Consider the following 54,477-nt stretch of genomic DNA (forward strand, 5'->3'; position numbering starts at 1 on the left):
CCACCGCCGAAGTGCTGGATGCCGAAGGCTGGTTCAAGTCTGGCGACATCGCGGTGATCGACCCGGACGGTTTTGTGCGCATCGTCGATCGCAAGAAAGACATGATCATCGTCTCGGGTTTCAACGTGTACCCGAACGAAATCGAAGACGTGGTCATGGCTCACCCGAAAGTCGCCAACTGCGCGGTGATCGGCGTGCCGGACGAACGTTCGGGGGAGGCGGTGAAGCTGTTTGTAGTGGCCCGCGAATCGGGGGTCAGCCTTGAAGAGCTGAAGGCTTACTGCAAGGAAAACTTCACGGCGTACAAAGTGCCCAAGCACATTGTGTTGCGTGAGTCGTTGCCGATGACGCCGGTGGGCAAGATATTGCGGCGGGAGTTGCGTGATATTGCGTAACCGGTCGTAGACCGAGGTGCTGCCAAAAGATCGCAGCCTTCGGCAGCTCCTGCTGGGGATCGCATTCCTTTGTAGGCGCTGCCGAAGGCTGCGATCTTTTGCTTATAAGCCCCGTATTTATGGGGCTTTCAAGGCTATATAGAATCTTTGCTCTAAAATGACTGCTTGATATTCTTGAGTCATTAAAGTGACCGTGGAGGCCGCTTTTGGCTCTAGTCGGCCCTTGGCAAAGCTGCTACTCTCGGCGCGCTTTGTGACTTCTCGGCCTATATAAAAAGCCAGACTCACCAACAAACACACACCAATAATAATCGCATCGAATGCGGTGATGAATTCGCGTTGCTGAGGAGTGGGCTTCCATGATCGAAGACTTTTGGAAGGATAAGTACCCTGCCGGGATTGCTGCCGACATCAATCCGGACGAGTATCCGAATATTCAGGCGGTGTTGAAGCAGTCCTGCCAACGCTTTGCCGACAAACCGGCATTCAGCAACCTGGGCAAGACAATCACCTACGGTGAACTGTACGAATTGTCCGGTGCCTTTGCCGCTTACCTGCAACAGCATACCGACTTGCAGCCGGGCGATCGAATCGCCGTGCAGCTGCCCAACGTGTTGCAGTACCCGGTCGCCGTCTTCGGTGCCATCCGTGCCGGGCTGATCGTGGTCAACACCAACCCGCTGTACACCGCGCGGGAAATGGAACACCAATTCAACGACTCCGGTGCCAAAGCCCTGGTCTGCCTGGCCAACATGGCGCACCTGGCCCAGACCGTCGTGCCGAAAACCGGCGTCAAGCACGTGATCGTCACCGAAGTGGCTGACCTGCTGCCGCCGCTCAAGCGCCTGTTGGTCAACAGCGTCATCAAGTATGTGAAGAAGATGGTCCCGGCCTATCACTTGCCCAAGGCCATCAAGTTCAACGACGTACTGAGCAAGGGCCATGGCCAGCCAGTGGCTGAAGCCAACCCGGCCAGCAGCGACGTTGCCGTGCTGCAATACACCGGCGGCACCACCGGCGTGGCCAAGGGCGCGATGCTGACCCACCGCAACCTGGTGGCGAACATGCTGCAGTGCAAGGCGCTGATGGGTTCCAACCTCAATGAAGGTTGCGAGGTCCTGATCACGCCGCTGCCGCTGTACCACATCTATGCCTTCACCTTTCATTGCATGTCGATGATGCTGATCGGCAACCACAACATCCTGATCAGTAACCCGCGCGATTTGACTGCGATGGTCAAAGAGCTGTCGAAGTGGAAGTTCAGCGGTTTCGTCGGGCTCAACACGCTGTTCGTCGCCCTGTGCAACAACGAAGGTTTCCGCAAGCTGGACTTCTCGGCGCTGAAAGTCACCCTGTCCGGTGGCATGGCCCTGCAACTGGCCGCGGCCGAGCGCTGGAAAGCGGTCACCGGTTGCGCCATCTGCGAAGGTTACGGCATGACCGAAACCAGCCCGGTGGCCACCGTCAATCCCATCCAGAACATCCAGATCGGCACCATCGGTATTCCGGTTCCGTCGACCCTGTGCAAAGTCATTGACGATGCCGGCGTTGAACAGCCAATGGGCGAAATCGGTGAGCTGTGTGTGAAAGGTCCGCAAGTGATGAAGGGCTACTGGCAGCGTCAGGAAGCCACCGATGAAATCCTCGACAGCGAAGGCTGGTTGAAGACCGGTGACATCGCGCTGATCCAGCCTGACGGTTACATGCGCATTGTCGATCGCAAGAAAGACATGATCCTGGTCTCCGGTTTCAACGTGTACCCGAACGAACTGGAAGACGTGCTCGCGACCCTGCCGGGCGTGCTGCAATGCGCAGCCATTGGTGTGCCGGACGAGAAGTCGGGCGAGGCGATCAAGATCTTCATCGTCGCCAAACCGGGCGTGACGCTGACCAAGGAACAGGTGATGGAGCACATGCGCGCCAACGTCACCGGTTACAAAGTGCCGAAAGCCGTGGAGTTCCGCAACGCGCTGCCGACCACCAACGTCGGCAAGATCCTGCGTCGCGAGTTGCGCGACGAAGAGCTGAAGAAGCTCGGCGTCAAGAAGGTCAGCGCGTAACAAACAAAAGCCCCGCAGATGCGGGGCTTTTTGTGGGCACTGATATGAGTGGGCTTCTGTGGCGAGGGGATTTATCTGTGGCGAGGGGATTTATCCCCGTCCGACTGCGCAGCAGTCGTAAACCCGGCGAACGCGGTGTTCCTGCTGAAATGTGGTTGCAGGTCTTTGGGGCCGCTGCGCGACCCGACGGGGATAAATCCCCTCGCCACAGGTTTCTCTATATTGCTTGAGGGGGTGTTACAGGCGGAACTGCGCGAAATTGACGTTGGTACCCGCCGGGCGCATGTCCTGGAGGTATGAGTCCTTGTCGGCGCTCAGTTCCAGGCTCAAGGCCGCCTTGCGTTTACCTTCGTTGCGCACCACCAGGCCTTCGAGCTTCTCCCGAAGGAATACCGTCGGCACTTTCAGGTGCAGCAGTTCGTCGGTATCCGGGGTGTGCATCAACAGGTGAATCCATTCGTACTGACCAACGGCCAGGCGCGCGACCGGAATATCAAACCACCAGATGTTGCGGTTGCGGTTCAATTCGGTGAAATGGCAGTTGTTGACGCCAAGCACAGCACCGCCAAGTTCCTGGTTTCTGCGGGCAATGGCCTGCTTTTTATCGAGTTTCATAACATTCCTACGGGATTGGATCTTCAGCGCCATGGCCTGAATACGTTACGCATTCTCGGGGGAAAGCCTGCAAACATAAAGCCCAACCTGTGCTTAACGATGAAATCTGGCCGTGAAAATAAATGAAACTCCGCTCAACGGCTGCCGGTCAATCGTTACGTAATGACTTTCCCGTTGAATGTTCACAGGAGAAAACACCATGAGCAGCACTGGCGATAAAGCAAAAGGCTTGGCCAACGAAGCAGTCGGCAACGTCAAACAAGGCGTCGGCAAGGCCACCGGTAACGACAAAATGCGCACCGAAGGCGTCTTGCAGGAAAGGAAAGGCGAAGCCCAGCAAGCGGTCGGCAAAGCCAAGGACGCAATCAAGAAAGGCATCGACAAGGCGTGATCAGGCCTTTGATGAGCAACAAAAACGGCCATCCGCGGATGGCCGTTTTTGTGTCAGCCTGAACTTGCACAAGGAAATTGTTTCAAACTCGCCAAGTAGGCTACTTTGATGTAGAAAACGGCCCCTGAGTCGCCACGACTTCGACCAAATTTGCGGCGAAAGGAGACGCTAATGTTTTTCCCACACATGAAAGGTCTGCCCATACACCGTGTGATGGTGCGCACGGTCACCGAGTTCGTCGACGACGAGATGTCGACCTATGCCTCGGCGCTGGCCTATCAGATGCTGTTCTCGCTGTTCCCCTTCATTCTGTTCCTGATCGCCCTGATCGGTTTCCTGCACTTGCCGGACTTCTTCTCCTGGCTGCGCCTGCAATCGGAACTGGTCCTGCCGCCCCAGGCGCTGGAACAGGTGAACCCGGTCATCGACCAGCTCCAGCAATCCAAGGGTGGCTTGCTGTCGGTGGGTATCGTGATTGCCCTGTGGACCGCGTCCGCCGGTGTGCGACTGATGATGAGCGCGATGAACGCCGCCTACGACGTGGTCGAAGGCCGTCCGGCGTGGAAGCGTTTCCCACTGTCGATTTTCTACACCATCGGCATTGCCGGCATGCTGCTGGCGGCCGCCGCGCTGATGGTGCTCGGGCCGCAGGTGATGGAATGGATCGCCTCGCAAGTCGGCCTTGAAGAATTCATCGTGACCCTTTGGACTATCGTGCGTTGGCCGGTGGTCGTGATTCTGTTGATGATGGCGGTGGCGCTGATTTACTACGTCATGCCCGACGTCAAACAAGAGTTTCGCTTCATCACCCCGGGTTCAGTGCTGGCGGTGGTGGTGTGGATCATCGCGTCGCTGGGCTTCGGTCTGTACGTCAAGACGTTCGCCAACTACAACGCGATGTATGGCAGTATCGGCGCGATCATCGTGCTGTTGCTGTACTTCTACATTTCCGCCGCAGTGCTGTTGCTCGGCGCCGAGATGAATGCGGTGATCGAACACATGTCCACCGAAGGCAAGGACCCTGGCGAAAAGGTCCCTGGCGAGCACAGCCACGAACCCAAACACCACGTGTCGGGACTGGGTCGGGATCACTCGATCAAGCCGACCACTGACGAAGTCATCAAATGATCCGTGAAATTCTGAAAATGGGCGATGAGCGCCTGCTGCGCATTGCCCCGCCGGTACCCGCCGAAATGTTCGACAGCCCCGAGCTGTGGCAATTGATCGACGACATGTTCCAGACCATGGAAAGCGTCGGTGGCGTTGGCCTGGCTGCGCCGCAGATCGGCGTCGACCTGCAACTGGTGATCTTCGGTTTCGAGCACAGCGAACGTTACCCGGACGCCGAAGCCGTGCCGCAGACGATTCTGATCAACCCGCTGATTACGCCGTTGAGCCCGACGCTGGAAGAGGGTTTCGAAGGCTGCCTGTCGGTGCCCGGCCTGCGCGGCGCAGTGGATCGCTATCAACAGATTCGGTACGAAGGTTTCGACCCCAAAGGGCAGCCGATTGTGCGCATCGCCTCGGGATTCCATGCGCGCGTGGTGCAGCATGAATGCGATCACCTGATCGGCCGGTTATACCCGTCGCGCATCAGTGACTTCAGCAAGTTCGGGTTTACCGAAGTGATGTTTCCGGATCTCGACCCTACTGCAGACGACTGATCCGAAAACACCACAAACCCCTGTGGGAGCGAGCAGGCTCGCTCCCACAAGTCGAACTCACCAACGGTTCCAGGCCCATGGCGATCATCGGTTTGCTGCGCGCGTAGCGGCTCAAGCGTTCGGTCATGGCGTAAGGCATTTGCGGATCGAAGGAAAACCCTCGGCGTTCATAAAAGCCCCGCAAGTCGGGGTGGCAGAACAGCCAGACCGGTTGGTCGAGACCGCGCACCGCCTCGGCGATCAGCGCCGCAGCAATGCCCTGTTCGCGGCAGGCCGGATCGACAAACAAACCCGTCAGCCAATGCCCGTCCGCCACCGGTCGCAAACACAGTGCGCCAATGATCTCCTCGCGCCTGGCCACCCAGAGTTGAGCGTCGCGGACCGCTTTCATCGACGATTGGTGAGCGCGATAAAACTTGTTCATCAAAGGCCATAAAGGCTCGGCGAGCAAGGTGTATTGGGTGTTGGGCATGGTCTTCAACTGTCGGTGCGCAAAGCGGGCGATTATAAAAGAACGCGCGCGCGGGGATAGGTGTATACCTGATCTCACATCCCGTATGAGTGGAGTACGTATCATGGCCAAAGGCATGGATTCAAAAAAAGCGGCAAAGAAGAAACCGGCGAAAACCGCCGATGAAAAGCGTGCGGACAAGAAGGCCAAGAAGGTGGATGTGTTCGGTCATTGATCCCGCGACAAGGGAGCCCGGCCTCGGGCTCCCGCTGATCGTTCCCATGCTCCCGCGTGGGAACGATCCTTAAAATAATCTGCAAGATTTCCCTGCGCCATTGCACAGAAGGGGACTGGTCCCCGATCTGAGCAACGCCATGCCCCATTACTTCGATACCGCCCACCGTGAAGAAATCGAAACCCTGCGCCAACGCCTGACCGCTCGTACCGAGTGGCCGACCTGGTTGCTGCTGATCGGCGTGTACGTCGGCTGGTTCAGCATCGTGCTCGCCAGTGGTTGGTTGGGCCTGTGGTGGAGCACTGTGCTGTTGATTCCGTTGGTGGTGCTCTGGTTGTCGGTGCAGCACGAATTGCTTCACGGTCATCCCACCCGCTGGACATTGCTGAACAAGATCCTCGGCTACGCGCCATTCGCCGTGTGGTATCCCTACACCCTGTACCGCGACAGCCATTTGCTGCATCACCGCGACGAAGACCTGACCCTCCCGGGTCGCGATCCGGAAAGCCGTTACCTGAGCGCCGAGCAGTGGCAGGACAGTTCACTGTTCGAACAAGGCCTGCACTGGCTGAACAAAACCGTGCTCGGACGCTTCGCCCTCGGTGCACCGCTGGCCTTGCTGGCGCTGGCCCGGGAAGAGTGGCAGCGTCTAAAAGCAGGTGAGCGGCAGGCCTGGTTGATGTGGTGGAGTCACGGCGCGCTGACCCTGCTGATGTTGCTGTTTATCGACCGCCACAGCGTGCTTCCGGTCTGGCATTACCTGTTGCTGATCAGTGTACCGGCGCTATCGATTGCAATGATTCGCTCTTACTATGAACACCGTCCCCATGCCGAGCCCGAGCAAAGGACGGTCATCAATGAAGCCGCCTGGCCGTGGCGATGGCTGTTCCTCAACCTCAATCTGCATTTGGTGCATCACGACTTGCCAGGGCTGCCCTGGTACGACTTGCCCCGCGCCTACCACGCGCGTCGCGAGCAATGGCTGGCGCGCAGCGGCGGGTTTCTGGTGCAGGGTTATGGGCAGTTGTGGCGCCGGCACGGGGTGAAGGCCATCGACAGCCCGCGCCATCCGTTTCACTGATTTTTATGATCGACACCTGACCCCTGTGGGAGCGAGCCTGCTCGCGATAGCGGTGTTACTGGCAACCTCAATGTTGAATGTAATGACCTCATTCGCGAGCAGGCTCGCTCCCACAGTGAAATTTTGTCGCCTGGAAGGTTTCGATGACTGAACACATCGCCGAACTACTGATGTACGTCGCCCCCGAGCCGATCCGCGCGGCCAACGAGCGCTGGCTGACGCGAATTCTCGAGCGACTGGGTGCCACCCGCCGCAACGCCGAGGGCCTTTCGCTGATGGACCTCTGGCTGTCCCCGCACTTGCTGCTGACCCAAACCTGCGGCTACCCGCTGATGACCGCGTTGCGCGGGCGGGTCCGGGTCATCGGTCGTCCTCGCTATGAACTGCCGGACGCCAACGGCGGCAACCATTGCAGCCTGCTGCTGAGTCGCGCCGATGATCCACGGCGCAGCCTGCCGGCCTTTCGCGACAGTCGCGGGGTGATCAATGGCGAAGACTCCAACAGCGGCATGAACCTGCTGCGTCACCGGCTCGCTCCATTGCATCGAGACGGGCAGTTCTTCGCCAGTGTCGGTATCAGCGGTAGTCACCGCGAAAGCCTGCGCTGGTTGCGTGAAGAGACAGCCGACCTGGCGGCCATCGACAGCGTCACCTTTGCCTATCTGGCGCGGCACGCCGAAGAAGAAGTGGCCGGCCTGCGGGTCATCGCGCGAAGTGCGTTCAGTCCGACCTTGCCGTACATCACCGCCGCGACGGTCACCGATGAACAGGTTGAGGAGCTGCGGCAAGTGATGAACACGACGTTGCAGGAATTGCCCGAAGTCAGCGAAATACTCGGGCTGCAAGAGATTCTGCCGGCCAGCGAAAGCGACTATCAGATTGTGCTCGACTATCAGCAAGAGGCTGAGACGTTGGGGTTTGGGCGATTGCGGTAGGCAGAAGAAAAAGATCGCAGCCTCGCTTCGCTCGACAGCTGCTACAGATGTACACCGATTTCCTGTAGCAGCTGTCGAGTGAAACGAGGCTGCGATCTTTTGATGTTTAATTCTAAAATAGAATATAAAAATGCTTTTTAAATATTATTAATGAATAAGGCTCCTTGCTAGGATCGCGTCACCGGATCACCGGACATTCAGCGACCCCTAACCCTTGGAGCCTCTATGTCCGGCACCGACCTTTCCCATCGCAACGACGTGGGCGGATTGTTCCGCGCGCATTACCCCTGGCTGTGCGCACGGTTGCGCCGGCACCTGGGCGCCAGTTCCAGCGTCGAAGACATCGCTGCCGAAACCTTTTTACAGCTGCTCGAATCGCCGGGGCTGACCCCGATCCGCGAGCCTCGCGCCTTGCTCACTACCATTGCCCAGCGGTTGATCTATCAGCTCTGGCGCCGCCGTGACCTGGAACGCCAACACCTCGATCAACTGCAACACATCGATCAGCAGCAAGCGATCTCGCCCGAAGAACGGGTGCAACTGACCCAGGCCTTGCATGGCCTCGAGCGCACGCTTGAGCGCTTGCCGGGCAAGGTTCGGGCAACGTTCCTGTTGTCGCGAATCGAGGGTCTGACCTACCCGCAAATCGCCGCCGAACTGGGCATTTCCCAACGCTCGGTCAGCGTTTACATGACTCGTACCCACGCCCTGTGCGCCCGGCACAGCGCCAACCAACCCTTGAATGCCCTGACCCAGAGGTCCGCATGAGATCGATCAAAACCCTGCTCGGCAGTTCGCTGCTGGCCCTGAGCCTTGTGGCTACCCACGTCCCCGCAGCGGAAAAAACCGCGCCGATCCACTTCGGCGACATCACTTGGGAAAGCGGCAGCCTCATCACCGAAATCCTGCGATTGATTGTCGAGAAAGGTTACGGCTACCCGACCGATACCTTGCCGGGCAGCACCGTCACCCTCGAAGCGGCGTTGGCCAAGAACGATATTCAAGTGATCGGTGAAGAGTGGGCCGGGCGCAGTCCGGCGTGGGTCAAAGCCGCCTCGGAAGGCAAAGTGTTTGGGCTGGGCGACACGGTCAAAGGCGCCACCGAAGGCTGGTGGGTGCCGGAATACGTGATCAAGGGCGACCCCGAACGCGGCATCAAACCCCTGGCCCCGGAGCTGAAATCCGTCGCCGACCTGGCGCGCTACAAGGACGTGTTCCGCGACCCGGAAGACCCGAGCCGTGGACGCTTCCTCAACAGTCCGACCGGCTGGACTTCGGAGATTGTTAACAGTCAGAAACTCAAGGCCTATGACCTGACCGGCAGCTTCGTCAACTTCCGCACGGGTTCTGGCGCCGCACTGGATGCCGAGGTGGCTTCGTCGATCCGTCGTGGCAAACCGGTGCTGTTCTACTACTGGTCGCCGACGCCGCTGTTGGGGCGTTTCAAACTGGTGAAACTCGACGAGCCGGCCTTCGACGCCGAGGCCTGGAAGACCCTGGCCGACGCCAATAACCCGAATCCAAAAGGCACGCGTTCGATGCCGGCGAGCCTGGCAATCGGCGTGTCCGCGCCGTTCAAGGCGCAGTACCCGGACCTGGTGGCGTTCTTCGAAAAAGTCGACCTGCCAATCGATCTGCTGAACCAGACGCTCGGCCAGATGAGCGAAAAACGCCTGCAACCGCGCCAGGTGGCCGAAGCGTTTTTGCGTGATCAGCCGCAAGTGTGGAAGGGCTGGGTGCCGGGTGACGTGGCTACCAAGGTGAGTGCGAGTTTGTAGTTTTTTCCTGATGTTTTTGCGGTGCATGAGCTACCGCATTCGTCGGAACGCCGCCCGGAGCCGGCTCGCTCCCACAGGTGATTTCGGGAAGAGATCCCCTTGTGGGAGCGAGCCTGCTCGCGAATGGTCTTAAGTCCTACACCCACTCCGCAGCCAACGCCGCCTTAACGGCTGGCCTCTGGTCAATTCTGGACTGAAACCGCACTAACGCCGGCCACTGATCCAGATCAATTGCAAACAGTGGCGCCCAGCGCAACACCGTAAACAAATACGCATCGGCAATGCTGAATCCGTCAACCATCAAATATTCCTGGCGCTCCAGCGTCTGGCTCAACACAACAAACCGCTTGAACAGTTTCGCTTTGATGAGCGCTTTCACCTCATCCGGGAACTGCGCACTGAACAGCCAACCCAGCCCGCCATGAATCTCGGTCGAGACGAAATTCAGCCACTCCTGCAACCGCACTCGCTCGAACGTCCCGTTCGCGGCAGCCAGGTTCGCCTCGGGTCGCAGGTCTGCCAAGTATTGCAGGATCGCCGGGCCTTCGGTCAGCATTTGGCCATTGTCCAGTTGTAAGGCCGCGACGTAACCCTTGGGGTTGATGGCGAGGAAGTTGTCGCCGCTGGCGGTTCGCTTGGTGGTGTTGTCGACGCGGATCAATTCGAATGGCAAATCCAGTTCGCGCAGCACGATATGCGGCGCGAGCGAGCAGGCGTGTGGGGCGTAATACAACTTCATTGGCAGGGCTCTGGCTGGGGATTTGCGCCAGTGTCATAGTGCGCGGCACCCTCGGTAAAATTAATCTTTCAGAAAGCGGCCATAAGGAAAGCTACTGCCATGATGAATCTGATGCATTGGCGAATGGTGGTGGCCGTGGCTGACACGGGCAACATCACCCGGGCTGCCGAGCGGGTCGGCATGACCCAGTCCGGTGCCAGCCAGGCCTTGGCGTTGATTGAAGAAACCCTGGGCGTTCAGCTGTTCAGTCGGGAGAATCGCCAGACCTTGCCGACGGCGATCGGGCTGTCTGTCATCGAACACGCGAGAACCATGCTCGGTGCCCTGGAAAACATCCGCAGCAGCGTCGATGCCACCAAAGACATTCAGCGCGGGACGATTCGCCTGGCCAGTTTCCCCATGGTGCTGGCGACTTTCCTGCCGCCGCTGCTGCGTCAGTTCAATCGGCTTTATCCCGGCATTCAGGTGGTCGCGCTGGAGGTCAGCGACGATGAAGTAGAAACACTGCTCGGCGCCGGACTGGTGGATGTCGGCGTGGTGTTGAACCCGGCGCCTGAGCGCAATGCCGGTCGGTTAGGAACTGATGCCTGGATGGCGGTGGTGCCCGGCGGCCATCCTTTGGCTCGCCGTTCCAATGAAGAAGGCGTCTCCCTGGCGGAGTTGGCGGAGCAACCTTTTGTACTGGCCACGGGCGGTTGTTCGACCAACGCTCGCAGTCTGGCAGCCGATGCCGGGCTGCAACTGCGCGACGTTCGGGTCGAGGTCCGCGAGTGGAGCAGTGCGTTCACCCTGGTGCGGGAAAACATCGGCGTGACGCTGGTGCCGGAGATGACGCTGCCGAGCCAACTTCAGGGGCTGCGCGTGGTGCCGGTCAAACCGCGCATCGATCGCGAATTTGCTTTGGTGGCCGCTGCGAATAAGCAACCTTCGGCTGCGGTGCAGGCGTTGATGGGCATGCTCGTTCAGAAATGACTCATACCGAAGCTTGTCCTCAATACTGGCCAAGCGGTGTCGAGTGCAGTTGAATCAGCCCTCACACAATCGATGTAATTGAATGGACTCGCCCAAGCCGAGGCGTCTGTGCGCCACGGTGGCATTCTTATAGAAGCCAACGACAGCGAGGGCGAGGCCATGAAAAAGCATACGACGATCAACCAGTCTTTGTCAGCCGATGCGGCGGCATGCACCACAGTTGCGGTGGATCTTGCCAAAAGGGTCTTTCAAGTGGCCGGGGAGGATGCCCTCGGTCAGGTGATATTCGAGGATCGAATCAAGTCACGCGAGGCCTTTCAGGTATTTCTTCATAAGCTACCAGTGAGCGTGACGGTGTTGGTGGAAACCGGGCCAGGCGCTCAGGCGTGGGCGCGGTTGCTGCAAACGCAGGGTAATCCAGTGCGCATCCTGCCGGCCCAGTTGGTTGCCAATCATCGCAGCGGCCCGAAAAATGATCGCAACGATGCATTGGCTATCTTGCGCGCAGGCCGCGATTGCAAGATCTCATCTGTACCGCTCAAGAGTGCGGCGGCGCTGGCGATGCAGGCTCTGCACAGGGCCCGGCAGGGATATGTACGGCGACGTACTGCGGTCGGCAATCAGATGCGCGGTTTACTGCTGGAACACGGTGTGGCCATGGCGCAGGGCGAAATAGCTATCAGCCAGCTCGTGCCTCGGGTACTGGAAGATACCACCCAACCGTTGCCCGATTTGCTGCGCGAACTGATCGCCGAACTGCTGGGCGAATGGAGTCAACTGGGCGAACGCGTCAACGTGCTGACTGGTCGGCTGGAAACAGCCGCGAAGGCGGACGAGACGGCGAAGCGGCTGATGACGGTGCGCGGCGTTGGTCCGATCATCGCCACGGCGTTGTTGGCCAAGCAGACCGAGCCTGAACGCTTCGCCAACGCCCGCTTGTTCGCCGCCTACTTCGGGTTGGTGCCCAGCCAGCACAGCAGCGGCGAGAAGGTCCGGTTGGGCAAGATGAGCAAGCATGGCGATGCTTACTTGCGCAGTCTGACGATCCAGGGTGCCCATGCCGTTTTAAGACAGCTACGACCCGATTCACAGCAGCCGGACGACCAACGTCTCCAGCGTTGGATATCCCGCCTGGGTCGCAAGGAGGCGGCGGTGCGCTTGGCCAACCGCAACCTGCGCATCCTCTGGGTGCTATTGCAAAACGACCAGACTTATCGTCGCCAGCCGGGCACTGGCCAGGAGGCTGCGATGAGTCACTGATAACAGAGTTCTGCCACCGGGGCGTTAAGCCGCTCCAACCCATGCTAAGAACATTGACCCCAGGTCAGACCGTCGCGGATTGATGCCTAAGCTGCTACTGGCCCTTGAGGCCTTACTGTAATCGGCATACCGCGAGCTTACCCAATGTTGGCCAGAAGCCGTTGAAGGCTTCCTCGAACAGGCCTCATACATAGATGCAACCGGGTAGCAGTGTTTAAAAGCGGGTTGAACGTGGGGGCGAGTCCATACATAGCAGCTGGCGCAGCCTGCGTTCGGCTCGGGCCGCGATCGGACGCAGCAATCGTAAATCCGGCTCATGCGGTCTACCTGACGAACCGCGGGTTCTGATTTTACGACTGCTTCGCAGCCGAACGCAGGCTGCGCCAGCTGCTACATAGGACGCGTTGCTTCAGCGCCGTTAAAGCGAAGCGAGAAACTTGTCGACCACCTGGCGGCTGCCTTTTTCGCTGCTGCTGTTTTCTTTCTCGGCCTGCGCCAGTTTGATCTTGTCTTGCATGCGCTCGGCAATCTCTTTACCGATCGCCAGTTGTTTTTCCGGCGGCATGGCTTTTACGTCATCTTCCGTCAGCCCCATCTCTTGCAGAATGCTGTCGCGCAACCGCTGCTCCGGCGTTTTGCTCATGTACGCCTTGAAGGCGTCCGTGGCTGTTTCAACATCGGCCGGTAGTTGGGCGGACGAGGCTTGCAGTCCCACACGGGTTTTGGCGAACGCCTCATCGATGTTGTCGCTGATCCTGGTCGCTTCGCTGACCTGCTGCGTGGCGATTTGGGTGGCGGAGTCCTGGACCTGTGCGCTGGCCTGCGCGGTTTGCGCTTGCACATTGTTTTGCAGGGCTTGCGTCATGGCGGCTTGAAGTCCGGCGGCGTCCGTGATCGGTTCGTCGCCGGGCCGCTTGGGGAGGGGCGGCACCAGGTTTTGTTTTGCACTGACCAACATGAGGGGTAGACCTTGTAGGTATTTGCGGTGCAGTGCTTTCAGCAAATAATGTGCCTAGTAAAAAATACTAATAAAATCAATTTGTTATGTTTTTTAAGCTCAGCGGGTAACCGAGGGGTTGCGGTCAAACCTTTGCCGCCAGGCGGCAGAGGTCGACCGCTCGTTGGATCAGCGATGGGCGATGTTTTCCAGTGCCAGGTTGCGGGTTCGCGGGCCGAACCAGCCGATGGTCAGCATCACGATCAACATGCTGCTGACAATGAACGCCAGCACACCCGGCGTGCCGAAGTGTTCGAGGAAAATCCCGATCAGCAAACTGCTGAACACCGTCGACAATCGACTGAACGAATAACAAAACCCCACCGCCCGGGCACGGATGTTGGTCGGGAACAATTCGCTTTGGTATGAGTGATAACTAAAGCTCAGCCAGGCGTTACAGAAGGTGATCATCACCCCGCAGAAAATCAGGCCGAAGGCGCTGGTTTGCCAAGCGAACAACGTGCCGAAGGTCATGGCACCCAAGGCCGAGCCGACAATCTGCCACTTGTTCTCGAAGCGGTTGGCGAACTTCACAAACAGCAACGGCCCGAGCGGGTAGGCGAGGGTGATGATGAAGGCGTACATCAGGCTGTGCGTCACGCTCACGCCCTGGCCGGAGAGCAGCGCCGGCAACCAGTTGCCGAAGCCGAAAAAACCGATGGCCTGGAACACATGGAAGACAATCAGCATCAACGCCCGACGGCGATACGGCGGCTGCCAGATATCAGCGAAACGGCCTGTGCCCTGGACATCCACCGCCGCCAGCTCCGGCTCATCCAGCGGCTTGCCCTGATCTTTCACGCAGCGGGCTTCGATGCTATCAAGAATCTTGCTGGCTTCGTCGAATCGTCCATGCTGGGCCAACCAGCGTGGCGACTCCGGCAACCGCGAACGCAGCCACCAGATGAACAGCGCAAACACCGCGCTCGCCAACACTACCCAACGCCAACCGGACACACCGAACGGCGCTTGCGGTACCAGCCACCACGACATCAGCGCCACTGCCGGCACCGACAGAAACTGCACGAAAAACGCGAAGGCAAATGCCGAACTGCGCATGCGCTTGGGCACCAGTTCCGAGAGGTAGGCGTCGATGGTCACCAATTCGATGCCCAGCCCGATACCCACCAAGAAGCGCATGCAGATGATGCCGATTGCTGAACTCTGAACGCCCATCGCCACTGTTGCGACGGTGTACCAGATCAACGCAAATGTGAAGATCGCGCGTCGGCCGAAGCGGTCGGCCAACGGGCTCAACAGACTCGCGCCAAGGAACAACCCGAGGAAAGTCGCCGAGGCGAAGGCGGCCTGATCGGAGAAGCCGAACACGCCTTGGCTGCCGGTGGCGAAGATGCCGTCGCGAATCAGGCCGGGGCTGATGTAGGCCGTCTGGAACAGGTCATAGAGCTCAAAAAAACCACCGATCGAGAGCAGCGCCACCAACCGCCAAATCGTGGAGACGGCGGGGAGTCGGTCGATGCGGGCGGAAATCTGCGCGGCCCGAACGGGGTCGATTCCGTCAGGTTGAGTAAAGGCGGGGGAGTGGGCAGTCATGGGCTGATCCAATGCTTATCGTTGGAGAAGCTTAGCCTGCTATCGGAAATAAATGATTGTGAATCTCGGCGACTTTGCGTCGAGATTCACTCAGTTATTGCAATGAATGTTTACATTTTAACGATTTGTAGCGAAGGAGCCGCTCAAGGCAGGCCGTTGCAGCCGTGTTTCAGGAATCCCGGGCGTTGTGCCAACCGTTGGAAATACTCGTCGATGGCCGGGTAGTCGGGGCGCTCCATCGGTGTCATCAGCCAGCGGTTGACCGACAACCCGATGACGATGTCCGCCAGTGTGAAGTGTGGCCCGGCGACATATGCTTTGGTGGCCGCGAGTTGATGCTCGAGGATGCCCATTTTCTGATTCCAGCCGCGTACGCCGGCGGCAATGTGATGCGGGTCCTGGAACTCCGGATCTTTGCGTACCAACGCCGTGAACGCATAGCTCCAGGAGGCATTGAGTTCGGTCGCTTGCCAATCCATCCACTGCTCTACCCGAGCGCGCGCCGCCGGATCGTGCGGCAGCAGATCGGTGTTTTGGTGTTTGCCGGCTAGATAGCGGCAGATGGTGTTGGACTCCCACAGCACGCCGGCCTCATCGATGATCACGGGCACCAGGGCGTTGGGGTTGAGCCTGAGAAACTCCGGTGTGTGGGTCGATGCAAAACCGCCGCCCCAGTCTTCACGTTCGTAGGCAACACCCAGTTCCTCACAGGTCCACAGGACCTTTCTGACGTTGATTGACGAGGCTTTACCCAGAATCTTCAGTGCATGTTCCATGGAGCTACTCCGTTAGCAGTTCGAGGCTTCGGGAATTAATAGTGTGCCTGCCAACGGGCGACATCAAGCACCTGTGGCGAGGGGGCAAGCCGTAGCGCGATCTGTAATTGAATGGACTCGCCCAAGCCGAGGCGTCTGTGCGCCACGGTGGCATTCTTATAGAAGCCAACGACAGCGAGGGCGAGGCCATGAAAAAGCATACGACGATCAACCAGTCTTTGTCAGCCGATGCGGCGGCATGCACCACAGTTGCGGTGGATCTTGCCAAAAGGGTCTTTCAAGTGGCCGGGGAGGATGCCCTCGGTCAGGTGATATTCGAGGATCGAATCAAGTCACGCGAGGCCTTTCAGGTATTTCTTCATAAGCTACCAGTGAGCGTGACGGTGTTGGTGGAAACCGGGCCAGGCGCTCAGGCGTGGGCGCGGTTGCTGCAAACGCAGGGTAATCCAGTGCGCATCCTGCCGGCCCAGTTGGTTGCCAATCATCGCAGCGGCCCGAAAAATGATCGCAACGATGCATTGGCTATCTTGCGCGCAGGCCGCGATTGCAAGATCTCATCTGTACCGCTCAAGAGTGCGGCGGCGCTGGCGATGCAGGCTCTGCACAGGGCCCGGCAGGGATATGTACGGCGACGTACTGCGGTCGGCAATCAGATGCGCGGTTTACTGCTGGAACACGGTGTGGCCATGGCGCAGGGCGAAATAGCTATCAGCCAACTCGTGCCTCGGGTACTGGAAGATACCACCCAACCGTTGCCCGATTTGCTGCGCGAACTGATCGCCGAACTGCTGGGCGAATGGAGTCAACTGGGCGAACGCGTCAACGTGCTGACTGGTCGGCTGGAAACAGCCGCGAAGGCGGACGAGACGGCGAAGCGGCTGATGACGGTGCGCGGCGTTGGTCCGATCATCGCCACGGCGTTGTTGGCCAAGCAGACCGAGCCTGAACGCTTCGCCAACGCCCGCTTGTTCGCCGCCTACTTCGGGTTGGTGCCCAGCCAGCACAGCAGCGGCGAGAAGGTCCGGTTGGGCAAGATGAGCAAGCATGGCGATGCTTACTTGCGCAGTCTGACGATCCAGGGTGCCCATGCCGTTTTAAGACAGCTACGACCCGATTCACAGCAGCCGGACGACCAACGTCTCCAGCGTTGGATATCCCGCCTGGGTCGCAAGGAGGCGGCGGTGCGCTTGGCCAACCGCAACCTGCGCATCCTCTGGGTGCTATTGCAAAACGACCAGACTTATCGTCGCCAGCCGGGCACTGGCCAGGAGGCTGCGATGAGTCACTGATAACAGAGTTCTGCCACCGGGGCGTTAAGCCGCTCCAACCCATGCTAAGAACATTGACCCCAGGTCAGACCGTCGCGGATTGATGCCTAAGCTGCTACTGGCCCTTGAGGCCTTACTGTAATCGGCATACCGCGAGCTTACCCAATGTTGGCCAGAAGCCGTTGAAGGCTTCCTCGAACAGGCCTCATACATAGATGCAACCGGGTAGCAGTGTTTAAAAGCGGGTTGAACGTGGGGGCGAGTCCATACATAGCAGCTGGCGAAGCCTGCGTTCGGCTGCGCAGCAGACGTCAATTCAACCGGCACGGTGCTTCAGGAAGACCGCACTCTCAGGTTTTACGACTGCTTCGCAGCCGAACGCAGGCTTCGCCAGCGGCTACATAGAGCGTGTTTCGCGATCCCGCTCGCCACGTCAGGTACTCTCGCGCACCTTCAACTCAAACCCCATGTCCTGCACCGGTTTGGCAACCGTGTTGCCAGCCATCAACGTCAACATCTGCTCCGCTGCGCGCCGGCCGATGGCTTCTCGCGGGGTGCTGATGCTGCTCAGGCGCGGCACCATGTGCGCCGAGGCCGGCAGGTCGTTGAAGCCGAGGATCGCCACTTGTTCGGGGATCTTGATCCCGCAGCGCATGGCTTCGAGCAGTGCGCCCTGGGCCAGGTCGTCGTTACCGAAGAAGATCGCGTCGACATCGGGATAAGTGGCGATCAGTTGCAGGAACAGTTCGCCGCCGAGGCCGACGGAGGAGGCGCGCGGGGTCAGCACTTCCAGGTCAGGGTCATACAAACCGGCCTTTTGCAGGGCTTTACGGAAGCCTTCGCCGCGCAGCAACGTGCGTTGATCCAGTTGCGCGCCGATGTAGGCCAGGCGTTTACGACCGCGTGACAGCAAATGTTCGGCCGCTGTCTCGCCGGCAGCAAGTTGCGAAAAACCCACGCAATTGAGCCCGGCGGCGCTGTCCAGTTCCATCATGTACACACACGGAATGTTGCTCGCCTCGATCATCCGGCGCGAACTTTCGGTGCGGTCGAAACCGGTCAGCAGCAAACCGCGAGGCTGATACGCCATGTAATTGCGCAGCAGGTTTTCTTCTTCATCACGTGAGTAGTGGAAGTTCCCGATCAGCACCTCAAAGCCTTTGGGGCGCAAAACCTGATGAATGGCTTCCAGTGTGTCGATGAACAATAAGTTGGACAGCGATGGCACCAATACCACCACCGAATGGCTCTGGGCCGAGGCTAACGCGCGGGCGGCAGGGTTGACCACGTAGTTGAGGTCGAGGGCGGCTTTCTGGACTTTTTCCACCAGTTCGGTGGCCACCGTGCTGACCCCGCGCAGGGCGCGAGAGGCGGTGATCGGGCTGACACCGGCCAAGCGTGCGACTTCGTTCAAAGTGGGGCGGCCAGTGGTGCGCGTATTTTTATCGTTTTTAGGGGAGATCATCGGACGGCTTGCCAAACAAAATTCGAGGCACTAAGGTAGCGCTGTCTCGACGCAGCTGCAAATGCGTGAGCGGGGTTTGCCTGATCCCCGTTTTTTGGCGTCGAGAACGAACATGCTGCAACCCACAAAAATGACAAAAAGGCGTCGGCAACTTCTGCTTTTGTTCTAGTGTCATAACTGGCAAAGGTAGCGCTGTCTGCGTGCTGAGGTGTTACATGAATCATCCCATCACCGCCCTGGTCATCATGGGCGTTGCCGGTTGCGGCAAGACTTGCGTCAGCGAGGCCTTGTGCCAACTCAGCGGCGCGACCGCCATTGAAGGCGACACTTTCCACCCTGCCGCCAATATCGAAAAGATGAGCGCGGGTATCCCCCTGAACGACGACGACCGTGCCGGCTGGCTCGACAGCCTGTGCGATGAATTGCGCCGCGTTGACGCCAAGGGCGAACGCCCGGTGCTGACCTGCTCAGCCCTCAAACACATTTACCGTGAACGTCTGCGCAGCGCCTTGCCTGGCCTGGGCTTTGTGTTCCTTGAACTGACCCCTGAAGTCGCCGCTGATCGTGTCTCCCATCGGCCGGGCCACTTCATGCCATCGACCTTGATCGACAGCCAGTTCGCCACCCTCGAATCCCCCGTTGGCGAGCCCCTGACCCTGGCTCTGGACGCGTCCAACCACAGCGTCGACCAATTGGCGAAGCAAGCTCATGACTGGTGGCAGGCTCATGGCCTGAAACACGCCGTATGAGTTTTGCCCGAAGAGATAGCGCTGTCCTGATGGCTTGCGAATTACCCGCTTTAATAACAACAACAACCAGGAGACACCCCTAATGTTTGGCATGTCCCACGAGACGTTCCTGCTGCTAGACGCAGTGGTCACGGTGATCGGGCTTATCGTCCTGATTACCAAGTTCAAGCTTCACCCGTTCATTGCCCTGATCATCGCCGCTGCCTTTCTCGGGCTGACCTCCGGCATGCCGATCGGCACCATCATCAAGGCGTTCCAGGACGGCTTCGGTGGGGTACTCGGTTTCGTCGGGATCATCCTTGCGCTGGGCACCATGCTCGGCAAAATGATGGCCGAGTCGGGCGGGGCGGATCAGATCGCCCAAACCCTGATCCGAGCCTTCGGCAAGGACAAGGTGCAGTGGGCGATGATGTTCGCCGCGTTCCTGGTTGGCATTCCGCTGTTCTTCGAAATCGGCTTCGTGCTGCTGATTCCGCTGGTGTTCATCGTCGCCCGGCGTACCGGCGTGTCGATCATCAAGATCGGTATCCCGCTGCTGGCCGGCCTGTCCGCCGTGCACGGTCTGGTGCCACCGCACCCGGGTCCGTTGCTGGCCATCGGCGTGTTCGGTGCCGACATCGGTAAAACCATTCTCTACGGCCTGATCGTTGCGCTGCCGACGGCTATCATCGCCGGCCCGATCTACGGTACGTTCATTGCCAAGTACATTCCGGGTCATCCTAACCAGGAACTGGTCGATCAACTGGCTCGCGAGCCAGAGGCAGCTGAGCTGCCGAGCTTCAGCATCACCCTGATCACCGTGTTGCTGCCGGTGTTCCTGATGTTGCTCAAGACCTTTGCTGACGTGGTCCTGCCGGACGGCAATTTCTTCCGCACCTTCATGGACCTGATCGGTCACCCGATCTCGGCGCTGCTGCTGGCGTTGCTGCTGTCGCTGTACACCTTCGGCCATCGTCAGGGCATGGGCTCCAGCAAAATTCTCAAGTTGCTCGACGCGAGCCTTGCGCCGACCGCCGCGATCATTCTGATCATCGGTGCCGGTGGTGGCTTCAAGCAGATGCTGGTAACCAGCGGCGTGGGTGACGTGATCGGCCACATGGCGGTGAACGCACAAATCTCGCCGATCCTGCTGGCCTGGCTGGTGGCGGCGGTGATCCGTATTGCCACCGGTTCGGCAACCGTGGCGACCATTACCGGCGCCGGCATTGTGGTGCCGGTGGTGGGGATGATTCCGGGTGTGAACCGTGAGCTGCTGGTACTGGCGACCGGTGCCGGTTCGTTGATCCTGTCTCACGTCAACGATGCGGGATTCTGGCTGGTGAAGCAGTACTTCAACATGACCGTGGCGGAAACCTTCAAGACCTGGACCGCGATGGAAACCATCCTGTCCGTGGTGGGCCTGGGCTTCATCCTGCTGTTGTCGCTGTTCGTCTAAGTACACCGCAAAACCAAATGTGGGAGCGAGCCTGCTCGCGAATGCGGTGTGTCAATCAACATCAACGTTGACTGACACGCCCCCTTCGCGAGCAGGCTCGCTCCCACAGTGTTATGTGCAGGGCGTCAAGATTTGCTGATTAGCCCATCCGCCCGGAACATCCCGCGAATTCCGCGTATGGCCTGACGAATTCGGTCCTGGTTTTCGATCAGCGCGAAGCGCACGTGATCATCCCCATACTCACCAAACCCCACGCCCGGCGAGACGCAAACCTTGGCCTCGGCCAGCAGTTTTTTGGCGAACTCCAGCGAGCCCAAATGCGCGTAAGCCTCGGGAATCTTCGCCCACACATACATCGACGCTTTTGGGTTTTCGACCATCCAGCCCAGCTCATGCAGGCCTTTAACCAGCACGTTACGGCGCTGGCGATACTGCTCGGCGATGTCTTTGACGCACTGCTGATCGCCTTCCAGCGCCGCAATGGCCGCGACTTGCAGCGGGGTAAACGTGCCGTAGTCGTGGTAGCTCTTGATCCGCGCCAGGGCGTTGACCAGTTCGGCATTGCCGACCATGAAACCGATGCGCCAGCCCGCCATGTTGTAGCTCTTGGACAGGGTGAAAAACTCCACCGCGATGTCCTTGGCGCCCGGCACCTGCATGATCGACGGAGCTTTCCAGCCGTCGTAGACGATGTCGGCGTAAGCCAGATCGTGCACCACCAAAACGTCGTACTGTTTGGCGAGGGCGATCACCCGCTCGAAGAAATCCAGTTCCACGCACTGGGCAGTGGGGTTGGACGGGAAGCCGAGGATCATCATTTTCGGTTTCGGAATCGAGCCACGAATGGCGCTTTCCAGTTCGGCGAAGAAGTCCACGCCCGGAATCAACGGCACCGAACGCACCTGAGCGCCGGCAATCACCGCGCCGTAGATGTGAATCGGGTAGCTCGGGTTGGGCACCAGAACGGTGTCGCCCTGGTCGAGGGTGGCCAGCATCAAATGCGCCAGGCCTTCCTTGGAGCCGATGGTGACAATGGCTTCGTTTTCGGGGTCGATATCGACTTCGTAGCGATCCTTGTACCAATTGGAAATCGCCCGGCGCAGACGCGGAATGCCCTTGGATGTCGAGTAGCCGTGAGTGTCTTCGCGCTGGGCGACGGTGACGAGCTTTTCGACAATGTGCGGCGGAGTCGGGCCGTCGGGGTTGCCCATGCTGAAGTCGATAATGTCTTCGCCACGACGACGGGCGGCCATCTTCAGCTCGGCAGTGATGTTGAATACGTAAGGGGGGAGTCGATCTATGCGCGCAAAGCGGCGCGGCGAACCTGGGTTAGCCATTGTTGCCTCGGATAACGTGAGCGCCCGGAACCGTCCGAGCGACGCTGGTCACTGCGGTGACCTGTGGCGGAATGTAAGGGTTGATGTGGCAAACTGTCCAGCGACTATGTAAACAAATTTGTCCGAAGGAAATCGGTTGATGGAATTTACCAGTGGCTTCTTGCTGAGCCTTTCGCTGTGCCTGGACATCGGCGTGGCCAACATCGCGATGATCACGTTGGCGATGCACCGTGGCTATTTTCAAGGCTTTGCGCTGGGGTTGGGGACGTGTGTCGGCGACTTGGTCTACGCCGTGCTGGCCTTGGCCGGGATGACCGTTTTGCTGCAATACGAAAGCGTGCGCTGGGTGCTGTGGATCGGCGGTTCGGCGCTGTTGTTGTACTTCGCGGCGAAGATGATCTATTCGGCGATTCACCATGAGGCGGTACTGGCGCAGGCCGAAGACGTGGGTCAGAACTCCCATCGACGGGAGTTTTTCCGCGGGATCTTCCTCGCCATGTCGTCACCCAGCGCCATTCTCTGGTTCGCTGCAGTGGGCGGCACATTGATCGCTCGTTCCGGCGGCGGTGGCGCCCTCAGTTCGGCGTTGTTTCTTGGCGGATTTCTGTGCGCCGGGGTGTTCTGGTGCGTCGCGTTGTGCTTCGCCGCGAGTCACGGCGGCAAGTTGCTGGGTGACAAACTGCTGCGTTACTCCTACATGGCATCGGCGGCGATCTTCTGCTATTTCGCGGTCTACGTGATCCTATCGGGTTATAACGAGTTCGTCGGCGCAGGTGCCGTCGAGCAGTTGCACGCACTGTAACTGGGCGAATCGGGTTTGGGTTCTATACTCCCAGCCGAACCCACTTTTTTGTTCCAGGAGTTGAGTCATGGATGAGCAAACAGGCGTCGAAACGGCCAAGCCACGCTTCGAGCACGGGCACTTCCTGCTCATTGCAGGGCTTGGCGGACGATTTACCCAGGAAACCTCCAAGAAAATCCCCGAACTCTGGGAGAAATTCATTCCCGAGATTGGCAAAATTCCCGGTCAAAAAAACGAAGTGACCTACGGCATCTGCTGCAATCCGGATGGCAAGGGCGGCTTCGAATACATTGCCGGCGTTGAAATCAGCAAGCTCGACGACCTGCCCGAGAAATACCGTTGGGTCGAGGTCCAGCCTCAGCACTACGCGGTGTTCGAGCACAAAGGCTCTCTCGATCAGTTGCCCCAGACCTTCCAATACATCTGGAAAACCTGGCTGCCGCAGTCCGGTTATCAGGCGGCGGACGCGCCGGAATTCGAACGCTACAGCGAAGACTTCAACCCGAAGCTCAACACCGGCGTGCTGGAAATCTGGCTGCCGCTCAAGCCTTGATTCCAGCGGGAGGCGGACCCGTCGTCCGCCTCCATCTCGTTACTTGCCTTGCTTCATCCGTCGCGCCCGCAACAGGTCAATCGTCAACGTGATGAAGCCAAACGTGCTGATGCCCAACAGCATAAGAAGTCCGATCTGAACGCTGCTCATGGTGAGTTCCCCCTATTGATGGCCAGAGACAGGACACATCAATAATCCGGACCGACGAGCAATGACAGCGCCTATACGCAGGCTTTACGGCGACTGTGGTGATCGATATGAACACCTTATTAATTTATGATCCCCAGCCTTCCCCTCGCTGATTTCGAGCTGCCATGAACACCGTCATCCGCCACGTCACACCTGCTGATCTGGACCGCTGCTACGCTATCGAAACCGTTGCCTACGAAGGCGACGAAGCCGCGACCCGCGAGAAAATCGCCACGCGCATTGCCACTTGGCCCGAAGGTTTCATCGTGGCTGAAGTCGACGGCGTTGTAGCCGGTTTCATCAATTCCGGTGCGGCGTTTCAGGTGGAAATGTCGGACGAGGCGTTCAAGGAACTGATCGGCCACGACCCGGCCGGCCCGCACGTGGTCATCATGTCGGTGGTGGTGCACCCGGATTATCAGGGGCTGGGCCTGGCGAAACAGTTGATGGGCGAATTCATCGAGCGGATGCGCGCGTTGGGCAAGGCCAGCATCCATCTGATGTGCAAGGAGCGACACATTCCGCTGTATGCCGGCTTTGGGTTTGCCTACATCAAGCCTTCAGCGTCTGACCATGGCGGGATGGCGTGGCATGAGATGGTGTTGGAGTTGTAACAAATCTACCGAACACCGAAGATCCAATGTGGGAGCGAGCCTGCTCGCGAAAGCGGTGTGTCAGTCACGAATGATGTCGTCTGCCGCACCGCTTTCGCGAGCAGGCTCGCTCCCACATTGGTTCAGGCGTTGTGTCAGTAGAGGCTGTCTTGGGCATCGAACTGCCGCTCTTCGAGGCTGTTGAGCATCACCACCTCAAAAAATCAGACCCATGCGTCGTTCGTAACCGATCCGGCCCCTGTAGGCTTCGCCGCTGTCGACCCAGCCGAATTTTGCGTAAAGCGCGATGGCCGATTCGTTATCCGCATCCACTGACAACTCCAGCCCCTTTATTTCCGGAAACGCCTGACGCGCGACGTCCGGCAGGGCTTGCAGACAGGCCTTGCCATAGCCTTTGCCCTGAGCCCGATGATCGACTTGCAGCGCATGCAGGGTGGCGCTGTGTTCATCGGCCCAGGCCGGCAACACGGGCGGGCGCTTGAGCAGCAGAAAGGCCACGGGAACATCCTCGACCAGTAGCGCAAATCCTTTGACGCCGGGGCCGGGTTTGGACAGCAAGGTGTGCAACGCACCGTGGATGTCGCCGGAGAACTTGATTTGTTCTTTGTGAACTTCAATGGCCTCGACTTGCTGACGCTGGAGCGCGTTCAGGCTGTCGTAAGGCACGAGTCGGGCTGTCACTGGAGTGTCCTTTTTCCACCATAAATGTGTTTCGAATTCTAACGAGTTTGTGTTCCTGGATTATTTTTATTTCGGCTGTCGATTTGGCTTTTCGCCAGACGACTAAGGGTGTCTTCACCACAAAAAACACGGAGAACCACCATGAACGCTACCCACGAAATCCAGACCCTGATCGACACCTATCGTCAGGCGGTCATCGCCAAGGATGTCGAGAAACTCATGCCCCTGTATGCCGAGGACATCGTCTCCTACGACGCGGTCAAAGCCCTGCAATTTCGGGGCAAGGCGGCCTACCGCGCGCATTGGCAGGAATGCATGGAAATGTGCCAGGGCGCGCACAAGTTTGATTTCGACCATATGAACATCGTGGCAGACGAGCACATCGCCTTCGCCCATTGGCTGGCCCATTGCGGCGGCACTAACGAGAAGGGCGAAACCCAGGCCTGCTGGATGCGCGTGACCGCCTGCTATCGGCGCGACGATGGGCAATGGCGCATTGTCCATGAACACTGGTCGGCCCCGTTCGACATGATGAGCGGCACGGTGCTGTTCAACCTGGAACCCTGAGCGTCGTGCTGATTCGTCGGGAATGTCGCGAAAGCGCCAATCTGCAGCCATAGTTCATCAGTTCGATTCAGGAGAGCCCCATGAAGTATTTATGCCTGGTCTACAGCAACGAGCGCGAGTTGCACTCGCTGCCCGAAAGCCCGAATGACGCTGAATGCATGGCCTATGCCGAGTCGATCCAGGGCAGCGGCCGGATGGTCGCCGCCGAGGCGCTGGAGTCGGTGCAAACCGCCACCACCGTACGCATGCGCAACGGGAAAATGTCGATCACCGACGGCCCGTTTGCCGAAACCAAGGAGCAGTTGGCCGGCTTCTACCTGATCGATGCCAAAGACCTCAATGAAGCCCTCCAGGTCGCCGGCAACATTCCGGCGGCCCGGGTCGGTTGTGTCGAGGTGCGTCCCGTTCGCCAGTTGAATCCCTGAATAACCCTCACAAAACAGGAGTCCTGCATGAGCCCGCAACCCTATAAAAAACAGCCTGCCGAGTTCGAGTTATCGATCAGCCGTCTGATCGACGCGCCACGCCAAAAAATCTTCCGCGCCTGGACCGAGCCGGCCTTGCTCGTCCAGTGGTGGGGTCCTCATGGCATGACCACGCCGGAGTGCGAAATGGACCTGTGGGTCGGCGGCCAGTTTCGCACCCTGATGCGCGCACCGGACGGCACCGAGTACCCGACCATGGGGGTGTTTCTGGACATCGTTGCCCCTGAACGGCTGGTCTTCACGGACGCTTTCATCCCCGGCTGGATTCCTTCGGGCAAGCCGTTCATGTCGGCCGAAGTGACGCTCGAAGATCGCGGCGGCAAAACCCTCTACACCGCCCGCGCCATGCACTGGAGCTTCGAGGATCGCCAGGCCCACGAGGCCATGGGGTTTCATGACGGTTGGGGACAAAGCCTCGATCGACTGGTGACGTTGGTGACCGAAGGCATGCCGGACTGATGTCCGGCGAGTCGGTACGGGCGCGGGTCGAACAGGTTTACCGCGAAGACTCACGGCGGATCCTGGCGACCCTGATCCGTTTGCTCGGCGATTTCGACCTCGCCGAAGAAGCCTTGCACGAGGCGTTTTTCGTCGCGGTCGAGCGCTGGCAGCGTGACGGCGTGCCGGACAATCCGCGTACCTGGCTCGTGTCCACCGGGCGCTTCAAGGCCATCGATGTGTTGCGTCGGCGCGCACGCTTCATCGCGTCGCAACCGATGTTGATCGCTCAACTGGAGGCGCTGGAGCAGGCCGACTGGAGTGACGAAGACGTGGAAGACGATCGCCTGCGCCTGATCTTCACCTGTTGCCACCCGGCACTTGCGGCGAACGCCCAAGTACCGTTGACGCTGCGGGAAGTCTGCGACCTGACCACGGAAGAAATCGCCCGGGCCTTTCTGTCGGCGCCAGCGACCATCGCCCAGCGCATCGTGCGTGCCAAGGCCAAAATCCGCGACGCGAAAATCCCTTATCAAGTGCCGACGTTGGCGGAATTGCCCGAGCGCCTGGACAGCGTGCTGCGGGTGATTTACCTGGTGTTCAACGAGGGCTATTCCGCGTCCATGGGGGCGGAACTGACCCGTGAGGATCTGACCCGCGAAGCGATTCGGCTCGGTCGTTTGTTGATGGAACTGCTGCCCGAACCCGAGGTGATGGGGCTGCTGGCGCTGATGCTGCTGCATGAGTCCCGACGCCCGGCCCGGACGTCAGCGAGCGGGGAGTTGATCGTGCTGGATGAGCAGGATCGTTCATTGTGGGACGCCGAGATGATTGCTGAAGGTTGCGCACTGGTGGAGCGCGCACTGACAACCCGGCACTTCGGGCCGTATTGCCTGCAAGCGGCGATTGCGGCGGTGCATGCCGAAGCGCCCACGGCGGCGGAAACGGACTGGCTGGAGATTGTGGGTCTGTATGACGTGCTGTTGGCGTTGGTGCCTTCGCCGGTGATCGAATTGAACCGTGCGGCGGCGATCTCCAAACGGGATGGGCCGTTGGCGGGGCTGGTGTTGGTTGAAGGGATTCTGGCGCGGGGGGAATTGCTGGATTACCACTTGGCACACTCGGCGCGGGCGGAGTTTTGTCGGCAGTTGGGACGGATTGAGGAGGCGCGGGGGGCGTATGAGCGGGCGTTGGAGTTGACGCAGCAAGTGCCGGAGCGGCGGTTTATCGAGGCTCGGATCAAGGCGTTAAAAGTGATGTGATTTCTCGGGCCTATTCGCGAGCAGGCTCGCTCCCACAGGGATTGGTGGTGTACACAAATTTTGTGACCACCACGATCCACTGTGGGAGCGAGCCTGCTCGCGAATGGTGGCACCGCTATTCCAACATCTTGCCTAACAACCAACTCCCCGCCGGCCCCGGCGGATGCAGCCGCGACCACAGTGCATCGACGAACACCGGTTTCGGCCAGCCGCGCACGTCCAGTTCCTGCAACGTCCCTGGCCCAAACCGCTCCACCAGCCACCGGGGCAACGGCGCCCAGCCGAATCCGCCCTGGGCCATTTCCAGCAGCATCAGATAACTCGGCGCCGACCAGACGCGCCCCTTTGCACGGCTTTCATACGGATTGACGATCGTCGCCAGACGCAGCTCCCGGTGTTGTTGCAACACGTCCTGATCGATGTGGCTCAGCGCCGCCAACGCATGCTCGCGGGACACGAACAGGGCAATCTCGGTCCGTTCTTCCACGGTCGAACTGACCAGGTCCGGCGGGTAACTGTCTTGTTTTTCGGCGAAGGCCACATGCGCTCGACCGCGTTGAACCAGCGCCACCAAGTCATCGCATTCGGCGATCAGGCATTCAAGTTCCAGGTCTGGATAGCGCTGCTCGAAAGCACTGAGCGCCGCTTCGAAACGGTCGGATTGATAGGTGTCGGAAATCGCCACGGTCAGTTTTGGCTCAACCCCTTGGGACAATTGGCTGGCGGTCATTTCCAGTCGGCTGGTGGCGGCCAGAATTTCTTCGGCCCGCTGCAGCATCACATGCCCGGCCGGGGTCAGGCTCGGCTTGCGGCTGCTGCGGTCGAAGAGTGTCAGGTTCAAGTCGATTTCAAGACTGGCCACGGCGGCGCTGATGGTCGACTGACTGCGGCTCAGTTTGCGCGCCGCGGCGGAAAACGAGCCTTGAGTCGCTGCCTGAACGAAGGCCTGCAACACTTCTTGAGAGGCCATGAACTATCGCCTTGATCGATGGTTATTGGTTATGAAGTATCGGTGTGAAGAAGGATCATGGCAACCACAGTCACTCAGAGGAGTCTGGCAATGAGCGCCAACAAATCCATCACTGAACGTATTTTTCAGGCCATCGGTTTCGAATTGCTGGCCATCCTGATCTGTACGCCGCTGCTGGCGTGGATCATGGACAAACCGATGCTCGAGATGGGCGTTGTCACCCTTGTTATCGCCGCCCTTGCTCTGGCCTGGAACGTGGTCTTCAACGGCCTGTTCGACCGCGTGCTCAAACACTACGACATCGTGCACAACGCGTGGGTACGCGTTGTGCATGCGCTGTTGTTCGAAGGCGGTCTGGTTGCGGTCGGTGTGCCACTGATTGCCTGGTGGCTGAACATCGGCCTGTGGCAAGCCTTCCTGCTGGACATCGGTGTGTTGCTGTTTTTCCTGCCGTACACCTACGTTTACCACTGGGTGTATGACGTGGTGCGCGAGCGGGTGGTAATGCGCCAGGCTGTCTCGGGATAAAAGCCAAAGATCGCAGCCTCGTTTCACTCGACAGCTCCTACAGGGATCGCATTCCAATGTAGGAGCTGTCGAGTGAAACGAGGCTGCGATCTTTTGATCTTGATGGCGTTTACAAAAACATCCCGCCCGACGCCTCTACGCGTTGGCCGTTGATCCACTGACTGCCCGGTGCCAAAAGCAATGCAATCGCAGCACCAATGTCATCCGGCTGACCGACGCGACCCAACGCGGTATTACCGGCGACATAGCTGTTCACGTCGCTGTTATCACGCACTGTGCCGCCGCCGAAATCGGTTTCGATCGCGCCAGGCGCCAGGGTGTTCACGCAAATACCGCGCGCACCGAGTTCCTTGGCTTGATAGCGCGTCAGCACTTCCATCGCACCTTTCATCGCCGCGTAAGCACCGTAGCCCGGCAAGCTGAAGCGGGTCAGACCGCTGGAAACGTTGAGGATGCGGCCACCGTCAGCCATCAGCGGCAGCAGGTTCTGGGTGAGAAAGAACGGCCCCTTCAGATGGATGTTCATCAGTAAATCGAACTGGGCGACGGTGGTGTCTACGAAGTTTGCATTCAGGCCGATGCCGGCGTTGTTGATCAAAAAGTCGAAGTGCTCGCAATCGAAACGGCTGCGCAAGACGTCGGCGACCTGGGTGGCGAAGTCGGCGAAGCGTTCACTCTGACCAACGTCGAGTTGCAGCATGGCAGCGCGACCGCCGAGGTTTTCGATTTGCGCGACCAGTGCCTGCGCTTCATCGGCCTTGCTGTTGTAAGTGCCAATGACGTCGATGCCTTGGGCTGCCAACTGCAGGGCTGCGTTTTTGCCAAGGCCGCGGCTGACGCCAGTGATCAGTGCGATTTTATGGTTCATGGGACTTCCTCAAGGAGCAGTGGGTGATGACGTGGAGGAAGTTTATTTATCCGTCCTGAAGTGATAAACAGGCTTGAATCGGAATCACTGGTCGGTTAATCCGAACAATAAAGGTCGACCCATGAACAAGCTGGAACTGCTGCGCACCTTCGTTCGCGTCACCGAGATGTCGAGTTTTACCCTCGCGGGTGAAAGCCTGGCTTTGCCCAGGTCCACCGTGTCCGAGCACGTCCAGGCCCTCGAAATGCTGGTCGGCACGCGGTTACTGCAACGCACCACGCGCAAGGTTCAGGCGACTCAGGACGGCCTGGTGTTGTACGAGCGCAGCAAGGATTTGCTGTCGCACATGGACGAAATCGAAGGGCTGTTTCGCCAGGACGAGGCGTCACTCGTTGGGCGGATTCGCATCGACATGCCGAACATTCTGGCCCGTCGGGTGGTGATGCCACGTCTGCCCGAGTTCATGGCTCAGCACCCCCATCTCGAGCTGGAAATCAGCAGCACCGACCGCCGGGTCGATTTGCTCAGCGAAGGGTTTGATTGCGTGGTGCGAGTCGGCGCGCAGCCGGATCAATCGGTGGTTGCTCGCCACGTGTGCGATTTTGCGATGGTCAACTGTGCCAGCCCCGCCTATCTGCAGCGTTACGGCGTGCCTGAACGGCTTGAAGATCTGGCGCAGCATCGGCTGGTCCATTACGTCGGCGTACTGGGTTCACGGTCGGAGGGTTTTTTGTACGAGCAAGAGGGCACGTTGCATCGAGTACCGATGGCGGGCAGCGTCACGGTCAACAGCACCGATTGTTACGAGTCGGCGTGTCTGGGCGGTTTTGGTTTGATCCAGGCGCCGTTGATGGGCATGCAGCCCCACCTGCTCAGTGGCGAGCTGGTGGCGGTATTACCGCAGCTCAGTGCGCCGTCGATGGAGGTCTCTCTTCTCTACGCCCGGCAACGGCATTTGCCGTTGCGGGTGAGAGCGTTCATGGACTGGCTGGCAAACCTCATCCAATCCACAACATGAAAAACAACACACTTCCTCTGTGGGAGCGAGCCTGCTCGCGATGAGGCCTCCACACTCAACATCATCATTGACTGTCAGACCGCTATCGCGAGCAGGCTCGCTCCCACAGGGGTTTTGTGTCAGACGTGGAAATAGCCTACGCAGCTGTCAAACGGCAAACGCTTAAGCTCGATCTTGTTCAGGTCGAGTACTTCGCGCAGGGCTTTGGTTTCGCCCGGGAAGTTGCGGTAAGCGACTTCGTCGAGTACCACGACCGCGCCTTTTGGCATGTACGGCAGGAAGGTTTCCAGCGCGACTTTGGTCGATTCATACAGGTCGGTGTCGAGGATCAGCATGGCCACGACCAGGTCCGGACGGGTTTTGACCCACTCAGGCACGGTCTTGACGATGTCACCCTTCACCAGCTCGCAACGCGGGATGCGGTTGACCGGGCGCAACAGGTCGTTGGCGTCGATCATGTCCTGGATCAGCGACTGGTCGGTGTCGGAGAACATGGTCTCGTTGACATCGGCCGGGTCTTCATTTTTGTCGATGCTCTGGAAACCTTCGAAGGTGTCGAAGCCAATGATCGAACGGTTGATCGCGTACGGCTCGAGAATCATCGACAGGTGCATGTAGAGCATCAGCGAGTTGCCCTTGTACACGCCGCACTCGATGATCGCGCCTGGTACTTCGGCGACTTTCTTGAACAGCTCCATGCGCGACAGTGCAGCGGTCACGCCGATGCGGTTGGCGAAGACGAACGGCGCGTCGGCCACGTACTCGGCATCGACCCGTTTCAGAACGTTGGCACGGGTTTCGTTGTACTGGGCCTCGGCGGGCGTGATGCGACGCTTGGTCATTGCTGGATTCCTTGGAAATTCGAAAAGTCGTGGGCGTGAAAATAGTCTTTGAAACCGGAGCCGACGTCAGGGCAGGCGCTGTCGACGTTGATCGCGCCACGCTTGTGCTTGAGGTCGTCGAGGTGCATCAGGCGGAAGTCCACGCTGAAGCGGGTTTGATCGGTGTGGTTGGCGACCGTGCCGTGCAAGTGCGAGCCGGAGAAGATCAGCATCTCGCCGGTATTGCCGGCGATGCGCACTTCAGACGCGGTGTTGATCGCCTCCAGCGGCACCGGGTGCATGCGGACTTCCTCTTTGAGGTTGTCCTTGGCTTTATGCCGCTGGTTGTTGATCCAGTCGTTGAGGCTCCATTCGCTGGAGGTGTTCTTCACCGGCACGTCGAAGTAGCCGGCGTTGATCATCATGGTCTGGTCGGGGCGAATGGTGTGCACCGGCATCCAGGTGTTGATCTGGCAATCGACGCCGCCGTACCAGGTGTCGCGATGAGGTTTGTAGGCGTAGCTGACACCGGCGTGCAGGTAGTCATAGTTCGGCACCACGCGAATGCGCGGCACGTCGAAAATGTACTCGCGCGGGTCGACACCGATCTCGTCGATAAACGACAGGATCAGGTCCTTGGCGCGCTGGCTGTTGGTGAACTGGCCCTTGAGGCGCGTCACCAGTACCACGAATTCTTCCACCGGCATCAGCGTGTGCAGGGCCTGGTGGTTGGTCTCGCCATCGAAGGCGGCGGTGATGCTTTCCTGGGCGAATGCACACAGCTCTTTGGCGGCGCGCAGCTGAGTGTTCAGGAAGATGTCGCCGGCGTAGATGGCTTCTTTGAAGTCAGCTTTGTGCTGAAGCTGATTGATATACAGATTCACGATTCCACTCCTGAATGCATCGAGTCTCTTAAGAGTCGGCCACACGTTAGCAAACTGAAGTGCAATCCGGCGGTTGGTGCATCAATAAAAACGCAATCCCCTGAATTTGCGACGAAATGCGTTTTCCGGGCAAAAAAAATCCCTGTAGGAGCTGGCGTAGCCTGCGTTCGGCTGCGCACCTTGTGGGAGCGAGCCTGCTCGCGAAGAGGCAGTGTCAGTCGACATAAATGCAGCTGACATACCGCTTTCGCGAGCAGGCTCGCTCCCACAGGGCGCAGCTGAACGCAGGCTGCGCCAGCTGCTACAGGGATTGGTGTTTAGGCTGATCAGAACAGCTTGGTGAACAACCAATATAAACTGCCCGACAACAGAATCGCCGCTGGCAAGGTCAGCACCCAGGCCATCAGCAGGTTGCGGATGGTCTTCATCTGCAAGCCGCCGCCGTTGGCGACCATGGTCCCGGCCACGCCCGAAGACAGCACGTGTGTGGTTGAGACCGGCAGACCGAACATGTCGGCGGCGCCAATGGTCAGCATCGCGACGGTTTCCGCCGAGGCGCCTTGCGCGTAAGTCAGGTGGGTCTTGCCGATCTTCTCGCCGACCGTCACCACGATGCGTTTCCAGCCGACCATGGTGCCCAGTCCCAGGGCGATGGCCACCGCGATTTTCACCCATAGCGGAATGAACCGCGTGGCGTTGTCGATCTGCTGCTTGAACAGTTGCAGTTTGCCGGTGGTGTCGGCGTCGAAGTTGCCGACTTTGTTTTTGTCCATCAGGCGAATGGTTTCGCTGGTCAGGTACATGTCGTTACGCACGTTACCCATGGCCTCGGCCGGGACTTTCGAGAGCGAGCCGTAACCCTTCACTTCATTCCCGATATTGCCGGTCAACGCGGCGAGGGCGGGGATCAGTTGCGGCGTGACTTCCTTGCTGCGCACGTAATCGGACAGCACCGGACGCGGGTCGGCCGGCGCTGGCAGCGGAGCACTTTTGACCAGCGCTTGCTGGGTGACTTCGGCCACGGCAGCAAACTGCAGCGCCTGGTCCGCCGGCATGGTGCGATTCAGCGCGTAAGCCATCGGCAGCGTGCCGACCAGAATCAGCATGATCAGGCCCATGCCTTTCTGACCGTCGTTGGAACCGTGGGCGAAAGACACGCCCGTGCAGGTCAGAATCAACATGCCGCGAATCCACCACGGTGGCGGAGTGTCACCCTTCGGTGCTTTATACAGCGCACGATTCTTCACGAAAGCACGCAAGGCCAGCAGCAACAGCGCAGCAAACGCGAAGCCGATCAGCGGCGACAGCAACAGCGCATAACCGACTTTGGTTGCCTGCGCCCAGTCCACGCCGCTGGTGCCGTCGCGGCCGTGCATCAGAGCATTGGCCACGCCGACGCCGATGATCGAGCCGATCAGGGTGTGCGACGAAGACGCCGGCAAACCCAGCCACCAGGTGCCGAGGTTCCACAGGATCGCGGCGATCAACAGGGCGAAGATCATCGCGAAACCGGCGGAGGAACCGACTTGCAGAATCAGCTCCACCGGCAGCAGGGCGATGATGCCGAACGCCACCGCGCCGCTGGACAGCAGCACCCCGAGGAAGTTGAAGAACCCCGACCAGGCCACTGCGAAATTCGGCGGCAAGGAGTTGGTGTAAATCACCGTGGCCACGGCGTTGGCGGTGTCGTGAAAACCGTTGACGAACTCAAAGCCGAGGGCAATCAGCAGCGCCACGCCCAACAGCAGAAACGGCGTCCAGGTGGTCACCACGGTGCCGAGTTCGTTCATGTCGTGCATCAGGCTGTAGGCGGTGAACAGCAGCCCGCAGCCCAGCACTGCGAAGAAAATCACGATGGTCAGCAAGCCGGGCTTTTTATCGAGTTGCGGTTTGGCGCTACTGGCGGGCGCCTGGGCGGCGGTGAAGGAAGGAGTAGCCATGACGGACAATCCTGAGGAGAGAAGGAGTGTCGCCCATGATCGTTGCTGAATGTTACAGAGAGACTGCCCTGGGTCAGTGTTTTGGGTTTTTGCAGATCCGTTGATCCGAGTCCACCGCATACCTGTGGCGAGGGAGCTTGCTCCCGCTCGGCTGCGCAGCAGTCGCAAATCGGTGGATGCGGTCTATCTGAAGAAACCAGGCTGCAGATTTGGGGCCGCTTCGCAGCCCAGCGGGAGCAAGCTCCCTCGCCACAGTGACGGCCAACGACCGTGCTTAATAATCCTGGCGTTTACGAAACGCCCAACGCCCGGCGATCACGGTAAACGTCGCGACCAATGCCACCAGAATCCAGAACCCTTCCGGGTCGCCGGAAAGCGGCACCCCACCGACGTTCATGCCAAAGAACCCGGCGATGATGTTGATCGGCAACGCCAGCACCGTCACCACGGTCAGGGTGAACAGTGTGCGGTTACTCTGTTCGTTGAGGTTGGCGGCGATTTCTTCCTGCAACAGCTTGATCCGTTCGCCCAGCGCCGTGAGGTCGTTGATGATCAGCGCGAACTCCTCGGTGGACTTGCGCAATTCCTTCACATCCTCCTTCTGCAACCACTGCGGCGGGCGATTGAGCAGGCGCAGCAACGAGCCCGGTTCCAGCGCCAACAAGCGTTGCAGGCGCACCAGCACCCGACGATTGGCGCCCAGTTCGGCCCGGTTGGTCGACAGCCGCGAGGACAGCAACTCATCTTCGATCTGATCGACACTGAGGCTGGTCTTGCGCACGATCTGGGTCAGCACTTCACCCTGATCGCGCAGCAGATGCACCAGCAATTCCAGCGGCGAGCGAAAGCATTCACCGGCCTTCACCGACGAACGCAGCTTGTCCACCGAGTGCAGCGGTTGCAGCCGCGCGCTGATGATCAGCCGACTGCGGGCGCAAACCCACAGGGTCGAAACATCGGACGAAACCATGCTGCTGAGGTTGAACACCACGTCGTTGACCACCGCCAGCAACGCCGAATCCACATGCTCGATGCGCGTCGAACGGGAGCCCTCATGCAGCGCTTCGAAAAACTCGTCGGGCAATTCCAGATGGCTTTTCATCCAGCGCTCGCACGCCGCATGAGCCAGGTTCAGGTGCAGCCAGAGAAATTCGTCGGTGTCGCCGGGTTGTTGCAGGCACTGCAAGGCCTTGGCCGAGTCGAGCTCCCGGCCGCGCTCGCCGGGGCGAAAACTGAAACCGTACAGCAGACCGAACAGGTCCGTGTCGCGATGGCTTTGGTCGATGCTGTGGTTCATGAGGTCTCACTGAAGGAGGCGCTGTCGGTCGCGTTGTGTAGCAGCTGGCGAAGCCTTCGTTCGCCTGCGCCCCTGTGGGAGCGAGCCTGTGTGGCGAGGGGATTTATCCCCGTTCGGCTGCGAAGCAGTCGTAAACCATCGTGTGCGGTGTACTTGGCCCACCGCGGTTTTCGATTTCGGGGCCGCTTCGCAGCCCAACGGGGATAAATCCCCTCGCCACACAGGCTCGATCCCACAGGGGCGGATCGCGTTACGGCGGGTTTAACAGGTTCACTTGAGCCGCATCATCGCAAGGAGTTTTAACAGTTTTGTGACAGCGCAGTGGGGGCGAAATAGTGGCACTACCGACGGTCGGAATTGATTAAAGAACCGCTCTGGCACGCCGATCCTGCTGACGTTAACTTGCACGGCTTTGGCCACTGGCCAAGGTCGCAGACAGGGATGTCCGGACTTCTTTCACGCCTCACCCCGGCGTGCCTCATTCCTGTCATGAGTACCTTCCGATGTTTTTGCAAAAGTCCTTGAGAGCGCAAATTCTCGCCCTGCTGAGCGGCAGCCTGTTGGCCATGTTGCTGATCGCCCTGGCCTGTTTTCATTTTCTGTCCAGCGGTGTTCAGAACTACGCGAATCTGATCGAAGGCCCGCTGCACACCTCGCAATTGATCGATGAAGCCAACCTGCAATTCAAGGTGCAGGTTCAGGAATGGAAAAACGTCCTGCTACGCGGCAAGCAGCCTGTGGACCTGGACAAATACTGGAAGCAATTCGAAGACCGTCAGCGCGACGTGCAGGGCATCCTCGGCGAACTGGCCGGGCAGAAGGGTATCGAGTCGTCACTCCAGACTCGCATCGAACGCCTGCGGGACGAACATCGCCTGTTGGGTGCGGCCTATCAGAAGGGCCGTGATGCCTACGTGGCGGCAGGTGCCGACCCAACGGCTGGCGACACGGCGGTCAAAGGTGTGGACCGCGCGACCAGCGATCAGATGAGCGAGTTGGTCAGCGAATTGCGCAAGCAGGGTGCCGAGCAATCGAAGCTGATCAGCGCCGACGCCGATCGCACTGTGTTGCTGGGGATCATTGTGATGCTCGCCTCGGGTCTGTTGATCGGGTTGTTGAGCCTGTGGCTGGTCAACCGCAACCTGGTGGAACCGATTCGCAAACTGATCGAGTACGTGGCGCAACTCAGCCAGGGTCGTTTCGCCGAACGCGTGACCAGCACCCGACAGGACGAGCTGGGCAAACTGGCAATGGCCGCCAACACCCTGCGCGATTTTCTCGCCGAAACCTTCAGCCGTTTACAGTGCAGCGCCAAGGATCTGGACAGCGCCAGCGGTGAACTGAATTCCATCGCCACCCTGATGGCCAGCGGCACTAACGAGCAGTTCAACCGTACTGATCAGGTGGCCACGGCAATGAACGAAATGTCCGCTACCGCGCAAGAAGTCGCACGCCACGCTGCCGATGCGGCACGTGCCGCCGACGATGCCGACCAGTCCGCCCAGCAGGGCGAAAAGGTCATGCAGGGCACCATTCACACCATCACCCAAATGCGCGGCGAAATCGCCAATACCGCCACGGTCATCCGTCGTCTGGAAACCGACAGCGGGCGCATCGGGAAGGTACTGGAAGTGATTCGCGGCATCGCCGAGCCGACCAATCTGCTGGCGCTCAACGCAGCCATCGAAGCGGCCCGTGCTGGCGAAGCCGGGCGCGGTTTTGCGGTGGTGGCCGATGAAGTCCGCAGCCTGGCCCAGCGCACGGCGGCGTCGATCATCGAGATCAACCAGATCATTCAAACGGTGCAAACCGGTGCGGTGGACGCCGCTCAGGCAATTGAAAGCGGTCAGTCGCGCAGTGAGGAAAGTGTCGAGCAAGTGACTCAGGCCGGCGCCATGTTGGAGCGCATCACCCTGGCCGTGGAAGCCATCCGCGACATGAACCGCCAGATCGCCACTGCCGCGGAAGAGCAGACGTCGGTGGCCGAAGACATCTCGCGCAACCTCACCGAAATCACCAGCATCGCCAGCACCAATCTGGACAACGTGCAGCGCACCGAAGCGGCCAGCCACAACCTGCACGGGTTGTCGGGGCAGTTGAATGAAGTGACCGCGCGTTTAAGCGCGTAACGGGAAGGGCTGTGTACCGGTTTGCTTACCGAATCGGTACACAGTCGATCTCAAGTCCGCAGTGTCGATGTCGATGACCACGGTAATCCCATAACCCCAATGGAAAACCGCCATGGTCAGCATCACTTCCATTTCGATCACCCCGACGGCCTCGACGGCTTCGAACAAGACTGCCGTCAGCGACGGCACCGAAGACACGTCAGTCACAGCAACCGCTGAGGCGTCCAGCGACACCTCCAAGGTATCCGCCGGTGGCGCCCCCGCGGCGAGCGGCAGCAGTTCCAGCAGCAGCGAAGAGTCCGATACGGTGAAAGAACTGCGCAAGCAGATCGCCGAGCTGCAAAAGCAATTGCAGGAACAACAGCAGCAACTACAAGCGGCCCAGGCCAGGCAGGAAAGCGCCGAAGCAAAAGCGGCGGACGTCGCGGCGGCGCAGTCGCAGATTGCGACGACTTCGGGCTCGTTGCAGACGGCGACGGCGGCGTTGTTGCAGGCGTTGCAGGATTCCGGTTCCAGTACGTCGGGATCGCTGGTCAGCACTTCGGCCTGATATCCCGTTCAGCAGGCATGACCGCTGGTCGGATTCGACGCTTCGAACCCCTTGATTCAGAAGGTACCTGTTAGTTCTGACAGTAGACGGGACGCATTCCTGACGGCTTGATGATCGGGTCAGCGCAATGGCGCGATTATCCCGATAAGGAGTGTTCCCATGTCTACGCTTGAAGTGTTGGAAAAACTGACGATCCCGAGCATGACGCCGGTCGAAGGTCAGGAGTATGAGGGTGAGGTGTCTTTACCCTCGGCTCCCGGTCTGCGGGCGTCTGTCCCTGACAAACAGGGTTTGAGCAAAGGGGATCGTCTTGAGGTGGTATGGATCACCAAAGCAGGCACTGAAACAGTTTTTACGCATGAGATCACCGAGATTGAAGAAGTAAACCCTGTGCATTTCTATGTGAAGGAAACCTTCATCACACCGGGTTTGGTGACTACCTTTTATGAAGTTGTCAGAGACGACCGAATCTGGCGCTCCAAGCCGTTGATCATTATGGTCAAGTGATTCGAGCCTGGCAGATCACACTGGCAAGCTGAACGTAAACGTCGTGCCCTGTTGCTCGGTCGATAGCGGCTCCAGTTTCCCCCCTTGGGACTGCGCAATCTGACTGGCAATGTATAACCCCAACCCGAGTCCGGTCCGCGGTGTTCCGCTGGCCGGTCGCGAGTAGGGCTGGAACAGGTGCGGCAGTGCATCCTCGGCAATCTGCCCCTGATTTTTAACGCTCAGCACGAACTGTCCTTCATTGATCTGCGCGCTGATATCGATCGAGCTATCGGGATCTCCGTGAGCAACTGCGTTCGCCACCAGATTGGAGAGTAACTGCGCGACCCGCTCGCGATCGCAATGAACGCTGCCCAGGTCACCGATGGATGACTGAATGGAGCGGTCGGGATGGACGCTCCGAACTTCAGAAATTACATGCCGCAAGGCATCCTCTAGATCCGGGCACGGCCCGATGTTCACCGGGATGCCACGGCCCAAAGAGCCGCGAGCGAAATCCAGAACGTCATCGACCAGTTTGGTCGCACGACGGGCGTTGGTGAGGATGTGCCGGGCCCGTTGCTGATTCGCCGGATCGGGTAGTTTGCGCAGGAGCATTTCGGCGCCGGCGCTGATGGCGAACAAGGGGTTGCGCAGGTCATGCCCGAGTACGGCGATAAACTGTTCGCGCAGTTCGGCGGCTTCGCGTTCCTGCCTCAGCGCTGCTTCGGTCCTTTGCGCGTTTTCTTCGGCCTCGATCTGCAGCGCGAGCATCCGGGCGATGTCTGCATCCGCTGCTTGACCCATTTCAATCCATCCTTGCATGAACAGTGTGTTGGGATTCTAACGGGCTGGCGCCGCGTTGGCGCGACTTCATTGTCTTAATTTGACGTGCAAAAAAGCCGCACGATCCGAAAATCGTGCGGCTTATTGTGAGGCGATTACGTGTCTTGTTTGTTGCTAAGTACTTTGCCGGTTTTGGCATCCAGATCTACATCCCACTCAACGTTTTTGGCGTCACGGATCTCCACTTGGTAGACATAAGCGCCAGTGGCGGTCTGTTTCAGTTCGGTATCGGTGATGTTTACTGCGGTGGTGCCTGGGTGCTGGGCGAGGGCTGCCTGGTTGAGTTTTTCCAGGTCCATGATGGTGCCCGCCTTGAGCAGACCCGGGATCAGGTCAGGACGAACATCGGCCTGGGCCAAGCCAGCGGTGAGGGCCAGGGCAACAGCGGCGAACAGGGCAGTCGGGGTTTTCATGAGGTTCTTTCCATGGATGAGCTGTTTAAGTGGGATCAGGCTATCCGGCGCAACTTAATCCACCCTTAATTCTCCAACCGCGTCGTTAGTAAAGCTTCGCGGGGTATCGCCAAACGCGGATCAGTAACCGTTGTTCTGCAGCAATTGCGCAACACTGGCCGCTGCCGGGCGTTTGTAGAACTTGAGCAGTTCGCTGGCGCGGTTGGTGAAGATGCCGTCGACGCCGGCGTCCATGACTTTCTGGTAATCCACGGCATCGTCGATGGTGTAGACGTGCACCAGCAAGCCCTGATCGTGGGTGAACTGGTTCATCCACGGTTGCACCAGGTCCGAGTAGCTCTGATCGCCACCCTGGGTCAGCGCGGCAGAAGGGCCGGTGCCGATCGCGCCTTGGGCTTTGGCGTACTCGACCCATTGCTGGAATTCGGCTTTGTCTTTCGGTTGTTGTTTGGCGTAATAAGTGGCTTTGTCTTTGTCACCTGACTCGGCAAACGTCACTTTGGATTTCGGCTCGATGCTGCCTTCGCCGACCCACAGCAGGAGGATTTTCGGCACTTTCGGCATTTCCTTCTCGAGCAGTTCGAGGCTGCTCTTCTCGAAGGTTTGCAGCACGACTTTACCTTTGCCTTGGCCAACCGCCAGATCGCTCTTGGCCAGTTTCGAACCCGCCGGGCTCAACCAGCCGCGATCCTGGAGTTTTTCCTTGAGGTCGCGCTCAATCCCGGGAAACTGCTTCGGCTCTTTGGTTTCGATGTACAGGCCAGGCTTGTGCAGCGGGTTGCCTTGGGCGATATCGATGATTTCATCGAGGGTCAGGATTTTCAGAACGGCGTACGAAGGACGCGCGCGATCCGGGTAGGCGGTGTTGAACCAGCTGCCAGCATCCAGGGTTTTCAGCTCGGCGAGGGTGAACTCGTTGGCCGGGCGGTCCTTGCGTTCAGGGAATTTGCTGGCGACATCGGTGGTGCGTTGCAGGTTGTTGTCGTGCAGGGCGAAGAGTACGCCATCCTTGCTGCGTTGCAGGTCCATTTCCAGGTAATCGGCACCCAGATCGCGGGCCAGTTTGTAGGCGGCGGCGGTGGATTCCGGTGCATCGAAGGACGCCCCACGGTGGGCGATCACGGCCGGATGCGGGATGCCCATGCGGGTGGCCAGTGCGGTGGAGCTTGGCTCGCTGGCGGCCTGTGCCTGGCCGAGGCCCAGCATCAGACTCAACAGCAGGGCGCTTTTGGGGAAGTGAACAGGCATGGTCGAGGTCCTTTCGCAGATTTTCAAAGACGTATCTTTTAACAACTGAGCGCCGCTTGCGCTATCGCCAGACCGACATAAACGTGTTTAAAGCAGATTTTTTCAGCGCTTTTGTGCGCTTCTTTGCAGTACTCTTGGCCCCGGCAGTTACCCCGACAGAGGGAACGCCCATTCGCTTGCCCTGCGTGTAAACCATCGATCACCGGTCCTTTACGACCTTTTGTGAGGTTTATCATGCGCATCACTTCCGAGCTCATCTGCCAGGCCGCCGACCAACTCAAAGGCTTCGTCGGCCTCAATCGCAAGACCGGCCATTACATTGTTCGTTTCAGCGAAGACGCCTTCGGCATGGACGTGGCTGACGACGGCATTTTTCCCACCAGTGAATTCGTCTGGGCCCCAGATTCCGGGCAGACCATGACGCTCAAGCGTGAGTTGATTCAGTTGTTGCTGGATCAGAACATCGATGACCGGATCAACATCACCGAGCCGTTGCAGGTGTACATGAATCGGCGGGACGTGCCGCAGATTTCGGCGGTGCGCAGTCTGGTGCAGAGCTGATATTTTTGCAGTGAATGCGCTGGCCCTTTCGCGAGCAGGCTCGCTCCCACATTAGTTATGTGTCGATCACAAAACCAATGTGGGAGCGAGCCGGCTCCGGGCGGCGTTCCGACGAAGGCGGCCCTAAGAACACCACAACCACTCACTGCTTGAACGCATACGCCCGCTCAACCTTGCACACCCGCGTATGGCAAGACGAATACCAGGTCGAGCGGGCGTATGCGAATTTCACTGTGCTCGGGATGATGTTTCCACGCCAGGATCGCCGCTTCGCTGGCCCAGTAGGACACCGTAATCCCGAGCCCGTCTTCACCCCGAGCCGATTCCACACCCAGGAAACCGGGTTGCTCACGGGCCAGCTCGACCATGCGCGTGGCGGCCTGCTCGTAACCGTGATCACCGTTGGTGCGCAGGGAGGTAAAAATCACCGCGTAGTAAGGCGGCGGCGGAGTCTTGGCGATCATGGCTTCTGCCTCTTGCAGGCTGCGATCAACGCACGGACCAGCGGCGGCAGATTGCCCTTGAGCGCTGCGCGTTCAGGTTGGAACAGCGTCGCGACGAAGAACGGATGCCCACGCAATTCCACTGCCCGCAAGTCGCCCGAAGCATCGTGTCCAACGGCGCACAGCTGTTGGGTCAACAACTCACGTTCGAACGCTGGATTAACGCCGTATCGGCAGCGATATCCTTCGACAATCTCGGCGCTTTCGTACGCCTCGGCGATCAACGAGCCTTCAACCAGATGGATGCTGTCAACGGCCTCCACCAGCGAGCAAGTCAGTGGCGTGAGCAGCGCTCGCGCCGCATCCGGCGATGTCTCACCGTGTTCGGCATCGTCCCAGCCCAGAACATTTCGGGCGTATTCAAGTACGGCGTGTTGAAACCCGCCACAGGTACCCAGGAAGGGTCGCTGCTGTTCACGGGCAAAACGAATCGCCCGCAACGCCCCGTCCATATCGCGGTAAGGGCTGGCAGGTACGCACCAGAAACCGTCGAAGTCAGCCAATGGCGCATCGGCGCTGATGCGGTCGGTGGCCAGCCACTGGAACTGCACGTCTGTGCCCGCATACTCGGCGGCCATGCCGAGGGCAATGGGGATGGCTTGGTGAGCGGTGACGTGCGGGTCGTAATCGCCGATCAGGGCGATGCGGATTGGGCGGGTTTCCATGAGTGTGCTCCACGCTTGTTGATTCCTGGCACCCACTATAGATTGGCGTTCACGCACTCAATATTGGCGTTATCCCAATTGATCAATGCACCGATGCACTATCGACTGGATTTCCCCGACCTGTCCCTGATCCTCGCGCTGGTGCGCGGCGGCTCTCTGGCCCGGGCATCGGCGCTGTTGAAGGTCGACGTCTCGACAGTATTTCGCGCTGTGCGTCGACTGGAAGCCGCGCTGGGTCAGCAGCTGTTCGAAAAAAGCCGCGCCGGCTATTTGCCCACCACCTTGGCGCAGACCCTGGCCGAGCAGGCTGAGCGGGCCGAACAGGCGCTGGAGGCAGCGCGAATTGGTGTGGAGCAGGGCGGTGAAGTTATCAGCGGCACGGTGCGCCTGACCTGCACCGATTCGGTCTTGCAGGGTTTGCTGTTGCCGGCGCTGGCGCGGTTCATGCCGTCCTACCCGGCGCTGACCATCGAGTTGAGTACCTCCAATGACTTCGCCAACCTCAGCCGCCGGGATGCGGATATTGCCTTGCGTCTGACCCGCACACCGCCCGAGCACTTGGTGGGCCGGCGATTGGCTGAGGTGTCGTATCGAGTCTGTGCCAGTGAGGCGTATCTGAAATCGGTCGATTCCGAAGACTTAGCTTCGCTGACCTGGATCGCCCCAGACGACTTCCTCCCCGATCACCCCACCGTCGTGTGGCGCCGTCAGCAGTTGCCCGGCGTCACACCGGGTTATCGCTGCAACAGCATGTTGTCGGTGACTGAACTGGTGCGGGCCGGGCTCGGTGTCGCGGCATTGCCGGACTTCCTCATCGGTGAAGGGCTGCAACCGTTGAGCGAGCCGTTACACGGTTACGACACAGCGCTCTGGTTGCTGACCCGCCCGGACTGCCGTGCCTTGCGCTCGGTGGTGACGTTGTTCGATGAGTTGGGGCGGGCGTTGAAATGGCCTTGATGGGCGTCAGACCTTCGGCTGATCCTTGCGCACGAAGTGCTGATGCATTTCCGAGGTCAGGCTTTCAATGCGTTCGGTGAGGGCCTTGGTCATTTCGGTGAGCCGAGTGTTTTGCTCGAGCAGTTCCAGCAGTTGCGCGGTGTTCTGCGCCGCTTGTACCTGGCGTTCGCTGTTAGCGACAGCGAGGGATTCGCGGTGTAGGGCGTCGGCTTCGGACTGGGCTTTGTCCCGTGCCGCCTGACGGGTCTGGGCCAGCAGAATCAACGGCGCGGCATACGCCGATTGCAGGCTGAACGCCAGGTTGAGCAGGATGAACGGGTAGAGATCGAAGTGGGCTACGCCGAACAGATTGAGGCAAACCCATATCACCACGATCAGCGTCTGCGCGCCGAGAAAGGTCGGCGTGCCGAAGAACCGCGCGAAGGCCTCGGCACGCAGGGCAAACTTGTCGTTGCCGAAGGTAGGTGCCAGGTGTGCATGGGGGCGATGAAAGCGCAGATGGTCGACGGGGAGGGTGGGTTGGGTGTCGGAAGTCGTGGTGGTCATTGTGCTCTCTGCATGGCGCTGGGACTGAGGCTCACTATAGCCCCAGCGCCAGTTTCATTCTGAAACACATTACGGTGTTTTTTTCAGCGCCACCGATCACCGCTAAGGCGGCGGACATTGTCATTTATTGCAACTCGATTTAGAGCTGATAGCAGGCCAGAAACATGTCCAGTGCCGACTCCACCACGGTGGTCTGCATCTCGGCTGACAGGCCAGGCAGGCCCATGGAAATCTGTGGCCAGAACGCAAAGGATTTGAGCATTCCCTGAATCTGTTGTGCGGCGAATTCGGCGGCGACCGGTCTCAAACGGCCGTCGGCCTGAGCGGCGCGGATCCACACGGTCAGGCCTTCTTCGCGCTCACCCATTCGGGTGACCATATTCTGGGCGCGCTCGGGGGAATGAATGGTTGCGGCGATGGCCACCCGCGCCAGGTCGAGAAAATTATCATCGCCCAGCATCTGCAATTTCGCCATCAGCATCCGGCGCATCTGGTCGCGCAGCGGCAGGTCGGGGTGGTAGGGCGTTTCTTGTTCTGCCGTCACCCGCGCCCATAATTGATTGAGGATTTCGGCGAACAACTCTTCCTTGCTGGGGAAATGGTTGTACACCGTGCGCTTCGACACGCCGGCGGTGGCAGCGATCTTGTCCATGCTGGTGATGTCGAAACCGTTGGCACGGAATTCGGCAATCGCCGCCTGAATGATGGCTTCGCGTTTTCGGTCGGTGAGACGCTGTGGAGCTGTCATAAGTACGCTTCGGCAGGAAGAACTGAGAATTACACTTGGCAGTTTACTTGTGATCGGCTTTGATGCAACCTAGAAACTACACTGTGCAGTGTAATGTTTTGTTAATCCTGTGCAGCGAACAATAGAATCTCCGGCTGATGCGTGCGTGCCTTGGCCATTTATCGTCCCAAGCGGAAAACTGCGAATCAGGTGGTTTTCCTGGAGTCATTCAGTCATGGCCACTTCAACTTCCCCTGCGGATAACGCCTCCACGCCTGAAGCATCCCGTCAGGCAGAAGGGCACTTCCGAAACCATGCGCCTGTGCAACGCGAAGGCTTTCGCAAAATGGTGCGCATCATGTGGAACATGATTTTCCACAAACCGCGTAACACCCGCCCGACGACGCCTGTCCCGGTGCAAACCCTGACTCAGGCCGCGTTGATCGCCGCACCTAACCACAGCGTTTACCGACTCGGTCATTCCACGGTACTGCTGAAACTGCGGGACAAATTCTGGATCACCGACCCAGTCTTCGCCGAACGCGCCTCACCCGTGCAATGGGCCGGCCCCAAGCGCTTCCACCAGCCGCCGATCAGCCTCGAAGAGCTGCCGCCGATTGAAGCGGTGATCCTGTCCCACGATCACTACGACCACCTTGATTATCAAGCCGTGCTCAAACTGGCGGACAAGGCCAAGTACTTCCTTACCCCACTGGGTGTGGGCGACACCCTGATCAAGTGGGGCATCGACGCCAGCAAGGTCCGTCAACTGGACTGGTGGCAGGGCACTGAGGTCGACGGTATCCAATTCATCGCCACGCCATCGCAGCACTTTTCCGGCCGAGGTCTGTTCGATGGCAACAGCACGCTCTGGGCCTCGTGGGTGATGATCGACGGCGACACGCGGATCTTCTTCAGCGGCGACAGCGGTTATTTCGACGGCTTCAAACGCATCGGCGAACAGTACGGCCCGTTCGACCTGACGCTCATGGAAACCGGTGCCTACAACGTCGAGTGGCCGCATGTTCACATGCAGCCGGAGCAAACCCTACAGGCGCACATCGACCTCAAAGGTCGCTGGTTATTGCCGATTCACAACGGCACGTTCGATTTGTCGATGCACGCCTGGTACGAACCTTTCGACCGCATTCTGGCGTTGGCCTGGGAGCGGAATGTCTCGATCACCACGCCGCAGATGGGGCAGGCGTTTAATGTGATGTATCCGCAGCGGGGTGGAGCCTGGTGGTCGGAGATGGAAAACGTTGGTGATCAGGTGGAACCTCAGAACGCTTGATGATGTGCCGCCGGGCCGCCCCATGGAGCGGCCCGAGTTTCACAACCAAACTAGCTGCGTTCGTCCAGTAGCAGGTTTAGATATTCCGAGATCTTTGCCACAGTCAAATCGCGAAATTTTCCGCGGAGCATTTCATTCAGCTCCTCCTGCGACAATCCGAGCTTTTGCGCCGCCTCAGTCTTACTCAGCCGACCGGTTTTGAGGAGTATGCCAATCTTCATAACGTACTCAGATTTGACCCGCATCTCACCCGCGTCGGGATAGTCCAGTGCCTCATAAACACAGCTGTCGCTTCCATCGATTTCACTCATTCGCTGACACCTCACTCAACCATCGCATAATCCCCACGCCCTACCGGATCAGGCGTAGACCCTTTCACATTCATCCCTCGACCCGGCGCAAACCCCGGGAAGAACACCAACCCCTCCGATTCAAACCGATAAGCCAACGCCAGCCGCGTAACATCCAGCACATCGAGCTCATCCTCAAATCGCTGAATAGCGTCCACCGAAACCCCGGATTCCCGAGACAGTTCCTCCACACTCCACCCCAGCATTGCTCGGGCCTGGGCGCTATGCGCGGGGGTGAATTGGAAAAGGGCGATACGTTCCAGGGTGATTTTCATCGCAAGAGAGGCCATGGTGTTCTCCGGGCTCGAGAGTGCTGGTTCAAAATATACTGTGTTTTTGTACAGTTGTTTTGCGTCCGGATCAACCTCATTTTTTGATCGGTTCTATTTTTCCTCTCAGGCAGGAGCGTTGGACCGACTACGCTATTTTTAGGCGGCTCCTGAAAGCTCAATGGGTTTTCAACACCCGTCAGCAGCAATGATTGAACGTCAGCTTTCTGATTTTCAATACAAGGAAAGGTGGCGTTTCAAAGGCAGTGCGCCACAGCGTTTGTCAGGGAAGCGAATCATGAACAGATTACGTCTGCTGTGTGCCCTGATCGGTTTTACAAGTCTGCCGGTCCTGGCCGATATGGCATCGTTAAACAAAGAGGCCTTTGTCACCAACCTGATCAATCAGATGACCCTGGAGGAAAAAATCGGCCAACTACGATTGATCGCTATTGATGAGAACATGACGCCCGAAAAGATACGCCAAGAGATCACCGCCGGGCGAATCGGTGGTACGTACGGCTCTGTGTCCCGCTACGTAAACCGACCCATGCAGGACGCGGCTCAACAAAGCCGCCTGAAAATACCGATGTTTTTCGGCTGGGACGTGATACACGGCCATCGAACCATTTTTCCCATTGGCCTGGCGTTGGCCTCCAGCTGGGATATGGACGCTATCGAGTTGAGCGGTCGAACGGCGGCGAAAGAAGCCAGTGCGGACGGTATCGATTTGACCTTTGCACCGATGATAGATATCGCCCGTGATCCGCGTTGGGGGCGCACCTCCGAAGGCTTTGGTGAAGACACCTATCTGGTTTCGCGCATTGCCAAAACGATGGTTCAGGCCTACCAGGGCGCAAGCCCGAATGCACCCGACAGCATCATGGCCAGCGCCAAACACTTTGCGTTGTATGGGGCTGTTGAGGGTGGACGCGACTACAACAGCGTCGACATGGGCCTGGCCAGGATGTATCAGGACTACCTGCCACCTTATCGTTCGGCGATTGAGGGTGGCGCGGGGGCGATGATGGTGGCGCTTAACTCGATAAATGGCGTGCCAGCCGCTTCCAATGCATGGTTGATGCAAGACCTGCTTCGCAAGGCATGGGGCTTCAAGGGACTGGTCATCAGCGACCATAACGGGATAAACGATCTGGTTCAGCATGGTGTTGCGAAGAATCCTCGCGATGCTGCCAGGCTCGCGATCAGGGCTGGCGTTGATATGAGCATGAACGACTTCTCCTATGGTCCGGAGCTATCGGGGCTGCTTGAGTCTGGCGCTATTTCCCAGAGCAATATTGATAACGCGGTGCGGGAAGTCTTGGGGGCCAAGTACGACATGGGGCTGTTCGAAGACCCTTACCGGCGCATCGGCGTGGCCAGTGAAGACCCCGCTGACAACAATGCCGAAAACCGTTTGCACAGAGCGCCGGCCCGGGAGGTGGCGCGCAAGACATTGGTGCTGCTGAAGAATGAAAACGGGCTCTTGCCGCTTAAAAAAGAGGCAGCGATTGCGCTCATCGGCCCGTTGGCAAAAAGCGCGGTCGACATCATGGGCAGTTGGTCCGCAAGCGGCGTGCCCTCGCAATCGGTGACGATCTACGACGGGCTGAAAAGCGCTATGCAGAAGGGCTCGCTGATCTATGCCCGAGGCGTCAACCTCACGGAGGATCTGGAGGTTCTTAAATACCTGGGAGCATCCGAAATCGAGAACGACGCTCGTCCGGCAGCGGAAATGATTGACGAAGCGGTCAAGGCTGCACAGCAAGCCGATGTTGTGATTGCAGTGGTGGGCGAGCCCCGCAGTATGTCTCATGAAGCGGCCAGTCGAACCAGCCTCGATCTGCCGGGGCGCCAGAGTGAATTGATCACCGCCCTGAAAGCCACCGGCAAGCCGCTGGTACTGGTATTGATGAACGGCCGGCCGCTTTCCATCGGCAACGAGCAGAAGCAGGCCGATGCGATTCTGGAAACCTGGTACAGCGGTTCCGAGGGAGGCAACGCCGTTGCCGATGTCTTGTTCGGTGACTACAACCCGTCCGGCAAATTACCCATCACCTTTCCACGCTCCGTGGGGCAAATCCCGAATTACTACAGCCACCTGAACACCGGCCGCCCCTACCTGCCGGGTGGGCCTCGCAACTACACGTCTCAATATTTCGATCAATCCTATGGTCCGCTTTATCCCTTCGGCTATGGGCTGAGCTATACCGATTTCAGCCTGACCGACATGGCCCTGTCTTCGACCACACTGAACAAGACCGACAAGCTCGTCGCCAGCGTCATAGTGAAGAATATCGGCCAGCGCGACGGCGAAACGGTGGTTCAGCTGTATATCCACGATGTCGTTGGCTCCCTCAGCCGTCCGGTCAAAGAACTGAAGAACTTTCAAAAAATCATGCTCAAGGCCGGAGAAGAGAAAGCGGTCCACTTCAGCATTGATGAGAACGACTTGAAGTTCTTCAACGCTCAGTTGGAATACGCCGCCGAGCCGGGCGAGTTTCAGGTGCAGATCGGTCTGGATTCTCAGGATGTGAAGGAGCAGAGTTTTGAACTGCTATAAGGCCGAGGCATTAGCGGCAGTGGCTAATGCCAGTCAGTTGAGCAATTTCAGCCGCGACGCACTCTTTGTAGCAGCTGGCGAAGCCTGCGTTCGGCTGCGAAGCAGTCGTGAATCCGGCTGACGCGGTCTGCCTGACGTACCGCAATCTCTGGTTTTACGACTGCTTCACAGCCGAACGCAGGCTTCGCCAGCTCCTACAGATCGCATTACGGCTTAACTGACTGGCACTAGCGGCAGTGGCCTCTCTTTTTGGGCTAACTACTTCGCCCCCTCCAGCCAGACGGACGGTGCCTGCCCCAGTACGCGGCGGAACATCGTCGAGAATGCAGCGGGGCTGTCATAGCCAAAATCCAGGGCAATCCGCGTCACCGGTTCACCCACCGCCAAGCGCGCCAGTGCCAGCACCACACAGGCCCGCTGCCGCCATTGGCTAAAACTCAGGCCGGTTTGTTGGCGGAACAGGCGATTGAACGTGCGCAGGCTGATGTGCAATTGATCGGCCCATTGCTGTGGCGACTGATGGGCGTCGGGCCGCTGAACAAAGCGCTGGCACAACGGGAGCAGCCGAGCATCCGCAGGTAGCGGGATGTGCAACGGCAGGCGAGCACTGCGCGCCAGTTCGTGCAACAGCAAGTCAATCAGCGCTGCATCGCGCCCGGTCTCGGCATACTCCAGCGGGATCTCCACCGCCTCCATCAGCAAATGCCGCATCAACGGCGAAACGCTGATCACCTGGCAGCGATCCCCCAGATCCACCGCCCCCGGCTCGATATACAAACTGCGAGTACTCACCCCCAGCATCAGCACCTCGTGCGCCACTCCCGCCGGAATCCACACCGCCCGCTGTGGCGGCACCACCCAACTGCCGTCGTGCGTGCTGACCTGCATCACCCCGGTGGCGCCGTACAACAATTGCGCCCGCCGATGGGTATGACGAGGCAATAAATGGCCGTGGGAATAATCCGTACCGATGGCCACCACCGGCCGTGGCGTGTGGTCCAGCAAATCAATCGAAACATTGCGCATCGAGTAGTCCCAGCGGTTGGCGTAAACGCAAACATTATTGGCTGACTTGCTAAAGCAGGCCAAGACGCATCGTTCTATCGTCGACCGCTCCCAACAACGGACGACCCCCATGTTCTATCTCCTGCTCGCACTCTTCGGCTGCATGACCGGCATCACCGCGGTGCTGTTCGGCTTTGGCGGCGGCTTCGTCGTCGTACCATTGCTCTACCGCATGCTCATGACCAACCACGGCACAGAGGACCCCGTCGGCCAATCGGCAATGCACATTGCTGTGGCAACCTCGACCTGCGTGATGATCGTCAACGCAACGATCGCCACGGGAAAACACCGACGCGCTGGTAATCTCATTCGTCATTACCTGTGGCCGTTGGGCGGGTTCATCGGTTTGGGCGCGATCATCGGCGCGGTGGCCGCGATGCGGGCAAGTGGCGAGGTGATTCGCTACGCCTTCATCGCATACCTAGGGGTGACCATCGCGGATTGCCTGTTGCGACGCGGCTTTCTTACAGCATCCGACACCGCCATCCCACGGCGATTGGGAAGGACAGAAGTGTCTGGCGGCGGTGTAGGAATCGGCACCATCGCCACGTTTCTCGGCGTAGGCGGCAGCGTCATGACCGTGCCGTTATTGCGGCGTTGTGGGTTGAGCATGTCCCAGGCGACGTCGATGGCCAATCCGCTGAGTTTGCCCGTGGCGTTGGCTGGGACGATGACTTACATGGCCATGGCTGGTTTCACCGAGTTTGATCTTGGACCGTGGTTTGTCGGTTATGTGGATCTGCTGGCGTTTGCGGTTTTGACGGTCGGGTCGCTGCTGGGGATAAGGTTGGCTGCGCCGTGGATTGGGCGGATACCGGATAGAACCCATGCGCGGGTGTATATCGGTTTGCTGGTACTGGTGATGATCAGCCTGTGCCTGAGTTGAGTGCTGGCGACGTAGCTTTTCATCGATTCTCGGACGATGCTTCGCCATAATCCGCGGTTCTTTACCGCGAGCAGGCGCTCGTTTCATTCAAGGATGATGTGATGTTCAAAGGACTGTTTCGTCTGACCGGCATGGTCGTGCTGGTGTGCACAACATTTTCTACCGCGCTGTGGGCTGACAACGGTACTCGGGTCTACACCGGAACCGTGGGCAAAACGCCGATTGTGCTAGAGGTGAGCGCCAATGGCAGCGACGGCCGCTACTTCTACCAAAAGTACCGCGGCGATCTGGTGCTCACCGGCAATAAAGAAGGCGAAACGCTGATACTCGACGAGGGCAACCCGCCGGTCGAAAAGCGCAAGCTTCTCCCGCAATTTCGCTTGCAGCCCAAGCTGGACGGTTGGTCTGGCGAATGGATCAGCTCACAAGGCAAAAGCCTCAAGGTCGAGCTGCAGCCAGCCAAACTCCCGCCGTATCCCGCCGATGCATTGCCCTATCTCGTCAGACTCCATGACAAGGCTCCGTACGAATACCTGCGTCTGCAAGGTCTGAAACTCAAACAAGGGCGGACCGAAACGTTCATGGGTTACACGCTGCAATGGTGGAGCGAGCCACAGACTAAAACAGAAGGGTTTGAAGTGGTGTCGGGTTACACCGCTGAGGCGCGTCAGCGCATCAATCAGCAGTTGATAGCGCGGTTGTGGCAGGGCGTGATGGGGCACTTTGGGTGCTACGTCGATGGCCAAGCGAGTTACTACAATCAGACGATGCAGCCGTCGTGGATGACGCCCTCCGTGATGAGCACGACGCTCTCATTCGAGTACTACTGCGGTGGTGCTTACCCGAATCAGTACAACGAAGCGCTCAATCTTGATACCCGCACCGGAAACGCCCTGACGCTTGATGACGTGCTGTGGGTGGGGCAGGGCAAGCCCCTGCATTTCGAGCAATCCTACGACTACGATGAGCCTTCATCCGAGTCTTCCGATGCCTATTTCGACTACCGCTCCAAGGAGTTGGCGCCTTGGCTGGTGGCGCAACTGCTTAAGCTCTATCCCAAGGAAATGACGACAACGCCAGAGGGGGAGAACGACTGCGGCTACAACGAAGATTACCCTTGGCAATTTCCGGACTGGTACTTCACCGAAAACGGCATCCGGTTAGAGCCTTCCTTCCCTCACGTGGCTGCCGTGTGCCGAAACATAGGCTGGAGCGTTCTGCCCTACAGCCTCGTCAAACAACACCCCGGCGGTGTAGCACTGCAACTGCCCTGAGATTGGATTACTTATCCGCAAACCCCGGCGCTTCACGAACAATGAAGTGATCTAGGTTCTCAATATTCGCACTGAACACGGCATCCGGTTAGAGCCTTCCTTCCCTCACGTGGCTGCCGTGTGCCGAAACATAGGCTGGAGCGTTCTGCCCTACAGCCTCGTCAAACAACACCCCGGCGGTGTAGCACTGCAACTGCCCTGAGATTGGATTACTTATCCGCAAACCCCGGCGCTTCACGAACAATGAAGTGATCTAGGTTCTCAATATTCGCACTGAACACGGCATCCGGTTAGAGCCTTCCTTCCCTCACGTGGCTGCCGTGTGCCGAAACATAGGCTGGAGCGTTCTGCCCTACAGCCTCGTCAAACAACACCCCGGCGGTGTAGCACTGCAACTGCCCTGAGATTGGATTACTTATCCGCAAACCCCGGCGCTTCACGAACAATGAAGTGATCTAGGTTCTCAATATTCGCACTGAACACCCCGAACGTCTGCTCGGGGTTTTTCTTGCTCGGCACCTGCTTCAAATCCGGCGTCACACCATAAAAGAAGCAATACAACTCCTTCCCGCTCTCACTGGCGTGCTTGATCTCTTCCAGAAACGCTTTGCGCTTGCGGTAGTTGTCGATCAGCTTCTTGCTCAGGTAAACGTTGACTGAATAAGGCTTCTTCTTCGCCTCGTCCGGTTGCTTGAACCAGACCTTTTGTTCGAAATCGATACGAAAGCTCTGCGTGTAATCCTTGATCTCCTTGATCTTGCCCCAGTAAATCAGCCCCTTGTTGTCCTGCAGATACTCGATCTTCTTGAAGAACGACCCATAAGGCGCCGTGTGTTCACCAATCTTCAGCGGCATGCGCTTGAGCAATTCCTTGTCCTCGAAGTTCGACACAAAACACTCCACCGGATGGGCGAAGACACTGGTTTTGTCTGGTGCTGACTCACGACTCGGGTGCTCGACATTACTGGCCGCAGAAGGCGGTTTCGGATCGTCCCGCATCACGTCAGCCGCCACCGCCGGGTTCGACGGCTTACGCACATACTCGCGTCGCGTCAGCAACAACTCCGACGG

General features: G+C 58.9%; 56 protein-coding genes and 2 pseudogenes (2 of these 58 only partly in view). 32 read left to right on the forward strand and 26 right to left on the reverse strand.

Features of this window, described 5'->3' with window-relative positions:
* On the forward strand, window positions 1-395 hold the 3' end of the coding sequence (gene fadD2 / locus ACYZTW_RS07495; RefSeq protein WP_462004352.1) for a long-chain-fatty-acid--CoA ligase FadD2. It extends 1,294 nt beyond the left edge of the window; the window shows 395 of its 1,689 coding nt (coding positions 1,295-1,689); its start codon lies off the left edge, out of view; it ends in the stop codon at window positions 393-395.
* A 359-nt stretch (window positions 396-754) separates the two neighbouring features.
* Window positions 755-2,455 carry a long-chain-fatty-acid--CoA ligase FadD1 gene (fadD1, locus tag ACYZTW_RS07500; protein WP_462004353.1) on the forward strand — a complete coding sequence of 567 codons (1,701 nt, stop codon included), beginning with the start codon at window positions 755-757 and terminating at the stop codon, window positions 2,453-2,455.
* A gap of 237 nt (window positions 2,456-2,692) precedes the next feature.
* Here the strand turns inward: fadD1 and ACYZTW_RS07505 are convergent, their stop codons facing one another.
* Window positions 2,693-3,070, reverse strand: coding sequence for a hypothetical protein (locus ACYZTW_RS07505; RefSeq protein WP_462004354.1), 378 nt, complete (start codon window positions 3,068-3,070; stop codon window positions 2,693-2,695).
* A gap of 199 nt (window positions 3,071-3,269) precedes the next feature.
* Here ACYZTW_RS07505 and ACYZTW_RS07510 point away from each other — a divergent pair, with 199 nt between their 5' ends.
* From ACYZTW_RS07510 to def, 3 genes are all read left to right on the forward strand, one after another.
* Window positions 3,270-3,461: a CsbD family protein gene (locus ACYZTW_RS07510; RefSeq protein ID WP_462004355.1), complete on the forward strand. Its 192-nt coding sequence runs from the start codon at window positions 3,270-3,272 to the stop codon at window positions 3,459-3,461.
* 171 nt (window positions 3,462-3,632) lie between these two features.
* Window positions 3,633-4,589, forward strand: coding sequence for a YihY/virulence factor BrkB family protein (locus ACYZTW_RS07515; RefSeq protein ID WP_462004356.1), 957 nt, complete (start codon window positions 3,633-3,635; stop codon window positions 4,587-4,589).
* The gene (gene def, locus ACYZTW_RS07520) at window positions 4,586-5,125 is read left to right on the forward strand and encodes a peptide deformylase (RefSeq protein ID WP_462004357.1); all 540 of its coding nucleotides are present in this window, start codon (window positions 4,586-4,588) and stop codon (window positions 5,123-5,125) included. The genes ACYZTW_RS07515 and def overlap by 4 nt, the downstream gene beginning before the upstream one ends.
* Here the strand turns inward: def and ACYZTW_RS07525 are convergent.
* Entirely contained in the window at window positions 5,109-5,597 is a 489-nt protein-coding gene (locus ACYZTW_RS07525; protein ID WP_462004358.1) for a GNAT family N-acetyltransferase, read from the reverse strand. The genes def and ACYZTW_RS07525 overlap by 17 nt on opposite strands.
* Window positions 5,598-5,950: 353 nt before the next feature.
* On the opposite strand from ACYZTW_RS07525, the gene ACYZTW_RS07530 reads away from it, so the two are divergent.
* The 4 genes from ACYZTW_RS07530 (at window position 5,951) to ACYZTW_RS07545 (ending at window position 9,605) form a co-directional block, all read left to right on the forward strand.
* Window positions 5,951-6,892 (forward strand): fatty acid desaturase, encoded by a 942-nt coding sequence (locus ACYZTW_RS07530; protein ID WP_462004359.1) that lies wholly within the window; start codon window positions 5,951-5,953, stop codon window positions 6,890-6,892.
* A 143-nt stretch (window positions 6,893-7,035) separates the two neighbouring features.
* The gene (locus ACYZTW_RS07535) at window positions 7,036-7,827 is read left to right on the forward strand and encodes a phosphate/phosphite/phosphonate ABC transporter substrate-binding protein (RefSeq protein ID WP_462004360.1); all 792 of its coding nucleotides are present in this window, start codon (window positions 7,036-7,038) and stop codon (window positions 7,825-7,827) included.
* Window positions 7,828-8,052: 225 nt separating this feature from the next.
* On the forward strand, window positions 8,053-8,595 hold the full coding sequence (locus ACYZTW_RS07540) for a sigma-70 family RNA polymerase sigma factor (protein WP_462004361.1): 543 nt from the start codon (window positions 8,053-8,055) through the stop codon (window positions 8,593-8,595).
* Window positions 8,592-9,605, forward strand: coding sequence for an ABC transporter substrate-binding protein (locus tag ACYZTW_RS07545; RefSeq protein WP_462004362.1), 1,014 nt, complete (start codon window positions 8,592-8,594; stop codon window positions 9,603-9,605). The genes ACYZTW_RS07540 and ACYZTW_RS07545 overlap by 4 nt, the downstream gene beginning before the upstream one ends.
* Window positions 9,606-9,741: 136 nt before the next feature.
* Here the strand turns inward: ACYZTW_RS07545 and gstA are convergent, their stop codons facing one another.
* A complete protein-coding gene (gene gstA / locus ACYZTW_RS07550; protein ID WP_462004363.1) occupies window positions 9,742-10,344 on the reverse strand; it encodes a glutathione transferase GstA in 603 nt (200 codons plus the stop codon).
* 99 nt (window positions 10,345-10,443) lie between these two features.
* On the opposite strand from gstA, the gene ACYZTW_RS07555 reads away from it, so the two are divergent.
* Window positions 10,444-11,316 (forward strand): LysR family transcriptional regulator, encoded by an 873-nt coding sequence (locus ACYZTW_RS07555; RefSeq protein WP_462004364.1) that lies wholly within the window; start codon window positions 10,444-10,446, stop codon window positions 11,314-11,316.
* 159 nt (window positions 11,317-11,475) lie between these two features.
* Window positions 11,476-12,576 (forward strand): IS110 family RNA-guided transposase, encoded by a 1,101-nt coding sequence (locus ACYZTW_RS07560; RefSeq protein ID WP_462005284.1) that lies wholly within the window; start codon window positions 11,476-11,478, stop codon window positions 12,574-12,576.
* 418 nt (window positions 12,577-12,994) lie between these two features.
* Here ACYZTW_RS07560 and ACYZTW_RS07565 read toward each other — a convergent pair whose 3' ends face one another.
* From ACYZTW_RS07565 to ACYZTW_RS07575, 3 genes are all read right to left on the reverse strand, one after another.
* Window positions 12,995-13,534 carry a hypothetical protein gene (locus ACYZTW_RS07565; protein ID WP_462004365.1) on the reverse strand — a complete coding sequence of 180 codons (540 nt, stop codon included), beginning with the start codon at window positions 13,532-13,534 and terminating at the stop codon, window positions 12,995-12,997.
* Window positions 13,535-13,702: 168 nt separating this feature from the next.
* Window positions 13,703-15,127, reverse strand: coding sequence for an MFS transporter (locus ACYZTW_RS07570; RefSeq protein ID WP_462004366.1), 1,425 nt, complete (start codon window positions 15,125-15,127; stop codon window positions 13,703-13,705).
* Between the two features lie 143 nt (window positions 15,128-15,270).
* Window positions 15,271-15,903, reverse strand: a complete 633-nt coding sequence (locus ACYZTW_RS07575; protein WP_462004367.1) for a glutathione S-transferase family protein — start codon at window positions 15,901-15,903, stop codon at window positions 15,271-15,273.
* Window positions 15,904-16,091: 188 nt separating this feature from the next.
* Between ACYZTW_RS07575 and ACYZTW_RS07580 the strand changes: the two genes are divergently transcribed.
* Entirely contained in the window at window positions 16,092-17,192 is a 1,101-nt protein-coding gene (locus ACYZTW_RS07580) for an IS110 family RNA-guided transposase (protein ID WP_462005284.1), read from the forward strand.
* Window positions 17,193-17,604: 412 nt separating this feature from the next.
* On the opposite strand, the gene gntR is transcribed toward ACYZTW_RS07580, so the two are convergent.
* A complete protein-coding gene (gene gntR / locus ACYZTW_RS07585) occupies window positions 17,605-18,636 on the reverse strand; it encodes an HTH-type transcriptional regulator GntR (RefSeq protein ID WP_462004368.1) in 1,032 nt (343 codons plus the stop codon).
* Window positions 18,637-18,851: 215 nt separating this feature from the next.
* Between gntR and ACYZTW_RS07590 the strand changes: the two genes are divergently transcribed.
* Window positions 18,852-19,385: a gluconokinase gene (locus tag ACYZTW_RS07590; RefSeq protein ID WP_462004369.1), complete on the forward strand. Its 534-nt coding sequence runs from the start codon at window positions 18,852-18,854 to the stop codon at window positions 19,383-19,385.
* A gap of 82 nt (window positions 19,386-19,467) precedes the next feature.
* Window positions 19,468-20,820 carry a GntP family permease gene (locus ACYZTW_RS07595; RefSeq protein WP_462004370.1) on the forward strand — a complete coding sequence of 451 codons (1,353 nt, stop codon included), beginning with the start codon at window positions 19,468-19,470 and terminating at the stop codon, window positions 20,818-20,820.
* A gap of 125 nt (window positions 20,821-20,945) precedes the next feature.
* Here ACYZTW_RS07595 and alaC read toward each other — a convergent pair whose 3' ends face one another.
* Window positions 20,946-22,157 carry an alanine transaminase gene (alaC, locus tag ACYZTW_RS07600; protein ID WP_462004371.1) on the reverse strand — a complete coding sequence of 404 codons (1,212 nt, stop codon included), beginning with the start codon at window positions 22,155-22,157 and terminating at the stop codon, window positions 20,946-20,948.
* A 139-nt stretch (window positions 22,158-22,296) separates the two neighbouring features.
* On the opposite strand from alaC, the gene ACYZTW_RS07605 reads away from it, so the two are divergent.
* The 3 genes from ACYZTW_RS07605 to ACYZTW_RS07615 all read left to right on the forward strand — a co-directional run bounded on the left by ACYZTW_RS07605 (window position 22,297) and on the right by ACYZTW_RS07615 (window position 24,315).
* A complete protein-coding gene (locus ACYZTW_RS07605) occupies window positions 22,297-22,959 on the forward strand; it encodes a LysE family translocator (protein ID WP_462004372.1) in 663 nt (220 codons plus the stop codon).
* Between the two features lie 67 nt (window positions 22,960-23,026).
* Window positions 23,027-23,512, forward strand: coding sequence for a GyrI-like domain-containing protein (locus tag ACYZTW_RS07610; protein WP_462004373.1), 486 nt, complete (start codon window positions 23,027-23,029; stop codon window positions 23,510-23,512).
* Between the two features lie 314 nt (window positions 23,513-23,826).
* Window positions 23,827-24,315, forward strand: a complete 489-nt coding sequence (locus tag ACYZTW_RS07615; protein ID WP_462004374.1) for a GNAT family N-acetyltransferase — start codon at window positions 23,827-23,829, stop codon at window positions 24,313-24,315.
* A gap of 195 nt (window positions 24,316-24,510) precedes the next feature.
* Here the strand turns inward: ACYZTW_RS07615 and ACYZTW_RS07620 are convergent, their stop codons facing one another.
* Window positions 24,511-24,996 (reverse strand): GNAT family N-acetyltransferase, encoded by a 486-nt coding sequence (locus ACYZTW_RS07620; protein ID WP_462004375.1) that lies wholly within the window; start codon window positions 24,994-24,996, stop codon window positions 24,511-24,513.
* Between the two features lie 141 nt (window positions 24,997-25,137).
* Here ACYZTW_RS07620 and ACYZTW_RS07625 point away from each other — a divergent pair, with 141 nt between their 5' ends.
* From ACYZTW_RS07625 to ACYZTW_RS07640, 4 genes are all read left to right on the forward strand, one after another.
* Complete coding sequence (locus ACYZTW_RS07625) at window positions 25,138-25,563, forward strand: YybH family protein (RefSeq protein WP_008151160.1); 426 nt, start codon at window positions 25,138-25,140, stop codon at window positions 25,561-25,563.
* 80 nt (window positions 25,564-25,643) lie between these two features.
* Window positions 25,644-25,988 carry a YciI family protein gene (locus tag ACYZTW_RS07630; RefSeq protein ID WP_462004376.1) on the forward strand — a complete coding sequence of 115 codons (345 nt, stop codon included), beginning with the start codon at window positions 25,644-25,646 and terminating at the stop codon, window positions 25,986-25,988.
* A 27-nt stretch (window positions 25,989-26,015) separates the two neighbouring features.
* Complete coding sequence (locus tag ACYZTW_RS07635; RefSeq protein WP_462004377.1) at window positions 26,016-26,507, forward strand: SRPBCC family protein; 492 nt, start codon at window positions 26,016-26,018, stop codon at window positions 26,505-26,507.
* Complete coding sequence (locus tag ACYZTW_RS07640) at window positions 26,507-27,748, forward strand: RNA polymerase sigma factor (RefSeq protein WP_462004378.1); 1,242 nt, start codon at window positions 26,507-26,509, stop codon at window positions 27,746-27,748. Before ACYZTW_RS07635 ends, ACYZTW_RS07640 begins: the two co-directional genes overlap by 1 nt.
* A 115-nt stretch (window positions 27,749-27,863) precedes the next feature.
* Here the strand turns inward: ACYZTW_RS07640 and ACYZTW_RS07645 are convergent, their stop codons facing one another.
* A complete protein-coding gene (locus ACYZTW_RS07645; RefSeq protein ID WP_462004379.1) occupies window positions 27,864-28,718 on the reverse strand; it encodes a LysR family transcriptional regulator in 855 nt (284 codons plus the stop codon).
* A gap of 90 nt (window positions 28,719-28,808) precedes the next feature.
* Here ACYZTW_RS07645 and ACYZTW_RS07650 point away from each other — a divergent pair, with 90 nt between their 5' ends.
* Window positions 28,809-29,246 (forward strand): multidrug/biocide efflux PACE transporter, encoded by a 438-nt coding sequence (locus ACYZTW_RS07650; RefSeq protein ID WP_462004380.1) that lies wholly within the window; start codon window positions 28,809-28,811, stop codon window positions 29,244-29,246.
* A 109-nt stretch (window positions 29,247-29,355) separates the two neighbouring features.
* Here ACYZTW_RS07650 and ACYZTW_RS07655 read toward each other — a convergent pair whose 3' ends face one another.
* A complete protein-coding gene (locus tag ACYZTW_RS07655) occupies window positions 29,356-30,114 on the reverse strand; it encodes an SDR family NAD(P)-dependent oxidoreductase (RefSeq protein ID WP_462004381.1) in 759 nt (252 codons plus the stop codon).
* Between the two features lie 121 nt (window positions 30,115-30,235).
* Here ACYZTW_RS07655 and ACYZTW_RS07660 point away from each other — a divergent pair, with 121 nt between their 5' ends.
* A complete protein-coding gene (locus tag ACYZTW_RS07660; RefSeq protein ID WP_462004382.1) occupies window positions 30,236-31,132 on the forward strand; it encodes a LysR substrate-binding domain-containing protein in 897 nt (298 codons plus the stop codon).
* A 119-nt stretch (window positions 31,133-31,251) separates the two neighbouring features.
* Here the strand turns inward: ACYZTW_RS07660 and ACYZTW_RS07665 are convergent, their stop codons facing one another.
* The 4 genes from ACYZTW_RS07665 to ACYZTW_RS07680 all read right to left on the reverse strand — a co-directional run bounded on the left by ACYZTW_RS07665 (window position 31,252) and on the right by ACYZTW_RS07680 (window position 36,074).
* A complete protein-coding gene (locus tag ACYZTW_RS07665; RefSeq protein WP_462004383.1) occupies window positions 31,252-31,974 on the reverse strand; it encodes a TylF/MycF/NovP-related O-methyltransferase in 723 nt (240 codons plus the stop codon).
* Complete coding sequence (locus ACYZTW_RS07670) at window positions 31,971-32,837, reverse strand: 2OG-Fe(II) oxygenase family protein (protein WP_462004384.1); 867 nt, start codon at window positions 32,835-32,837, stop codon at window positions 31,971-31,973. The genes ACYZTW_RS07665 and ACYZTW_RS07670 overlap by 4 nt, the downstream gene beginning before the upstream one ends.
* A 326-nt stretch (window positions 32,838-33,163) precedes the next feature.
* On the reverse strand, window positions 33,164-34,777 hold the full coding sequence (locus tag ACYZTW_RS07675; RefSeq protein WP_462004385.1) for an inorganic phosphate transporter: 1,614 nt from the start codon (window positions 34,775-34,777) through the stop codon (window positions 33,164-33,166).
* Window positions 34,778-35,051: 274 nt separating this feature from the next.
* Window positions 35,052-36,074: a transporter gene (locus ACYZTW_RS07680; protein WP_462004386.1), complete on the reverse strand. Its 1,023-nt coding sequence runs from the start codon at window positions 36,072-36,074 to the stop codon at window positions 35,052-35,054.
* 503 nt (window positions 36,075-36,577) lie between these two features.
* Between ACYZTW_RS07680 and ACYZTW_RS07685 the strand changes: the two genes are divergently transcribed.
* The 3 genes from ACYZTW_RS07685 to ACYZTW_RS07695 all read left to right on the forward strand — a co-directional run bounded on the left by ACYZTW_RS07685 (window position 36,578) and on the right by ACYZTW_RS07695 (window position 39,260).
* Window positions 36,578-38,203, forward strand: a complete 1,626-nt coding sequence (locus ACYZTW_RS07685; protein WP_462004387.1) for a methyl-accepting chemotaxis protein — start codon at window positions 36,578-36,580, stop codon at window positions 38,201-38,203.
* A 112-nt stretch (window positions 38,204-38,315) separates the two neighbouring features.
* Entirely contained in the window at window positions 38,316-38,753 is a 438-nt protein-coding gene (locus tag ACYZTW_RS07690) for a hypothetical protein (protein ID WP_462004388.1), read from the forward strand.
* A gap of 159 nt (window positions 38,754-38,912) precedes the next feature.
* Window positions 38,913-39,260: a hypothetical protein gene (locus tag ACYZTW_RS07695; protein WP_462004389.1), complete on the forward strand. Its 348-nt coding sequence runs from the start codon at window positions 38,913-38,915 to the stop codon at window positions 39,258-39,260.
* A 15-nt stretch (window positions 39,261-39,275) separates the two neighbouring features.
* On the opposite strand, the pseudogene ACYZTW_RS07700 reads toward ACYZTW_RS07695, so the two are convergent.
* The 3 genes and pseudogenes from ACYZTW_RS07700 to ACYZTW_RS07710 form a co-directional block, all read right to left on the reverse strand.
* Window positions 39,276-40,022 (reverse strand): annotated as a pseudogene (locus ACYZTW_RS07700) (sensor histidine kinase); the annotation flags it as partial.
* Between the two features lie 158 nt (window positions 40,023-40,180).
* Window positions 40,181-40,498, reverse strand: coding sequence for a PepSY domain-containing protein (locus tag ACYZTW_RS07705; RefSeq protein WP_462004390.1), 318 nt, complete (start codon window positions 40,496-40,498; stop codon window positions 40,181-40,183).
* Between the two features lie 120 nt (window positions 40,499-40,618).
* Window positions 40,619-41,746: a glycerophosphodiester phosphodiesterase gene (locus tag ACYZTW_RS07710; protein ID WP_462004391.1), complete on the reverse strand. Its 1,128-nt coding sequence runs from the start codon at window positions 41,744-41,746 to the stop codon at window positions 40,619-40,621.
* A 234-nt stretch (window positions 41,747-41,980) separates the two neighbouring features.
* Here ACYZTW_RS07710 and ACYZTW_RS07715 point away from each other — a divergent pair, with 234 nt between their 5' ends.
* A complete protein-coding gene (locus ACYZTW_RS07715; RefSeq protein ID WP_462004392.1) occupies window positions 41,981-42,307 on the forward strand; it encodes a DUF2025 family protein in 327 nt (108 codons plus the stop codon).
* Between the two features lie 142 nt (window positions 42,308-42,449).
* On the opposite strand, the pseudogene ACYZTW_RS07720 reads toward ACYZTW_RS07715, so the two are convergent.
* Window positions 42,450-42,771: pseudogene (locus ACYZTW_RS07720) on the reverse strand (antibiotic biosynthesis monooxygenase family protein).
* Window positions 42,768-43,475 carry a CTP synthase C-terminal region-related (seleno)protein gene (locus tag ACYZTW_RS07725; RefSeq protein ID WP_462004393.1) on the reverse strand — a complete coding sequence of 236 codons (708 nt, stop codon included), beginning with the start codon at window positions 43,473-43,475 and terminating at the stop codon, window positions 42,768-42,770. The pseudogene ACYZTW_RS07720 and the gene ACYZTW_RS07725 overlap by 4 nt, the downstream one beginning before the upstream one ends.
* 15 nt (window positions 43,476-43,490) lie before the next feature.
* On the opposite strand from ACYZTW_RS07725, the gene ACYZTW_RS07730 reads away from it, so the two are divergent.
* Window positions 43,491-44,432, forward strand: a complete 942-nt coding sequence (locus tag ACYZTW_RS07730; protein WP_462005718.1) for a LysR family transcriptional regulator — start codon at window positions 43,491-43,493, stop codon at window positions 44,430-44,432.
* Window positions 44,433-44,438: 6 nt separating this feature from the next.
* Here ACYZTW_RS07730 and ACYZTW_RS07735 read toward each other — a convergent pair whose 3' ends face one another.
* A complete protein-coding gene (locus ACYZTW_RS07735; protein ID WP_462004394.1) occupies window positions 44,439-44,978 on the reverse strand; it encodes a DUF1003 domain-containing protein in 540 nt (179 codons plus the stop codon).
* Window positions 44,979-45,117: 139 nt separating this feature from the next.
* Entirely contained in the window at window positions 45,118-45,726 is a 609-nt protein-coding gene (locus tag ACYZTW_RS07740; RefSeq protein WP_462004395.1) for a TetR/AcrR family transcriptional regulator, read from the reverse strand.
* 214 nt (window positions 45,727-45,940) lie between these two features.
* Here ACYZTW_RS07740 and ACYZTW_RS07745 point away from each other — a divergent pair, with 214 nt between their 5' ends.
* Entirely contained in the window at window positions 45,941-46,999 is a 1,059-nt protein-coding gene (locus ACYZTW_RS07745; protein WP_462004396.1) for an MBL fold metallo-hydrolase, read from the forward strand.
* Between the two features lie 50 nt (window positions 47,000-47,049).
* Here ACYZTW_RS07745 and ACYZTW_RS07750 read toward each other — a convergent pair whose 3' ends face one another.
* Window positions 47,050-47,310 (reverse strand): XRE family transcriptional regulator, encoded by a 261-nt coding sequence (locus ACYZTW_RS07750; protein ID WP_462004397.1) that lies wholly within the window; start codon window positions 47,308-47,310, stop codon window positions 47,050-47,052.
* A gap of 11 nt (window positions 47,311-47,321) precedes the next feature.
* Window positions 47,322-47,639, reverse strand: a complete 318-nt coding sequence (locus tag ACYZTW_RS07755; protein WP_462004398.1) for a helix-turn-helix domain-containing protein — start codon at window positions 47,637-47,639, stop codon at window positions 47,322-47,324.
* Window positions 47,640-47,916: 277 nt separating this feature from the next.
* Between ACYZTW_RS07755 and bglX the strand changes: the two genes are divergently transcribed.
* Entirely contained in the window at window positions 47,917-50,181 is a 2,265-nt protein-coding gene (gene bglX, locus ACYZTW_RS07760) for a beta-glucosidase BglX (protein ID WP_462005719.1), read from the forward strand.
* Between the two features lie 258 nt (window positions 50,182-50,439).
* Here bglX and ACYZTW_RS07765 read toward each other — a convergent pair whose 3' ends face one another.
* Window positions 50,440-51,207, reverse strand: a complete 768-nt coding sequence (locus ACYZTW_RS07765; RefSeq protein WP_462004399.1) for an AraC family transcriptional regulator — start codon at window positions 51,205-51,207, stop codon at window positions 50,440-50,442.
* Window positions 51,208-51,316: 109 nt separating this feature from the next.
* Between ACYZTW_RS07765 and ACYZTW_RS07770 the strand changes: the two genes are divergently transcribed.
* Both ACYZTW_RS07770 and ACYZTW_RS07775 read left to right on the forward strand, forming a co-directional pair.
* Entirely contained in the window at window positions 51,317-52,132 is an 816-nt protein-coding gene (locus ACYZTW_RS07770) for a sulfite exporter TauE/SafE family protein (RefSeq protein WP_462004400.1), read from the forward strand.
* A gap of 101 nt (window positions 52,133-52,233) precedes the next feature.
* Complete coding sequence (locus ACYZTW_RS07775; protein WP_462004401.1) at window positions 52,234-53,406, forward strand: hypothetical protein; 1,173 nt, start codon at window positions 52,234-52,236, stop codon at window positions 53,404-53,406.
* 411 nt (window positions 53,407-53,817) lie between these two features.
* On the opposite strand, the gene ACYZTW_RS07780 is transcribed toward ACYZTW_RS07775, so the two are convergent.
* Window positions 53,818-54,477, reverse strand: partial view of a hypothetical protein gene (locus ACYZTW_RS07780; protein WP_462004402.1) — the 3' portion only. Its footprint extends 330 nt past the window's final position; only the last 660 of its 990 coding nucleotides appear in the window; the start codon falls outside the window, past its right edge — the gene reads right to left on this strand; its stop codon occupies window positions 53,818-53,820.

The organism is Pseudomonas sp. LB3P25 (assembly GCF_054897985.1).

Excerpts from the sequence above, each read along its gene's own strand:
- ACYZTW_RS07525 (WP_462004358.1), bottom strand. The coding sequence starts at position 5,597 with ATGCCCAACACCCAATACACCTTGCTCGCCGAGCCTTTATGGCCTTTG.
- alaC (WP_462004371.1), bottom strand. The coding sequence starts at position 22,157 with ATGGCTAACCCAGGTTCGCCGCGCCGCTTTGCGCGCATAGATCGACTC.
- ACYZTW_RS07750 (WP_462004397.1), bottom strand. The coding sequence starts at position 47,310 with ATGAGTGAAATCGATGGAAGCGACAGCTGTGTTTATGAGGCACTGGAC.
- bglX (WP_462005719.1), top strand. The coding sequence starts at position 47,917 with ATGAACAGATTACGTCTGCTGTGTGCCCTGATCGGTTTTACAAGTCTG.
- ACYZTW_RS07610 (WP_462004373.1), top strand. The coding sequence starts at position 23,027 with ATGGATGAGCAAACAGGCGTCGAAACGGCCAAGCCACGCTTCGAGCAC.
- ACYZTW_RS07745 (WP_462004396.1), top strand. The coding sequence starts at position 45,941 with ATGGCCACTTCAACTTCCCCTGCGGATAACGCCTCCACGCCTGAAGCA.
- ACYZTW_RS07545 (WP_462004362.1), top strand. The coding sequence starts at position 8,592 with ATGAGATCGATCAAAACCCTGCTCGGCAGTTCGCTGCTGGCCCTGAGC.
- ACYZTW_RS07710 (WP_462004391.1), bottom strand. The coding sequence starts at position 41,746 with ATGCCTGTTCACTTCCCCAAAAGCGCCCTGCTGTTGAGTCTGATGCTG.
- ACYZTW_RS07660 (WP_462004382.1), top strand. The coding sequence starts at position 30,236 with ATGAACAAGCTGGAACTGCTGCGCACCTTCGTTCGCGTCACCGAGATG.
- ACYZTW_RS07645 (WP_462004379.1), bottom strand. The coding sequence starts at position 28,718 with ATGGCCTCTCAAGAAGTGTTGCAGGCCTTCGTTCAGGCAGCGACTCAA.
- ACYZTW_RS07675 (WP_462004385.1), bottom strand. The coding sequence starts at position 34,777 with ATGGCTACTCCTTCCTTCACCGCCGCCCAGGCGCCCGCCAGTAGCGCC.
- ACYZTW_RS07725 (WP_462004393.1), bottom strand. The coding sequence starts at position 43,475 with ATGGAAACCCGCCCAATCCGCATCGCCCTGATCGGCGATTACGACCCG.
- ACYZTW_RS07555 (WP_462004364.1), top strand. The coding sequence starts at position 10,444 with ATGATGAATCTGATGCATTGGCGAATGGTGGTGGCCGTGGCTGACACG.
- ACYZTW_RS07690 (WP_462004388.1), top strand. The coding sequence starts at position 38,316 with ATGGTCAGCATCACTTCCATTTCGATCACCCCGACGGCCTCGACGGCT.
- ACYZTW_RS07765 (WP_462004399.1), bottom strand. The coding sequence starts at position 51,207 with ATGCGCAATGTTTCGATTGATTTGCTGGACCACACGCCACGGCCGGTG.
- ACYZTW_RS07515 (WP_462004356.1), top strand. The coding sequence starts at position 3,633 with ATGTTTTTCCCACACATGAAAGGTCTGCCCATACACCGTGTGATGGTG.
- ACYZTW_RS07635 (WP_462004377.1), top strand. The coding sequence starts at position 26,016 with ATGAGCCCGCAACCCTATAAAAAACAGCCTGCCGAGTTCGAGTTATCG.
- ACYZTW_RS07775 (WP_462004401.1), top strand. The coding sequence starts at position 52,234 with ATGTTCAAAGGACTGTTTCGTCTGACCGGCATGGTCGTGCTGGTGTGC.
- ACYZTW_RS07530 (WP_462004359.1), top strand. The coding sequence starts at position 5,951 with ATGCCCCATTACTTCGATACCGCCCACCGTGAAGAAATCGAAACCCTG.
- ACYZTW_RS07655 (WP_462004381.1), bottom strand. The coding sequence starts at position 30,114 with ATGAACCATAAAATCGCACTGATCACTGGCGTCAGCCGCGGCCTTGGC.
- ACYZTW_RS07705 (WP_462004390.1), bottom strand. The coding sequence starts at position 40,498 with ATGAAAACCCCGACTGCCCTGTTCGCCGCTGTTGCCCTGGCCCTCACC.
- ACYZTW_RS07510 (WP_462004355.1), top strand. The coding sequence starts at position 3,270 with ATGAGCAGCACTGGCGATAAAGCAAAAGGCTTGGCCAACGAAGCAGTC.
- ACYZTW_RS07540 (WP_462004361.1), top strand. The coding sequence starts at position 8,053 with ATGTCCGGCACCGACCTTTCCCATCGCAACGACGTGGGCGGATTGTTC.
- ACYZTW_RS07695 (WP_462004389.1), top strand. The coding sequence starts at position 38,913 with ATGTCTACGCTTGAAGTGTTGGAAAAACTGACGATCCCGAGCATGACG.
- ACYZTW_RS07615 (WP_462004374.1), top strand. The coding sequence starts at position 23,827 with ATGAACACCGTCATCCGCCACGTCACACCTGCTGATCTGGACCGCTGC.
- ACYZTW_RS07740 (WP_462004395.1), bottom strand. The coding sequence starts at position 45,726 with ATGACAGCTCCACAGCGTCTCACCGACCGAAAACGCGAAGCCATCATT.
- ACYZTW_RS07715 (WP_462004392.1), top strand. The coding sequence starts at position 41,981 with ATGCGCATCACTTCCGAGCTCATCTGCCAGGCCGCCGACCAACTCAAA.
- ACYZTW_RS07570 (WP_462004366.1), bottom strand. The coding sequence starts at position 15,127 with ATGACTGCCCACTCCCCCGCCTTTACTCAACCTGACGGAATCGACCCC.
- ACYZTW_RS07735 (WP_462004394.1), bottom strand. The coding sequence starts at position 44,978 with ATGACCACCACGACTTCCGACACCCAACCCACCCTCCCCGTCGACCAT.
- ACYZTW_RS07665 (WP_462004383.1), bottom strand. The coding sequence starts at position 31,974 with ATGACCAAGCGTCGCATCACGCCCGCCGAGGCCCAGTACAACGAAACC.
- fadD1 (WP_462004353.1), top strand. The coding sequence starts at position 755 with ATGATCGAAGACTTTTGGAAGGATAAGTACCCTGCCGGGATTGCTGCC.
- ACYZTW_RS07535 (WP_462004360.1), top strand. The coding sequence starts at position 7,036 with ATGACTGAACACATCGCCGAACTACTGATGTACGTCGCCCCCGAGCCG.
- def (WP_462004357.1), top strand. The coding sequence starts at position 4,586 with ATGATCCGTGAAATTCTGAAAATGGGCGATGAGCGCCTGCTGCGCATT.
- ACYZTW_RS07605 (WP_462004372.1), top strand. The coding sequence starts at position 22,297 with ATGGAATTTACCAGTGGCTTCTTGCTGAGCCTTTCGCTGTGCCTGGAC.
- ACYZTW_RS07685 (WP_462004387.1), top strand. The coding sequence starts at position 36,578 with ATGTTTTTGCAAAAGTCCTTGAGAGCGCAAATTCTCGCCCTGCTGAGC.
- ACYZTW_RS07640 (WP_462004378.1), top strand. The coding sequence starts at position 26,507 with ATGTCCGGCGAGTCGGTACGGGCGCGGGTCGAACAGGTTTACCGCGAA.
- ACYZTW_RS07630 (WP_462004376.1), top strand. The coding sequence starts at position 25,644 with ATGAAGTATTTATGCCTGGTCTACAGCAACGAGCGCGAGTTGCACTCG.
- ACYZTW_RS07650 (WP_462004380.1), top strand. The coding sequence starts at position 28,809 with ATGAGCGCCAACAAATCCATCACTGAACGTATTTTTCAGGCCATCGGT.
- gstA (WP_462004363.1), bottom strand. The coding sequence starts at position 10,344 with ATGAAGTTGTATTACGCCCCACACGCCTGCTCGCTCGCGCCGCATATC.
- ACYZTW_RS07680 (WP_462004386.1), bottom strand. The coding sequence starts at position 36,074 with ATGAACCACAGCATCGACCAAAGCCATCGCGACACGGACCTGTTCGGT.
- ACYZTW_RS07625 (WP_008151160.1), top strand. The coding sequence starts at position 25,138 with ATGAACGCTACCCACGAAATCCAGACCCTGATCGACACCTATCGTCAG.
- ACYZTW_RS07770 (WP_462004400.1), top strand. The coding sequence starts at position 51,317 with ATGTTCTATCTCCTGCTCGCACTCTTCGGCTGCATGACCGGCATCACC.
- ACYZTW_RS07580 (WP_462005284.1), top strand. The coding sequence starts at position 16,092 with ATGAAAAAGCATACGACGATCAACCAGTCTTTGTCAGCCGATGCGGCG.
- ACYZTW_RS07560 (WP_462005284.1), top strand. The coding sequence starts at position 11,476 with ATGAAAAAGCATACGACGATCAACCAGTCTTTGTCAGCCGATGCGGCG.
- ACYZTW_RS07575 (WP_462004367.1), bottom strand. The coding sequence starts at position 15,903 with ATGGAACATGCACTGAAGATTCTGGGTAAAGCCTCGTCAATCAACGTC.
- gntR (WP_462004368.1), bottom strand. The coding sequence starts at position 18,636 with ATGATCTCCCCTAAAAACGATAAAAATACGCGCACCACTGGCCGCCCC.
- ACYZTW_RS07505 (WP_462004354.1), bottom strand. The coding sequence starts at position 3,070 with ATGAAACTCGATAAAAAGCAGGCCATTGCCCGCAGAAACCAGGAACTT.
- ACYZTW_RS07590 (WP_462004369.1), top strand. The coding sequence starts at position 18,852 with ATGAATCATCCCATCACCGCCCTGGTCATCATGGGCGTTGCCGGTTGC.
- ACYZTW_RS07565 (WP_462004365.1), bottom strand. The coding sequence starts at position 13,534 with ATGTTGGTCAGTGCAAAACAAAACCTGGTGCCGCCCCTCCCCAAGCGG.
- ACYZTW_RS07595 (WP_462004370.1), top strand. The coding sequence starts at position 19,468 with ATGTTTGGCATGTCCCACGAGACGTTCCTGCTGCTAGACGCAGTGGTC.
- ACYZTW_RS07755 (WP_462004398.1), bottom strand. The coding sequence starts at position 47,639 with ATGGCCTCTCTTGCGATGAAAATCACCCTGGAACGTATCGCCCTTTTC.